This is a genomic window from Streptosporangium sp. NPDC002607, from assembly GCF_053592655.1.
Genome location: NZ_JBSFWD010000066.1, coordinates 1 through 43,215, shown reverse-complemented (window position 1 = coordinate 43,215; position 43,215 = coordinate 1). Strand labels below are relative to the sequence as shown.

Here is a 43,215-nt window from a genome sequence, read left to right as displayed (position 1 = left end):
TTGCTGCTGGCCTGCTGGGCCGGGATCTGCCCCACCTGCCGCCGCACATTACCCAGACACGCCCAGCCCATCCCCACCTAACCAAGCCCTACTAGGACTCGTCCTGGCAGGGAATCGTCGCCGCCGTCGGCGCGGCAGGCGCGTTCTCAAGGAAGGCCTGGGTTGAGACGGCATAGGCGGAACACAGAAGCTGGCCAAGGCGCGTCGCCCTGCCGTCACCGAAACGCCGGGTGGGAACACCCATGACATGCAGGCGCCGTTCCAGGGCCACGCCTGAGACCGCGACCACCGTGTCACCGCACCGATCAACCCAGCGAAACGCGTCCCGGAGCAGCGCAAGGGCAAGCGGGCCGAAACCCGCTGCCGTAGTGCGGGGCCAGGCCCGGCCAGTGGCCAGGCGGCTGAGCTCCCAGATGCTCGGATCGCGAGGAGCGGGGGCGCCGCGCAACGTCTCGGAGAAGACGTCGGGGATCATATAAGGACCGTCGGTGGGCAGGAGCCGACAGCACCCCGTGACCTCCCGGCAGACCTCCCCATGGCTGATCACATAGACCGGATCGCAGTCGTCGTAGGAATCTCGCTCCATTCCGTGGAGGCTGTCGACGTCCCAGCGGAGGCGTTCGTAGAACACCTCGTAGCGGAGGCGGAACATGCCGGTGAGTAACCACGCCGGGAGGTCACCCGTGCGGCCGACGACAATCCGTTGTACGCACTCCATAGGGCTAGTCAATGAATGGTTACCGGCGTCGATGTCGTATCTCTCCAGTGATCGGGTCCCGCGCCACCCACTGGCTGGCGTTTGGCATGCGCTGCACCTCGTCGCGCCACTCGTCGACGAGCAGTCCGGCTACACCCCCAGCGTGACCACCTCACCGGTGAACCAGTAAGAAACCTTCCCGATCGGACCATACGCCCTAGACAGGGCGGGTCAAGCACTTTCTACGCCCTCACCAGGACAGGAGCACCCCGTGATTCTGCTGTGTGGTGTTGACTGCCGTTTTTTGGTGGTCTGCCGTGTGATGTGGCTACTACCGGCATTAACCAGGAGTAGCTGGCCGCGTCCGCATCGTCGCGAAGTGGCGATGCCTTAGCACTGATTCATGATCTTACTGTCTGCGTTACTGCTGATTGATACGTCTTATCGCTTCTCTGATCCTCTCCGATCTTCGATGCTGTTTGTCTGTTCTTTGTGGTCTCTGCTGTGTGGTACTGACTGCTCATTCCTCGCCGCGAACCGGTGTACGGACGTGGGCTTGGCCGCGAGGGGCTTGGGCGGACCAGGCCAGGCGATCGGCCGGTGCCGCGATCGGCCCCGGTCCGCCCGCCCCCGGCCCTTCGATCCGCTCGGCCAGGCCGGCCAGCAGCGCGGCCGCGCCCCGGCAACCGCTCCGCCACGCGGCGACGTCACCAGGCGGGGTGCTCTGCAACTGCGAGCGGACGACGTCGACCAGCTGCGCGGCGCGCTTCCAGGCGTCCGCATCGACGGCGGCCTGCTCGCCGGGCCCGGCCGGGCCCGCGACCTGCGGGGAGCACCGCCACTCGGCGAGCGCCTGGCCCTCGCCATCGGCGACGTCCCAGTGCCGGCGCAGCTGGGGCAGGGTCAGATCGGCCGCGAGCTTGCCGCCACCGAACCACACCGCCGTCCGCCCGTCGGCGGGCCGCAGCGCGGCGGAGTAGCCGACGACGCGGTCGCGGCCGCCGGTGGCGAACCGGGCCCGCACCCACACCCCGGAGGCCTTGGCCCGGCGCACGAACTCCGCCTCGCTCGACGAGCTCGCGGCCGCCGCCCGCACCAGGCGTGCCAGGCGCAGCCGGTCGGGATCCCGCTCGCCGCGCCCCGCCCGGCGGCCGGGCCGCGCGAGGGCGGGCCGGTGCCGGCACCGCGCGCCCGGGTGCGCTGGAGGCGTTCGGCCTCGGCGCGGCTGTAGCCGGGCAGCCCCCGCCCGGGGCGGCCCTCGACCACGTGCAGACCGAACCGGCGCTCCATCTGCCCACACAGCGCCGACATCGCCATCCGGTCCCGGCCGGGCGCGGCGAGGCTGCAGTCCTCGCGCACCAGGTTGACCGCCAGGGGGCCGTGGTGGACGGCGATCCACCGGCACGGCGCTTTTCCGGTGGAGTCGTCGAAGCCCAGCCGGGCTACGGCGGCGCGGGCGACGATCGCCCACTGCTCATCCGACAGGGTCTCCTCGGCGGGCAGCGAGATGGCGCAGTGCCACACCCAGCCCTGCTCGGGCGCCATCCTGGCGATCACCCGGTGGTCATCGAGCCTGTGCCCCAGCTCCAGGACCCGCTCCCAGTGCTGCAGGGCGTCCAGGCGGGTGCCGTCTGCGACGTCCAGGATCTCGTCGGCGGCGATCACCCGCTGGTCGCGGTGCTCGTTGGCGCGGCCCGGCCCGAACAGGTAGCGCATCAGGCCGCCGATGTCGTGGCCATGCTTGACCGCGATCTTGTTGATCACCGCCCGCCCCCGCCCTGCCCCTCACCCCCGTCTTCGGGGCGCTCGGGAATCAGCTGGGCCAAGACCAGGTCGATCCGGTGGGTGGCCCGGCGCACCGCGTGCATGGTCGCCCCGACTTCCGCGGCCGCCGGGGCCTGGCCGGTGTTGGCCTTGGCCGCCAGTTGGTTGACGTTGTTGCCGATCGCGCGCAGCACCCGCTGCGCGGCCGTGACCTCCCGGGCCAGGGCCCGGCACTCGGCCACCGTCATCAACCGGTCTCCCTGGGCCAGGGAGGCCAGCATCGTCTCGGCGATCAGGTTCGGCACGCTCATCCCGGCCGCCGCAGCCACCTGATCTACCCGGTGTTGCTCGGTGTCGGTGAACCGCACCGTGTGCCGGTTCCCGCGCCCGCCGGCCACCCGGCGACGACGCCCACCCGAGCGAGGCCGGGGCCCGGGTTCGGGGGGCGATGCTTCCTCGACGTCGACCACCGGCCTCTCCCTCCAGCGCAGCGACCCCGCCCCCGGGTGGGGACAGATCACCCTTCGACGGTAGGCAGGTGATCACTACGGGCGAAAGCCCCAGACGGCGCGCAGACGTCTGATCTCCATCTTGCTCACTGCAGTACGGCGCCGCCTGGATACCTGTCCACTCCCCGCCTGGCCCCCGCCTCGCCCCCCAGGGCTTGCCCGGTCGACGCGCGGCCGACTGTCCGGGGCGACCCGACCGGTGGCACCCGAAAGGAACGCCTCTTCGCTGCGTATCCTCGCGTAGTGAAGATCATCCACAGCGCGGCCGGCGCTCTCGCGCTCGGTGCGGGATTCGGTGCACTCACCTCCCTCGTCAAAGACGCATCCTTGGGCGGGGTGTGGGTCATGAAGATCGCCGAAGTAGCGGGGCTGCTGCTGGACGTCGGCTGGTCCTGGGCCGCACTGGCGGTGGCGGCGGGATGGCTGGCAGGTACACGCACCCGGGGGGCGGCCGCCGGTGTTCTGGCATTGACCGCGGCTACGACGGTGTATTACTGCACGGAGTCCGCCCTGAAAAGTCTGCCGTTGGCCTGGCAGGTGAGGTGGATGCTCCCCTGGCTGCTCGCGAGCCTGCTCTTCGGGCCGCCTCTGGGCGCTGTTGGCGCGACCATCAAGGGCCATGGAGTGATCGGCCTGCTTGCCCGATTGACGGTGCCGGTCGGCGCGATCGTTGAGATGACCTTTATGCCACCCGGAATCTTCCTGATCGGGCGTCCGACGGCGACCTCGGTTCGGGTGATCGTCTGTGCAGCCGCCGCGATGGGCGTTGCTGTCGTCCTCATCCGCTCCCTCATCGTGAAACAAAGCCCCCGCCGAGATCCGGAGTCGGATCGCTCATCTTGCTGCTGTTGTGAAATCGGCCCTCATGCGCGCGTGAGGGCCGGTCGATGCGACGGGCCGGACCTTCCCTCCCCGCCATTTCCGGCCTCACTCCCCGCCGCCTGCCCGGCCGGCGCGCGGCCGACTGTCCAGTCCGCCGACCGAGCGCCAGCGAGGGAGCGGACTTGACCGGCGGCAAGCGTCGGCCACACTCGGGCCGGGGGCGGGGCCGGGCTCGCGCGCCGTGCGAACCGTCCCGGCCACGGTCGGGTTTCGTCGCGTGCCGGCCTCCACTGCGCGGACGGCGGATCACTCCCGCCGAACCCGGCACCGTCCTGCCTTAAAGACGCCGCCCCACCCTCAGACAGACGCGCAGGCAGGCCGATGACGTCAACCAGCACCGCGCCGGTAACGACTGGTAATCAAGGCCTTGACCGGTTTCCGCTGTCAAAGGCGAGAGGGTCCTCGTCCTGGCTTTCTCACGCGCCTGCGCGTAACAGCTGGGCAGTGGGCAGGGTGTTCAGTGGGAGGCGGGGTGGTTCTGGGAGCCGAGGTCCTCACTCATCTGCTGAAGGGTATGGACGGTGAAGTCGGGTACGGGGCCATCGGCTTTCACCACCTGGTCGTCGGAGGGGGCATGGACACCAGGTGCGGTGCCCCAGCCGGCCAGGCGGACATCGGTGACGCTGGAGACGTAGAGGTCGATCTTCTTGAGGAGGGGTTCACTCCACGAGCTCCACGCCCTGCGGACAAGCTGGTCCTCACCGATCCACAGCCGCCAGGAGACCTCGATCCTGAGGTCCTTCGCGGTTGGCTTTCCGTCGGTGAGGAGACGGAATCCGGGGTAGGCCCTGCTCAGCTCGCCGAAGGTGATCTTTCCCTCGTACAGGGTGGTGCGGGTGCCGTCGTAGCGGCCCGCGGGCCGTTTGGCCGTGGTGGTGGCGAGCACGGCCCGCAACGTGGCGGGATCGGCGAGCCTGATCCGCCCGCTGTCCATCTCCGGCCTGGTCGTGTCGTCGTCGAACACGACCCACTCCTTGCCCGCGGGCAGCGGCGGCACCGGCCATCCCGATATATAGCTGCGGCCTGTGAAGGTGACCAACCGCACGCTCTCATCTGACCCGATAAGGCTGTTTCGGCTCGTCACGTCGCTGGCCGTGACCTTCCCGCCCCCGAACTGGACGGCCCCCTTGCTACGGAAGGTGATCTTGCTCTTGCGTTTGGTCATCCAGGAGGGAACATCGCTTCGATCCTCGGTCGTGTCGACCGCGACCCGGGAGAAGCGCACTCCGCCATGTGCCGCCATCTGCTTCTTGAGCGCCTGCACCGGGTCCGCCGGAGCGCTCTGGGCGCTCGCACCGTCACCGAACCCGGCGACCAGGGCGGATGCCAGGACGGCGGCGAATGTGGCGATAGGCCATCTCATCGGGGGGTTCTCCTGCTGCTCTTGCCCTACGGTGACGGGACCGCCGAGATCGCCGCAGTCCAAGATCTCAGAGCAGTCACAAGGTGCCCGGGCCCGCCGCCTCGCAACGAGGTCGGATGCGGCGCATCCGTACTGGGCGGCCTGAACCCTCGTCCTGCGATCGACCCCTTATGAGGTCTCAGTAGTATCGACGGAATTTTCAACGAATATGCAGGTCAGAGCTCTCTTAGGGATCTTCAGGCACAGCGTGGAAGATGGGCCGCTGACCTGCATATCCGTTGTTTCCTGCGTCGTTACTACTGGGACCCCAAAGGCCGGTCGACGCCTCGTCGTGACGGTTCGCGACACACCTGTGGGCTTGCCGGACATGACCTAGGCATGAACGTCACCGACACCGGGCCACCGCGCACCCAGCGCTTCGCCCGCCTCTACGAGCAGACGTATGCCGCGTTGCTGCGGTTCGTCGAGCGTCGTGTCCACCCCTCCCATGCCGAGGACGTGGTCGCCGACGTGTTCCTCGTCGCCTGGCGGCGCCTGGACGACGTGCCGCTGGCGGCGGACGAGGCTCGGGCCTGGCTGTTCGGCGTGGCGCACCGCACTCTGCGCAACGGGCTGCGGGCCGACCAGCGGCGGCAGGCACTTACCGTTCGCATCGCCGACAGCCAGCTGACCGGCGCCGCGGCGACCGGGCTGGACCCCGAGCTGGTGGCACGCCGGCTCGACCTCGTCCGGGCGTGGCGGCGGCTCAGCCCGCGCCACCAGGAGACGCTCGCCTTGGCCGTGTGGGACGGCCTCACAGCCCCGCAGGCCGCGCGGGTGCTCGGCATTTCCCCCGTCGCGTTCCGGCTTCGGCTCACCCGGGCCCGGCGTGCCCTGCGCCACCACGCCGACGCGGTCCCCGCCACTACAACCCAGCCCGTGGCAACCGCCACCGTGGACTCCCGGAGCATGCGATGAACGACACCCTCGACCACGCCCTGCGCGACCTCGACCCGGCCGTCACCCCCGCCGACCTGGACACCAGCACCGACCCCAAGGCTCGGGTCCTGCTGGCCCGGGTGGTGGCCACCGACCCGATGGAGACGCCCGCACCGACGACCAGCAGCCCTCGCCTGCTCACCGCCGGGCGTCTCACCGCTGCCGGCGGAGGGGTGGCCGTCGGCATCGCGGCAGCGCTGCTGCTGCCCGGCGTGTTCGGCGGTGGCTCGGCGATGGCAGCGTGGACCGCGACGCCGCACACGGTGAGCGGTGACCGGGCCGCCGACGCCCAGGAGAAGTGCCTCGACAGCGCCCGGGACACCGCCAAGCGCACAACCGGGCGTGAGCTCGGCTTCCGGCCCGTGGTGACCGAGGGCCGGGGGCCATGGACGCTCGTCTACGTCAACGACGACAGCAGCCATCTGGCCGAGATCACCTGCCTGCTCCGCGATGGCGACCTCGTCGGCTCGACGGGCAGCACGCCGGGGCCCGGCGCACAACCGCTTTCGCCGGTTCCCGCGAGGTCTGCGCGGGCCGCCCTCGGCGCGGTCATGAGCACGAGTGAGGAGAGCGTGCGTATCGTGACCGGCAGGGTCGGTGCCGGCGTGGTGGGTCTGGAGCTCTCCACGGAGGCGAAAGGCAGCGTGACCGCGACCGTCACCGGCGGCTACTTCGCAGCCTGGTGGCCGGACGCGCCGACGACTGAGGAGCGCGAGAACGCCTCACCTCGTGGCGGCGTCAAGAGCGTCACGGCAATCCTCCGGGACGGGTCGCGGCACAGCGTCTCCCTCGAGGAGCTCACCGGCCGGACGAGCGCGCAGCTGAACACATCGGCCACGGGCGGCTCCGCGCGCGACTGATCTGGCCACCCGCGGCGGCGCCGAATACTGGGTGGACGGACACGGCGCGGCGAGATCGTACCCGGACTGCTAATGGGGGTTCCAGTAGTAACGACGCAGGAAACAACGGATATGCAGGTCAGCGGCCCCCTTCCAGGCTGTGCCCGAAGGTTCTTAAGGGAGCTCTGACCTGCAGGCGGGTAGCCCGAGGCATCTCAGCCTCGGGCCCCCACAGATCCCGGCGTGACAGTCTCCCGTCACCGGGCTCTTGTCACCCTGTTCGCCAGGCGTGCGGTGTCCACCGCCAGTGTCGGAACATGGCGGGATAGGCGCGTACGGCGTCTTTGTAAGCACGCAGTGCCTTCTTGACGGTGCGCAGTCGTCGGTACTTCTTGCGGATCCAGCGCAGCAGGTAGGAATTGATGCGCTCCAGGAGGGGATGCAGCGCGGTGCGGTTGAACGCGCCGTAGTACCGCATCCAGCCTTCCACGATCGGGTTGATCGCTTTGGCGAGTTGAGCGAGGGTCGATCCGATCCGCTGGTGCAACCGCCATGAGCGGACTTCCCGGCTGATCTTGTTGAGAGCGTTCTTGCTGATCGCGGGCTGGGACGACACGAACAGTCCGCCGTTCTGCGCCCGCGCTGTGCGAGGCCGGAACGTGAATCCCAAGAACGTGAACTCGGTGACGTCGTATCGCTGCCGCCGGTTCGCGTCCTTGCAGTACACGATCTTGGTCTTGGCCGGGTGAAGCGCGAGCCCGACCGCCTCCATCCGTTCTTGGAGCGCCGCCAGTACCTGGCGGGCCTGCCGCTCGGTGACACAGTGCATGACCGGGTGAGTCGGCGGCGGGAATCTCACCCGCCGCCGCTCGCAGAACCGTGCGGGAGCCTCTCGGCTCACACGGCTCCCGTTGTCCAGCCATCAGGCTTGAGGCCGAACCGCCAATGGGTGAACATGTTGGGATACCGGCGGGCTGTGCCCGCCAGTAATTCTCCCGCTCGTTTCTCCCTGCGGCGTAGTCGTTTGTACTTCCGGCAAGCCCAACCCACCAACATTCTGTTGATGCGCCGGAGGAGGGGATACAACATGGACTTGTAGAAGCGCCCGTAATAGTTGATCCATCCTTGCACGATGCTGTTGAACATCCGCGCAAGGTCCATCAGCGACTTGTCACTACGTTGGGCGATGCGCCAGGAGCGCATTTCCTTGCCCATCGCTTTGATTGCCTCCTTGCTGACCGCGGGCAGGAAGCTCACAAAGTGCTTCCCGTACCGGTTCTTGGCCGGCCTGGGCCGGCCTGGGCCGGAACGTATACCCAAGAAACGTGAACGAGGTGTGTTCGTACGAGCCACCCCGGTCCGCGTCCTTGCAATAGACGATGCGCGTCTTGCCCGGATGCAATTCCAGCCCGACCTGCGCCAATCGCTGCGCGAGAGCGTTCCGCACACGGCGGGTCTGCCCTTCGCTACCGCAGTGAATCACCGCATCATCGCAGTACCGTTCAAAGGTGACCTGCGGGAACTCCCGCACCAGCCACACATCGAACGCGTAGTGCAGATACAGATTCGCCAGCACGGGAGAAATCGCCGACCCTTGGGGAGTCCCACGATTCCGTTGCTGCACCGATCCGTCCGCCTTCGCCCACGGCGCAACCAGCCACCGCCCGCTCCAGATACATCGCGGCCACCGTCTGGGCGATGCGGTCAGAAACAGTGGGCACCCCGAGCACGCGGATACCCTTCCCGTCCGCCTTGGGGATCTCCACGGCCTTCACCGCCGGAGGGAAATACGAGCCGGACGACATCCGATTCCACAACTTGAACAAGTTCCCCGAAAGGTTCTGTTCGTACTGCTCGATCGTCACGCCGTCCGCCCCGGGTGCACCTTTGTTGGCCTTGACCCGCTGAAATGCCTCCCACACCATCGACTTTGGAACGTCAAACGACTTGACCTTAACCTTGGCCTGCGGCCTTGATCCGTTCACCTGGCTCCTCCCGGGAACTCCGGTTGACCACCAAACAGGATCGGGACAACCCGCCCCCTTGGCTCCACCCCCATTACAGGGGCTTCATCACTACTACGAGGCGGTCCGTCCCCCTGCCACGCATCGGTACTCAGCCCCTCACAGTTTCAGCTGTTTGAGGTTCTCCCTTATTGCCAACCGGCCTTCAACCTGACCGGTGGCGGCATCGTGGCGAGGGGTTCCCACGTTCCGCACCAGCGCCTGAACCGAGCTCGCGCCACCTTTATGCCGGGCACCACCTGGCCAGGAATACAGGAACCCGCCAGATTCATCCCGGGGCAACAACTGGACCCCGGTTTCGGTAACCGTTCATACGCTTTCGACACTTCGTCAGTGGTTCACTCGCGTTCGCCTTCTCGGCTCGTACCTGACGCATCTTGTGCGCCTTTTCCGCAGTGCTCATCACCCCGGCTCATTCACCGGAGCAACCTGCGGCGGTTTGAGACCTCCCCCTGTGTGAGCGGTCCCGGAGGGCCCACCTCCATCACCGGTGCAGCATCACTTCGGAAGATTCCGTCTACATCGAGACCTCCCGTTGTGTTCGTGGCGCACCGTCGTCGGCGTAGCGCTCGAACACCACATCCGGGAACTCCCGGGTGATCCAGGCGTCGAACGCATGGTGCAGGAACAGATTCGCCAGGACAGGTGAGATCGCCGACCCCTGCGGGGTTCCGCGCTCTCGATCTTGCAAGGTTCCGTCGGGCAGTGCCGGCGGCGCGGCAAGCCACCGCTGGACATACAGCATCACCCACGGCAGATCGGTGTGCGCCTGGACCGCCTTGACGATCAGAGCCCAGGACACGGAGTCGAAGAACTTCCGGATGTCGAACTCGACCACCCAGTCGAACTCCCAGCAGCGTTGCCGACAGGCCCAGACCGCATCCAGCGCCGAGCGGCCCGGACGGTAGCCGTAGGAGCTTGGATGGAAGATCGGTTCGACCTTCGCTTCCAGCACCCCGGCCACCACCGTCTGCGCGATCCGATCGGCCACGGTAGGAACGCCCGGCATTCTGGTGCCACCGCCGTGCGCCTTCGGGATCTCCACAGCCATGACCGGAGGCGGAAAGTACGTTCCCGAGGACATTCGATTCCAGATCTTGTACAGGTTGTTCTTCAGATCCTTCTCGAATTCCCCGATGGACAACCCGTCCACCCCGGCCGCGCCCTTATTCGCCTTGACCTTCTCCCACGCCACCTGGACAGCCCATTTAGAGATCTCAAACGGCTTGCCCGGTGCTTTCAACTCGTCCACGCGACCCCTCCCGGAGAACTTCCGGTTGATCGAGCAAACGGGTCACGAACGACCCGGCCCCTTCGCTCCAGTCCCGTTACAAGACCTTCACCACTACTACGGGCCGGTCCGCCGGCGCGCCCGGCAACGGGTACCCTGACGCCGTCTCCCGGGGTTCCCCCAGACCACGGCTCTCCCCTGTCGCCCACCGAGGCGGGCAGTCTCCGAACAGCGCCTTCTCCTGTTCCACTCGAACGCCGCAGACCGGACTCACGCCACCTCCATGCCGGACACCGCCTGGCCAATAAGCGGACACCCGCCAGGCTCATCCCGGGGTCGTATTCACTCCCCGGTTTCGATGTCATCTGTTCCGATTTCGACACGTCGTCAGTGGTTCACTCACGTTCGCCTTCCCGGTCCCCACCTGACGCCTTTCCGGCGCCTTTTCCTCATCGCTCACCACGACTGTCTTCAGCAAACGCTGAATGAGGCGGTTTGGAGCCTCCCTCCGCAGGGCGACACCGAAGGGCCACAACCTTCATCGTCCGAGCAGCATCGCTCCAGATCATTCGCCTACATCGAACTCTCCTTCACGTTCAGGACACACGAATACGGCGGAAACGGGCCGCGTCCGGCCGGACCTGCACGTCACGCTCGGTGTGCTAGGCGAGGTCCCCCCGGAACTCCCGAAATCGTCGGTGCGGCGGCGTAGGCGCTCCATCTCAGTGGCCGACGCGCTGGCCCGCTTCCGACGAACTCGGTCTGGAATGATGGGCCCGGCCTATATGGTCCCGGCATGAACTCCGCTTCTGCGAACATTTCGGGCCCGTGGCGAGAACAGCTGACCGGCGCCTTTGAGATCCTGCTCGGCCGTCCGCTGGCGAGTTTCGACGCCGACGCCATCTATGCGACGTTCTTCGGCGGCAACCTCATCAACGAGCTCGGCTTCGCGCGGGACACCGCCTGGGTGAACCCGGCCGCCCTCCGCGGCGCCGAGCCGGTCGTCTGGGACTGCCCGATCTTCGACCTGGACGAGCCGCTGCTGGAGTTCGACGCGAGCCGATCGGTCTTCGAGTTCGACAAGGCCGGGCTACCGCCGGAGTTCGAGGCGGATCTCGCGGCGGCGTGCTTCGCGGGCCGGCTCGTCCTGGGCGGCGACCTGGCTCCCCTGCTGGCGCGGTACGACCTCGCCGCGTCCGATCTGCGCGACACCTGGACCGTCTGCCACCCGCGGCTGGTCTCGGACGGCACGCTCTTCGACGCGATGCGGGTCGCCACCGCGCTCGGCACGGGCCCCGAAAGCCTCCTTCCCCTCGAGGCGGAGGCGGCCGAGGAGTGGCAGGAGGCGCTGGCCGACCTCACGCCGCCCGAGTTGTTCGCCCACCTGAGTTTCTTCTGCACCGAAGGCGAGGAGGGACTGATGTACCTGCGGACCGAGCGGTCGGGCGGCGACCTGCTCGCCGACGAGGGCTGCACGCTGATCGCCAACTGGGAGGAGGGCCAGAGCCAGGTCGAGTTCGCGGTCGTCCAGGTCGGCGAGCTCTTGGCAGGGCCGCACCCGTCCTGAAGAACACACGGCGAGCCGGGGAGCGGCAGACCCGTCAGGGCCGGACGGCAGACGGCGCGAGGCCGCCTGCCGTCAACGCCGCGGCGGGCGCGACCGAGCTTGGCCGGCCGAGGATGTTGGCCGAGCGCTTCGGTCGCCCTGTCGGCAGGTCGGTCAGTCCAAGACTGGAGAGCATTGACTCTGTCAGGGGGCCTCCGGCGGCCCGTTTCCGCCGTATTCCGGAACCGCCGCGTATCGCATCCGATGCGAATTAGCGACACCTCATGCCCCATGGTTTCGAGGGACCAAGAAGGTCTGCGTCAGGGGAAGTTCTAGCCGACTGCACTCTACCTAGCCGTCTCCTCCTGAGGCAGGCGAGGCGCGTGAGACCCACACGCTGACCTGGGGCGCTAGACAGTCCTTCGCGTTGGATGCGAATATTTCGCATCCAACGCGAACAGCGGAGTGATGTACCCCGGCTTTCGTGGAGTCTCCACCGAACCCGGCGCGGTTCACACCGAAAGTAATGCCGGGACCGCCCGGCGCGGCCGCGCTCCGGAGCCGTTCGCCTCCGGCGAGCTGCTCGGCCTGGGCCGGCAGAAGGTGATGCAGGCACCTTCAAGTCAATCTCAAGCGTGATCTTCTATACCTACGGGTGTGAACACGACTCCTCCGCGGCAGCGCCGATCACTATCTCGCCGTACCCTGCTCCTGGGCGGACTCGGGGCCCTGGCCGCGGTCGGCGTGCCGACCACGATCGCTCTCACCCGCACCATCGAGCTCCCCCCGAGCGCCACCCCCACCGGCGCCCCCGAACTCCCACCGACCGCCACCCTCACCGGCTACGTCGGCGCCGTCTACTCGATGGCCTTCAGCCCGGACGGCAAGATCCTCGCCGCCGGCGGCCACGACGACACGGTGCGGTTGTGGAACGCGGCCGGCCGTAAAACCATTGCCGCCCTCCCCAGCCACACCAGCATCGTCTACTCGGTGGTCTTCAGCCCGGACGGTAAAACCCTCGCCACCGCCGGCAGCCTCGACGGCACGGTGCGGCTGTGGGACGTGACCGGCCGCAAAACCGTTGCCACCGCCGCCCTCACCAGCAGCCCCGTCTACTCGATGGCCTTCAGCCCGGACGGCAAGATCCTCGCCACCGGCGGCAGCGACACGGTGCAGTTATGGGACGTGGCCGATCGCAAAACCATTGCCACCCTCGACAGCCACACCAGCGACTGGTTCCACTCGATGGCCTTCAGCCCGGACGGCGAAACCCTCGCCACCGCCGGCAGCATCAACGGCGAGGTGCGGCTGTGGGACGTGGCCGGCCGCAAAACCGTTGTCACCGCCACCCTCAGCGGCCACACCGGCTATGTCCGCTCGGTGGCCTTCAGCCCGGACGGCAAATTCCTCGCCACCGGCAGCGACGACGGCCAGGCACTCGTGTGGGACGTGGCCAGCCGCGAAACCGCCACCACCCTCAGCGGCTACACCGGCGCCGTCTCCTCGGTGGCCTTCAGCCCGGACGGCAAGACCCTCGCCACCGGCGGCCTCGACAACACGGTGCGGCTGTGGGACGTGGCCAGCCGCGAACCCACCACCCTCACCAGCAACACCGAGAACGTCTACGAGGTGGTCTTCAGCCCGGACGGCAAAACCCTCGCCGCAGGGAGCGAAGACGGCACAGTACGGCTGTGGAGCACTACTCGCCCCGTCACTGAGGCTACCCACTCCTAACAGCTTCGACCTTTCGGGAACCATGGCTTTCCCGTCGCGCCCCTTTCGGGAGCTGCGCGCAGCCCAGCCGCGGCCCGCCCCCTCCGCAGCAGCGCCGATCACTATCTCGCCGTGCGCTGCTGGGGATTCCCGTGAGTTATCGGGCGCCGGGCAAAACGGCGTGCATGAAATCGGTATGTGGAAGGTTCCCAGCGAAGGAGCAGGTGGGTCAGCCGGCCCACGACCTGCCTGCTCCTTAACGCCTCGTCGCGCTCGATCCAAGACCATCAGATGTTCAGGTCTCGGCGTTGATGCATACGGCCGTCCCTGCCGAGCTCGATGACAGTGTCGACTCCAATCCGCTCGAGGAGCGCGAAGTCGTGGCTGACGACGAGAAGCGCCCCGCGGTACGCATCGAGGGCCTCCGCGAGCTGCTCGACGCTGGCGATATCGAGATTGTTGGTGGGCTCATCCAGGACCAGCAGCTGAGCCGGCGGCTCCGACAAGAGGAGTCGCGCGAGGGAGACGCGGAACCGCTCGCCGCCGGATAGCGTACGCACCGGACGATCGGCGCTGTCGCCCCGCAGAAGAAGCCGGGCGAGTTGGTTGCGGATCGTGCCTGCCGGCGTCCCAGGGGCGACCGACTGCACATTCGCCATCGCGCTCGCATCGTCGTCGAGCCCGTCGAGACGCTGCGGGAGGTAGCCGACGAGCTCGGTCAGGAGACGCCCATGCGGCCGATCGGGCGCGGGAGCCGTGCCGCGGATGAGCTGCTCGATCAAAGTCGACTTTCCGGTGCCGTTCGCCCCGACAAGCGCGACCCGCTCCGGCCCTTGGATCACGAAGGTGCGGTCCTGGTCATGCAGCTCCGCGAGGCGCCTTCCGCGCGGAACGTCGGGATCAGGCAGGACGAGGGTGATGTGCTCCTCTCCGCGTACGCGGGCGTCCGCGGCGTCGACTGCGACTTGGGCCGCCTGGACCTTGTTGTCGAGCGTGGAGCGCAACGAGCCCGCGGACGCCTGGGCCTTGCTGGCGCGGTTGCCCGCCAGGATCTTCGGGATGCCGCCGTCCCTCTGGGTCTTCTTCGCAGTGCGCTCCCTGCGCGCCAGCTTCGTCTCCGCCTCGACGCGCTGCCGCTTCTCGACCTTGAGCGCTTGCTGGGCTGACCGCGCGGCTTGGACCGCCGCCGCCTGCTCTTGCTCCTGGTGTTCCTTCCAGGCGCTGTAAGGGCCGCCGAAGGTGTCGAGGGTGCCGCCGTAGAGCTCGGTGGTGTTCTCCATGTGCTCCAGCAGCTCGAGGTCGTGGCTGACCACGACGAGGGTCCCCGGCCACTGGTCGACGAAGTCGGCGAGCTTGGCGCGGGTAGGCCGGTCGAGGTTGTTTGTGGGCTCGTCGAGCAGGGTGATCGCAGTGCGGCGGATGCTCAGCCCGGTGATGGCGATGAGCATCGCCTCTCCGCCGGAGACCTCGGCCACGCGACGGTCGAGGTCTCCGGCGGTGAATCCGATCTGGTGTAGGGCTTCGTCGGCGCGGGACTCGATGTCCCAGTCATCGCCGATCGTGTCGAAGTGGCGTTCGTCGACGTCGCCGGACTCGATGGCCCTCATCGCGGCGATGATCCCATCGATCCCAAGGAGCTCGGCGATCGTCGCCTCTTGCCGGAGCGTGAGCGTCTGAGGCAGGTAGCCGACCTCGCCGATGGTGTCGATCTGGCCGACGGTCGGCTGCAGGATGCCTGCGATCAGCCGCAGCAGCGTCGACTTCCCGGCACCGTTGCGCCCGATCAAGCCGGTGCGGCCGGCGCTGAAGGTGCCGTTGACGCCCGAGAGTGCAACGGTGCCGTCTGGCCATTCGAAGGTCAGATCGCGGAATGTGATGGCGGACTTCGTGGACATGGGTGGTGTTCCTCTTCTTTCTTCCCGTCAGCTGCGGAGGGGCGTGACGGGGATCAGTTCGGTGTTGACGGGAGCGGCGATCGTGGGGTCCGCCGCGAGGTATTTGGCGTGGAGCTGACCGCAAGCGGCATCAATGCCGGTGCCTAACTGCCGTCGCCTCGTCGCGTGCACGCCGCGCACGGTTAGCCCGCGCACGAACTCGTCTATTCGGATGGAGGACGGGGCTCGGTAGTCCGGTGACGCTCCTGCCGCCTCGTTGTAGCGGATGACGCTGACGTGGAACAGCTCGGGCCGAGACCGCGCACGGACCAGTTCGGCGAGAGCAGCGAGATGGTCGTCGCTGTCGTTGACGCCGGCGATGAGCAGATAGGCGAGGTAGACCTTTCGGCGGCTCCTGGCGGCGTGCCGGTCGAGGATGTCGAGGCTCTGCGCGAGCGGGAAGCGTCCCTCGAGCGGGATGATGCGGGCACGCTCCTGCGCGAACGGTGAGTGCACGGACAGGGTGATTGTCACCTGTGGGTGCTCGTCGACCAGGCGGGTGAGGTTCGGCGCGAACCCCACGGTGGACACGGTCACCCGTCGTGCGGACATCCCCGCGTAGCCCGCGTCAGTCAGCAGGGTGAGCGCGTCGAACACGTGAGGGTTGGCGAGCGCCTCTCCCATCCCCATGAACGCGACACTCGCGGGTCGGGGCAGCCCTTCGCGGGTCCAGTGCGGGTGCATCACCTGGGCGACGATCTCGTCGGCAGTGAGGTTGCGGACCAGGCCCACCGCGCCGGTGGCGCAGAAGGTGCAGCCCAGGCCGCACCCAGCCTGCGACGAGATGCACATGGAGTCCCATCCGGCTCGATAGTGAGACACGACGGTCTCGATGCGGGCGCCGCTTTCGGACGCGAATAGCACCTTCTCAACCTGTTCGTCTCGTTGGACTTCCAGCGGGGTCAGGGGGTGCAGCCGTGGACCGAATCGTTCCGCGAGATCGGCACGCAGGCCGGCCGGCAGCGCATGAACGTCGGCGAAGGTCTCGGCCGTCGAGCTCTGCCACGCCGCGATGAGCTGACCAAAGCGGAACGCAGGCGCACCGGTCTGTGCGAGACGGTCGCGAATGCGCATCCAGCGGCTTCTCGTGGTCAGGACAGTGCTCACGTGTCACCGTTCGTCGGAGGCAAGACCTCACGACCCCGGTAGACGCCGCAGTGCTGGCATGCGCGGTGCGGCGGGGTGGGCTTGCCGCAGGCGGGATTCGTGCAGGTGGTGAGCGCCGGGGCGCTCGTCTTCCAGTGAGCGCGACGGTGACGGGTGCGGGAACGCGACGTGCGGTGCTGCATGGCCACGGCCTTTCGTGGGTGGTTTCGAATGCCAACGGAACTGGCGGGACAACCGACCACGGGCCGTGAGTCACTGCGGCGAGAGATTCGATCAGGGCTGCCGGGGCACCATCTGCGTGCGGCGCTATGCCGCTGCCCGAGTGCTGGGCGATGGATGAATGGGCACGGGGAGGATCGAAGTCGCACGCGTTCGCAGGCACAAACCGGAGACCGAGGTCGGTGCGGTGCGAACGTGCCGGCAAGTTTCACGCAGAGGTGTCAACGCCTCGGACGGGCGGACTCACACTGCTGCGCGAGGAGAACGGTCATTCACCAGCGTGGGCATCGCCCACACGGGTGAAAGCCACCGGCAGTTCGGTGGCTAGATTCTGTCGACCTCAATCTCCATGGCACCCATCGTAACAAAGACCTCCTATGAGTTCGAATCCGAATGGGACCGGGCCCGGTACCGCGGCCCGTTTCTGCCGTATTCCGGTGGCACCCGTTCCTCACCCTCCCGGCTCGTCCCCCGACAGCCCTTCGGCCGGTGCGCGGCCGACTGTCCGGTCCGGAGCGGACGAGCGCAGCGAGGACAGGCCGGACTTGACCGGCGGCAAGCAGCGGCCACGCTTCGGGCCAGGGGCGAGACACATCACCACAGGTCAGCAGCAACTTCGTTGAAAATTTCTTCATTGCTACCGGGACCCCTTCCGAAAAGATCGTGTTTTTGGAAGCGGAGATGGCCACGACCTCCGAGAACACGCACGACTGAGAGGCGAAACCCCAGCTCGGCACTTCCGAGAGCAGGAGCGCACCGCTAGTTGGTGGCTGGGAGCACGTTCGGGAGGAGAACGCTAGCTGGGGCGAGACATATCCCCGCCCGCGTAGATCGGCGCGCAGCTCTCCCTGAAGGTCGCATCCCTTATGTGAGCACCTCGCCGTGGCGCATCTGCTCACGCTGCGCCGCCGAAGGCGTCTCCAGCAGGGTGCTGATGCGGTCGACCACGCTGTAGGCGGCGCCGATCAGGTCGCCCAGCTCGCGGACGGAGAGTTTCACCGTCACTCGCCAGGGCACGCCGTCGAGGCGTACGAGCAGGTCGGTGCTCGCGGGTTCGTAGACGATGTCGGTCAGCTCGCCCTGCCAGGAGCGGCCCTCGTGGTAGTCGGTCCACGCGCTGGTGTCGCAGAGCTCGTAGAGAACGTACCCGTGCCGGATCAGGCCAGGACCGTGCGGGTGGGGTGTCACCACGGTGTGGTCATAGTCGGCCGGTTCGGGACGGGCCGACCGGCCCTGCGCGGTCAGGAGCGCGCGCAGGGCCGGCCGGGAGATGTCGTAGTCCACCTTCAGGTGCCGCGGCGGATGGTCGGGGTGTTCCACGACCAGTGAGGCGCGCTCGCCGGTGAGGCCGATGCGAGCGAAGCACAGTCCGGCCTCGGCGTTGAACCGCTGAATGGCCTGTACCTGCGCGAGCAGCCCGCATGCCTGGTGGACCTGGGCGCTGTCACCGACACGCATGTCACCCTCCGCTGAGGGGCTGAGATCATTCCGGACAGCGGGATCCGCGGCTGCGAACTACGCAACCGGCTGAAGCGCTGTGTACTCGTCGAGGACTTCGAACGGCGTCCGGTAACCAACAGATGAATGAAGTCGGCGCCGATTGCAGAAGCTCTCGATATAACGAATCACGGCTCGGCGAACCTTCGCCCGGCCGGCGAAAACGTACCGTTTCAGCCACTCGTTCTTCAATGCTGAAAAGAACGATTCCGCCATGGCCTTATCGTAACATATGCCGGTACGGCCAACGGACCTCCGAACATCCAGCCTCTTCAGCACGGCGCCAAATTCATCGGATGTGTAGTTCGACCCTCTATCGGAGTGGAAGATCGCGTCCTTTTCAATGGTGAAGGTCTGTACCGCGTTCTCGATCGCCTCGGTGATCAACTCGGTGCGGTAGTGATCGGCCATCGCCCAGCCCACCACGGCCTTGCTGTAGCAGTCGATCACCGTGGCCAGGTGGCAAAACCCCTCCCAGGTCGGGATATACGTGATGTCGCCCACCAGCTTGACACCGGGCCGGACGGCGGTGAAATCGCGTCTGACCAGGTCGGGGATGCCCCGGAAGGCGCCCTGCTCGGTGAGCTTCGGCGTGAAGGGCCGCACCTGCGCCGGCAGCAGGCCCAGCTCGCGCATCAGCACCCGCACCGGCTCAGCCGAACAGCGCTCACCGCGGCGCGGCAACTCGGCGTGGACGCGCCGGTAGCCGTACACCTCCTCGTGCTCGTAGAAGATGCCCGCGATCAGGTCCTGGAGCAGGTCGCGGCGCTGCGCGGTCGCCGAGGCGGGCCGGTCGCGCCACTCGTAATACCCAGAGCGGGACACCTCCAGCCAGTCGCACATTTTCACAATCTTATGGTTGGCCTTCTCCGCGTCGATCAACTCGAACTTCGCGGTCACCGATTGTTCTCGGCCGCGAAGAAGGCCGCGGCTTTTTTCAGAAAGGAAAGCTTCTCGCGGAGTTCGGAGTTTTCTCGCTCGAGTTCGCGCAGCCGGGCGCGCTCGGGGCCGCTGAGGGAGTGTGGTTCTTCTTCCGCGCGCGTTCGCTTGTAGGTGTTCACCCAGTTGCCGAGCGTGGTGTCGTGGACGCCGAACTCTCTGGCGACCTCGGCGATCGTGCGGGGGCCGTCGAGGACCATGCGCACAGCCTCGTCCTTGAACTCCTGGCTGAATCTACGCCTGGAACCTTTCGGCATGTTTCTATCTCCTTCGGACTGTTACCACCCTGGCGAGTGGTCTGTCCGTAATCTCTGGAGCACCTCAGTTCAGCCGCCTCGCACTCCGCGGAGTGCGGGGCGGGCTCAGCTGCTACCTGCAGCTCCCCGAGTTCTCCTAGAAAGACAGGGTCGGATCGTGGTGTTGCCGCCGGGCGGCGAGTCAGATCGTGGTGCGGCGTAGTACCAGCGGTACCAGCAAGAACGCCACACCCGCGGCGAGAAAGGCGCCGGCCCCAGCGCCGCCCACTGCCCCACCGGCCAGCGCGGCCAGCGGCGGGACGACGGGCTGCGCCACGCCCCAAGATGATCCCTGGAAGGCGAACCAGCGCGGCCGATCGTCCTCCGGCGCTGCATCGGCGACCACCGACTGCCAGCGGCCCAGCAACACGCTGTTGACCGCAGTGCAGGCCAGATAGGCGGCGATGGTGAGCGGTGCAGTGGCGGCGGCGGCCATCACCAGTGCCAGCGCTCCCAGCAGCGCCGTCCCCACGCCGAGGATCAGCCCGTGCTCACCCCCGGACAGCAGCCGCCCGGCCGCCCACAGCGCCAGCGGGGCCAGCACGGCCGCGCCCGCGAGCGTCACACCGGGAACCCACGCCGGCGCCCCCCGCTCCAGCAGAGCCAGCGGCAGATACATCATCACCGCCAGATGCCCGACCGCGAACGCGGTGCCGGCAACCGTCAGCCGCACCAGCGCCGTCGGCGGGCGCCAGCGATTGTCCGCTCGCACGCGCCTCGTGCTGGCCCGTCCTTGTTCGCGGGGCAGAAGCGCGATCGCCACGATGGCCGCCGCCAGGCAGGTGAGCGCGTCGGCGGCCACAAGCCAGCGCACCCCCAGCGGCAGCAGCACCGCCGCCAGCAGGCCGGCCGCGGCCCCGCTGGCCGACAGCACCACACCCATGACCGCATACGTCGCGTGGCGCTGCTCACCCGAGCTCGCCCGTGCCAGCAGTTCCTGGCTGGCTGGCTCATACAGCTCGAACGCCAACCCGACCAGCGCGATTGCGACCACCACTTGCGCCGGGCCGTCCGCCACGGCCAGTGCGATCAGCGCCACGCCGGTCGCGGCCAGGCCGGCAGCCAGCACCGTGCGCGGGGAGAACCAGTCCAGAAGGAACGCTCCCGCCCAGCGTGAGATCAAGGCCGTCACCCCGAAGACCGCCAACGCCACCACAGCCAACTGCGGCCCGGCCAGCACCGCCAGGAACGACAGCGCGTAAGCACCGAGCGCGTTCAAGATCCGCACCCAGACCAGCGCTCTGGCCGCCTTCGGCAATGCCTTCAGCATTCATCCCCCCGTGCCAACCAACCGGTGGCGCATGCTTACACAAGCCACCGACAAACCGTGATGACCCGGACGTTCGCCCCGGCCAGCCGGGGATGGCCAGGTGAGCGAGCAGGCTAGCGGTGGGCCAGGAGAATCGCATGATGCTCAGTGCCGGCCGGGCCGTCGGGATCGGCGTGCACGGTAGCCGCACGCAACCGTGGAAGCTCATGGATCAGCCGATGCTCGGCCTCTACCGCCACCGCGTGCGCCTGCAGCAGCGACGCATCGTGCCGGACCATGATGTCCACCTCGGCGCGCAGCGTGTGACCGAGCCAGCGCAGCCGCACCGAGCCGACGCGCTCAACCCCGGCAACCCCGGCCAAGATCCGTTCGGCCTGGGCGACCAGCTTCGGATCGACCGCGTCCATCAGCCGGTGGTAGATCTCTCGTGCGGCGTCCCGCAACACGAACAGGATCGCCACAGTGATCAGCAAGCCAACGATCGGGTCGGCCAGCGGGAAGCCGAGCGCGGCGCCACCCGCGCCGAGCAGCACCGCCAGCGAGGTGAACCCGTCGGTGCGGGCGTGCAGACCATCGGCCACCAGGGCGGCAGAGCCGATCTCCCGGCCCACCTTGATCCGGTAGCGGGCCACCCACTCGTTGCCGAGGAACCCGACCACTCCGGCCGCGGCCACCAGTCCGAGCGCCCTCATGTCCTCCGGGTTGATCAGACGCTTGACCGCCTCGTAGCCGGCCAGCGCGGCCGATGCGGCGATCAAAACCACGATGACGACCCCGGCAAGGTCCTCAGCGCGGCCGTAGCCGTAGGTGAACCGGCGGGTGGCCGCCCACCGGCCCACCCAGAAGGCGATCGCCAGCGGCACCGCCGTCAACGCATCGGCGAAGTTGTGCAGCGTGTCGCCGAGCAGCGCCACCGAACCGGAGACCGCCACGATCGCCGACTGCACGAGCGCGGTGACCACCAGGACGGCGAACGAGATGGCCAGCACCCGCATCCCCCGGCTGCTGGACTCCAACGCCGAGTCGGTCTTGTCCGCGCTGTCGTGACTATGCGGGGTAACGACGTGGCCCACCTTCGCCAGCAACCGTCTGAACCCGCCACCTCGCTCTTCCTCATGCCCGTGCCCGTGCCCGTGGCCATGCCCGTGCCCGTGGTGGGGGGAATCCTGCTGCGCCATCCGCGTGCCTCGCTTGCCTCTCTGACCGCTTCGCCCGATTATATGTAGTCATGTACGCACGCGACAACGAATCAGGTGCCAACCTCTCGCAGGTGCAACCCACCGGCGCGCAGGTGGAAGCCGCAGTGGAAGCCTTTCGCATGCTCAGCGACGCCACCCGGCTGCGCCTGATGTGGCTGTTGTCCACCGGCGAGTTCGACGTCGGATCGCTCGCCGCAGCGATCGACGTGGCCAGACCCTCGGTCTCCCAGCACCTGGCCAAACTCCGGCTGGCCGGGCTCGTACAGACCCGAAGAGAAGGCCGCCGCGTGCTCTACCGCGCCCGCGACGCGCACGTCCGGGCCCTGATCGGCGAGGCGCTCTTCCACGCCGATCACGAGGTCTCCGGCATCCCCCGTCACGATTGACCGCGCGGGCGCGGTTCCCCCGCCGTGCCGGCGATCCGCTTCTTGATGGCCCGCGGACCCAGTTCTTCACGATCGTCTTTCAGGGGCGCAGCCTGGTCAGATGCTCCGGCCCCAGAACGCCGAACCGGCATCGCCTGACGTCAGGGGGTCCCGGTAGCAGTCGCGGAAAATCCAACGAACCTATCACTGACCTGCGGTTACATGGGCGACGTGGAGCGCCCCGGGAACGTCGCCCGGTTGGTCGGAGTTGTTGTCCCGGATGGGGTCAGGTCTTGCGGCGCGCTTTAGGGTCGCTAGTACGGCAGCCGCCATTTGTTAGCTGAGCTGTGTGTACGCCGTGGCCAGACGGGCTTGGCGCGCACCGATCAGCGTGTGACCTGCGCCGGCGCGGACGTAGGCCAGGTGCACGGTGTTGATGCCGTTGTCGATGCCGCCCGCGCAGCCCATGTGCTGCCGCTTGACGCCCGCCGTCGCGACCCCCTCGGCTGCTCTCGTTGTGCGGGGATCCCATCACAAGATCACATCATCCCAGCTCACACAGCAAATGGCGGCTGCGGTACTAGCTGGTGGCGACAGCGGGGGTCTCGGGCAGGTTCCCGGCGTGGTCGGCTCCAGCGCCGCATACAGGGCCGCTCGACAGCCACATGCAGCAGCCAGGCGATCGCCAACGTGGCGACCAGTGACCCGGCGATGAGAGCCAGCCCGTTGCGATGTCCCACTCCGTCCCGAAACCGAGCAACCGGGGTCCGAAGTGCAGCACCAAGTGGTGTATCACGAAGAACGCATACGAGATCTCGCCGAGCCAATTTCCAACCTGATCAAGGACTCTGACCTGGTCTTCTCCGGTTACTTTGCCCCCTGATCGCATGGACCCGGGTGGAGGACCCATAACAGGCTATTGATCCAGTCGGCCATGATCGTGACGAGGCCCGCTCCGGTCGCGGTCGCCGCGCCGACTGCTGCCCGCCAGAGCAGCACCTTCAACCGGTGCCGCAACCGTCCGGAGGAGCCTTGCCCGGCACGAGACCCTGTGCCGCTTCCGACGCCTGATCCTCAGCCGGGTTGCTTGGCCATGACAACCAAACCCGGCCCGCTTCGCTCATCTGCAGGGAGCCGAAGTTCGGCGACCGGGCGCAGTCCAGCCTGCTCGATCAGGTCCACGAGTTGTTCCGGCCGCCATTTGTGTGTCGTCCAACGAACGGGTACACCTCCGTAGGCCTCGGTTCGCACCGCGTCTTCGTCGCCGACGTGTGTTGCGGTGATGAAGTGTCCGCCTGGCTTCAACGCGCGCGCGAACAGGGCGAGAACCTGAGGAAGGACGTCACGGGGGAGGTTGAACAGCGACCACCACCCGAGCACAGCGAACGCTAAGCCGTTGATCATGGCCCGGCTGTACTCGCAAGGGCGTTGACGCGGTTGTCGAGTTCGTCTTTCTTCAGGCGGCCCACGGCGAAGTGTTTACCCGGAATCACACAGGCGCGGTCACGTTCGGCGTCGGAAACGCGGATGTGCTTCACATCGTCCCCTCCCCTGGCACACGACAAATTACCCAGTTCGTCCGGCGGGGGCATGGATGTTCACAGGAACTTTTCATCTCCTCGACATCTGCCGCGCCGGTTTGTCGGTGGGGCGATCTAATGTCCCGGCCATGACTTCAGCGACGCAGGCGTACACGTACGCCGCGCCCTCCTCCCTTGTCGACGGTCGTCTCGGATTGGCGACCTCCGGCGGGCGGGCCCTGTCCGGCCCGGCCGTGGCCCCCCGGTTCTTCAGCGGCGTGGTGACCCAGGCGGCCCCCGCCGCGGCGGCCCTGCTCGGCGTCGCCGACGTGGCGCTGGCCCGCTACCACCAGCCGCAGGCGCGGCCCGGCTGGGTGCGCGACCCGGTGGTGACGTGCAATGGAGACCGGTTGCGGTTCGAGTCGTTCTCGGCCTGTGGCGGCGTGTACGCCCGGCTTGATCTGCTGAACGGCGCGCTCGACGGCGAGGTGTTCGACCGGGGCACCACCAACGTCGACGTGAACGCGCCGCTCCGGGAGGCGCTGGCGCGCATCGGCGCGCGTGACCCGTTGCACCTGGGGGTCGGGCTCGACGAGCTGGTCGTGACCACGATGGATGGCGCGGTGGTGGAGAAGAAGGTGCCGCTGCCCGAGCGCTGGTTACGCGGCTTCGCCGAGGTGCAGGTCATCGCCTCGGGCATGGACCAGCGCGGTGAGCTGACCGGCATGGCGGCGGTGCGGTTCCTGCGCGGGCTGCCCAAGAAGGGCACGGTGTGGGTGGCGCAGGCGGGGCGGGAGCTGAAGGTCTCCGACCGTCAGGTTCCGGGCTCGGTCCAGCTCGCCGGCCCCAACCGGCTCGGCACCCTCCTGCCGCTGCTGCGCTTCGCGAAGTCCCTCCGGGTGTACGGCCCGGCCGACGCCGCCTCCAGCGCCTGGGAGCTGGAGCTGCCGGGCATGCGCTACACGCTCACCCTCTCGCCCGAGCGCTGGCGCGGCTTCTCCGGCGAGGGCGCGGTGCTCGACGACCTGGCCATCGACGAGGCCGAGAACGACGCCGACGTGGTGGGCATGCTGCTCAACTTCGAGCCCGAGATCGAGATCGGCCTGCTGGCCGACCGCGCGGGCATCCCCGCGGACCGGGTGCGGACCGCGCTGACGCAGCTCGGCGTCGCCGGCCGGGTCGGCTACGACCTGTCGGAGGCCGCCCACTTCCACCGTGAGCTGCCCTATGACAAGGACAACGTGATCCTGCTCAACCCGCGGCTGGCCAAGGCGCGCAAGCTCGTCGACGCGGGCGCCGTGCATCTCGAAGGCGAGTTGGCCACCGTCCATACCTCGAGCGGCGCGCGCCGGGTCTCGCTGGCCGACGGATCCTGTACCTGCGAGTGGTGGTGGGACCATCGCGGCTCCCGTGGGCCGTGCAAACACGTGCTGGCCGCCCGGATCGTCGCCCGCGCCGCCGTGGAGGTCTCCCGATGACCCTCTGGACGGAGATCTGTGATCTGGTCACTCGCAACCAGGTCACCCGCCTGGCCGACCGGCTGGTCACGCTCACCGAGGAGGAGCGCGCCGAGCTGGGCGGGCGGTTGCCCGGCCTCGTCAAGGAGCTGCGCCGTGTCCGCACCGAGCAGGTGCGTGCCCATCATCCCGACGACTTCGAGGAGATGGCCTCCTGGGAGGTCGGCGACCTGCTCGACAGACTGGCCGACGCGCTGCTGCTGACCGGTGTCGGCGTCATCACCGGCCCGGCGGCCGCGGTGACGTGGATGACCGGCCGCGACGTCAACCGCCGCTGGGCCGAGGACCCCGACGTCGCCCAGGTGTGCCGGGTGGCGGCCACCCGCCCCCGGGAGTGGCGTCGTGATGTCGCGGTCCGGCTGGCCCAGCGGGTGCGCCGTCCCGCCGACCGCATCGCGCCGCTGGCCGTGGCGCTGCTGCGCGAGTCCGGCGCCGTGCCGCCCGACCACGACCCGCTGGTGGCCGCCTGGCTGGCCGCGCCGAGCGTGGCCGATGACCCGCTGACCCCCGTGCTGCTGCCTCGTGTCTTCGACGCCGACGGCGCGGGCCGCGCCCTCCGTGACGAGCGGTTGGAGCCCCGGCCAACCCGCTGGCTGGCCGCCGCCGCCCGCGAGCTGCCCAGGGAGCAGGTGCTCGACGGTTGCGTGAGCCGTTTCCTGCGCGGCGGCGAGGCGCAGGACCTGCGGTTCTTCGTCCGGCTGCACATGCTCCTCGACCCCACGCCCGCAGAGTCCGCGCCCCGCCTGCGCGACTACCTGCGGTTGTTGCCGTCGGCTCCGGGCACGGTCGCCGAGCTGGCCGCCGGGCAGGTGCGCGGGGCGATGCCGCTCGACCACGCCGACCTGGTCGAGGCGGTCGGCGCGCTCACCTTCCGGGACGAGGCCAAGCTCGCCGCCACGGGCCTACGCTGGCTCGACCAGGCGATCCGGGCCACGCCCGAGGCGGCCGCCGATTTCCTGACCGCGCTGACCACGGCGTACGCGCACAAGTCCTTCGACGTGCGCAACCGCGCGGCCGAGCTGACCCTGAAATACGCCGACCTGTTCGCCGACCACACCGGGGCGATCCTCGACGGCGTCCGCCACCTCCCCGCCGACCTGGGCGCGAAGCTGACCGAGCAGTTCGGCGGGGAGACCCCGGTCGAGGAACTGCTGGAGCAGAAGGAGTTCCCGCCGCTGCCCGAGCTGCCGGAGGCGCGGCGGTTCCCCGAGCCGTCGATCTCCCCCAACTACCACGAGCGTTGGATCGGCCAGGAGCGCTGGCTGGCGGCCTTCGTCGCCGGGTTCGCCGACGACCGGGCGAAACTGCGCCGCAAGCTCAAGCCCCACGTCGAGCAGGACCAGGGCTACTGGCGGTCCAGGGAGGTGCGCCTCGACCCCGACGACTGGCAGTCGGCACTGTCCGCCGAGCTCGTCACCCCCGGGAGCGTGCCGGAGCTGCCGCCGATCGAACCGGAGAAGTTCTGGGACGGCGCGAACCACTCCGTGGGAGTACGCGCCCTCACCCGTGGCGAGGAGCCCGACCCGGAGCCGAGGCCCCGGCGGATCATGGTGGGCGGCGTCTACCGGCTTGGCCGCTACCTCGACGACGACACCCCGCTGCGCGCCTTCTTCATCACCTGGACCAGCGACGACGGCCCGGACGGGGCGGTGGCCCACGAGGGCGACCGGCAGATCCCCTTCGCCAGGGGCCGGATCCACCTGTACGACTCCCCCACCGACGTCGAGCAGCCGTGGCATTTCGGCGCCGACGACGAGGACGAGGAGATCTACGACGACAGACTGCCGGATCGCCTCCGTCCGGTGCGGACGAAGCCTGGCGTCTTGTACGACGACTCCGTGGAGGCCATGCCGTCCTTCATCCTCGACCGCGCTTACAAGCGCATGGCCGAGCTCGGTGTGAACCCCGCCCGGATCGCGGCGATGCGGGCGGAGGAGCAGGTGCCCCCGCCAGGCCCAAGCGAGCCGCTCGTGGAGGTGACCGTCGTCTTCGTCCCACCCCGGCTGCGTTCCTTCATGCCCAAGGAGTTGCCCGAGCACGACGAGTGGCGGCGGCGCAACCAGCTGCCCCACCCCAATCGCGTCTCCCCGCCCCACGATTTCCTGCTGCACCGCTACGCGGAACTCGCCGAGGCCCTCCGAAACGGCACCCTGCCGCCCGTGCTGCTGGCCACGCCGACCTGGATGAGCGGCCACCTCGACCCCGACGTGCTGGTCGGCCGGCTGGAGACCTGCGCCGCCGCCGGAGTGGAGCCGCCCCCGGCCGACTTGGCGCAGGCGCTGCTGCGGTTGCCCCGGGGCAGCCACCAGGCCGCGGCCGACCGGGCCGCCAAGGTCGACTCGGAGGCGGCGCGCTCGGCCGCCCGCTGGCTCGCCGGTGACGGCATGGCCGCCCCCGAGTGCGGCCACGTGTGGCGCCACATGGTGGACGCGTCCATGGTCGAGTTCGGCGACGGCGAACCGGAACACTTCACCGAGGTCAGGCTGCAGCCGGTGTTGCGGGTGACGGCCCCGACCGGCCATCGGCTGATCGACGAGGTGCTGCTGCGCCAGCCGTTCGATTGGACGGTCGACGAGTTCGGCGGCACCCTCCGGGCGTGGCCCGCCATGCTGCCCTCGCACCGCGAGGTCGTGGCCGTCAACTTCCTGCCCTTCCTGCTGCGCGGCCGCTGGGGCGCGGGGGTGACGCCCACGGAGATCACCGGCCTGGAGATCGCCCAGGGCCCGATGGGCGAGTCCACGGCGGTGATCCTCGCCTTCCTCCTGGCCGACAGCGTGCCCGGCATGATCCCGCTGGTTCTGAGCATGGCCGCCAGGGGCAAGCTGCCCGCCGAGGCGATCGGCCGCCAGCTCGCGCTGGTGCTGCGCCGCACCTGGCGGGAGACCCGCCCCGCCATCGCGGCCCTGACCGAGCTGGCCGACGCCGGCGGCCACCACGAGGTGTGGCGCATCCTGCGCGCTCTGCTGCCCGGGATGCTGCCGGGCGAGGGGCAGCGCATCACCGTGACCCACGCCGAACTCGTCGCCTTCGCCGCCGACGTGGCACGCTGGACCGGCGCGCGCGGGGAGATCCCGGTCGTCGCCGAGTTCGCGCAGAGCCGCCGGACGATCCGCTTCATCCACGAGTGCAAGCGCCTGCACGCCCAGCTCACCGGAGCCACGTCATGACCTCTGACGACATCCGTATCGAGATCAGGAATCTCGTGCTCAACCACGACGCCGAGGGTCTGGCGTTGCGGTTGCCGAAGCTCACCGACGCCGAGCGGGCCACCGTCGCCGCCGAGTTGCCGGACCTGCTCGCCGAGCTCCGCGAGAGTCCGCTGCTGGCCGCCACCGTCGGCTGGGACGCCTTCGACTGGACCGCCGACGAGCAGGTCACCGGCCGGTCCGAGGTGCTGATGATGGTGGGCGCGGCGACCATTCCCGGCCCGGCCGGGGTGGTCACCTGGCTGATGAAGCGCGACCTCAATCCCCGCTGGTCCGGCGCGCCAAGCCCGCACCGGCTGGTGAAGGCGGTCTCCGGTCGCCCGATGGCCTGGCGTGCCGATCTGGCGGTACGGCTCGCGCGCCGCATCCGCCGTCCCGACGACCGGATCGTGCCGCTGGCCTTGGAACTGCTGCGCGACGGCGAGGCCACCCCACCCGACCACGAGCCGCTGGTGGCGGCCTGGTTGTCGGCGGTGGGCGTGGCCAAGGACCCGCTCACGCCCCACCTGCTTCCGAAGATCTTCGAGGCGGCCGGCGCGGGCCGGGCGCTGGTCAACGAGACGCTCACCCCGAAGCCGTCCCGCTGGCTGGCCCTGGCCGCCCGCACGCTGCCGCGCGAGCAGATCCTCACCGGCTGCGTGAGCCGTTTCCTGCTCGGCGGCGACGCGCAGGACCTGCGTTTCTTCGTCCGGCTGCACACGCTCGTGGCGCCCACGCCCGAGGAGTCGGCCGGGCGGCTGCGCGACTACCTGCGGCTGCTGCCCGCCGCGCCCGGCCCGGTAGCCGAGTTGGCCTGGCAGCAGGCGCGCCAGGCGCGGCTCGACCCGGCGGACGTCGCCGAGGCCATCGAGGCGATGACCTTCCGCCAAGAGGCCAAGCTCGCCGTGAAGGGCCTGACCTGGCTCGACCGCGACCTCGCCACCACACCGGAACGTGTGGCCGACCACGTCACCGCGCTGACCAACGCGTACGCGCACGCCTCTCACGAGGTGCGCGACCGCGCGGTCACCCTCACCCTCAAGCACGCCGACCACCTCACCGACCCCGCCCCGATCCTGGAGGCGGCCGAACTGCTGCCCCCGGCCTCGGCCCGGCAGCTCTTCGAGCGCTTCACCGAAGGCTGGACCAGCGACTTCACCCCCGGCCGCCTGCCCGAGGCCACCATCCCCGGCCCGTTCCCCACCTCCGGCCTGGAGAGCGGCCCGCCGGAGGAGATCGGCTGGATCGACGTCGAGGCGTGGCTGGCGGCGGTCACGCGGGAGGCACATACGAACCCGGACTCCCTGAAGGAAACGCTGGCCCGGCGGTTCGGCGAACACCTGCGGCCGGTGCTCTACGACGCGCCGACGTGGCAGTCCCCGCGTGACTGGTGCACCGCGCTGGCCAGGGAACTCGTCAACCCCGGCGAAGATCCGGGGCCGCCCATGTCCCGTCCGCCGAGACAGCGCCCGTCGTACCGGAAGACGATCTCCGAGGAGCAGCGGGCCGACGCGGAGCAGGCCTTCCCCGGCCTGTCCGGCGATCTCGGGCAGGCCCTGTACGACGGCATGGTGAACGTCGCGGCCACGGCCTTCCAGCTGTTCCCCGGCCTCCGCACGGTCGTCCCGCTCCACGAGATGCCCGACTACGTACAGGAGGAGATCCTGCGGACGATCGACGTCCAGACCGACCTCTACGACCTGAAGGCGCGACCTGCCCCCGCTCCCTGGAACCGCCTCCCCCACCTGCGAGAGTGCGCCCGCCCCCACGCCTTCCTCCTGTCCCGCCTCGACGAACTCCTGCGCGCGGCGAAGGCCGGAGCCCTGCCCCCGGTACTGCTGGCCACCCCCACCCGCGCCGACGGCCACCTCGACCCCGAGACCTTGCTCAACCGCCTGGCCGTGTGCGCGGAATCCGGCTGCGAACCGCTCCCGCTGGACGTGGAACAGGCCCTGTTGCGCCTCCCGCCCAATCCCGCCCCCGACCTGGCCGAACGCGCGAAGGGCATCGGCTCGGCGGCTGCTGCGGTGGTGGCCCGCTGGTTCGAGCGCGGCGCGCCCCCACCCCCGGAGGTAGAGCTGACCTGGACCCTCGACCTCGGCTCCCGCGTCGTGCCCTACGACGACCATGTCCTCGACCAGCGCGGCATCGCCAATGTGAGCTGGCAACCCGTGGAGCCCACCGGTCTCGCCCACCTCAACGCCCTGCTGACCGCGCCCGAGATGCGCCCGTTCCGGCGCATGTCACGTAACTTCTGGCCCGGCATGACGCCCCACCACCGGGAGCTCGCGGCGGCCCATCTGGCGATCGGCCTGATCGACCGTTTCGACCCGCCCGACATCGCGATCGACGACCTCCGCAACCTGACCCTGGCCGAAGGCACGTCCGGCCCGGCGACGGCCCTGGTCCTGGCCTACTTCCTTACCGTGGAGGGCGACGACGCGGTGCCCCCCCTGCTTCAGCTGGCAGCCAAGGGCGCGCTCCCCGCCGCCGAGACGGGCCGCCTGCTGGGCCTGTTCGGCCGCCGCACCCGCTACAAGGCCGACCCCGCGTTGCCCTCACTGGAACTGGCCGCCAAGCAGGGCGCGCACGCCGAGATATGGACGATCTTGCGCCACTTCCTGGCCGTCTTCCTCCCGAGGGAGGGCGAGCGGGCCCAGCGTCTGCACACCGAAGCCGTCGTGCTGGCCACCGACATCGCCGCGTGGGCCGGCGCGCGGGGCGAGATCCCCGAGGTCGCCGCCCACGCGAAGAAGCGCGGTTCGACCTCGCTGACCCGGGCCTGCCGGAGCCTCCACCAGTTCCTGACCCGGGAGGCCTGATCGGCTCAGCGGCGGCGGAAGGGGCGGCGGTCTGCCGGACTTGGTCTGCCGCGCCCCAGTCGTCGTCGCCGTGGGCCACGATGCTGAGGAGTTCGCGCAGGTGGAGGACGGGACCAAGCCGATGAGCGCCTTTCGTTCGTCAGACGTGTTGCTCTGGATAGGGGTCCCGGTAGTATCGGCGGAATTTTCAACGGATATGCAGGTCAGAGCTCCCTTGCAGGTCAGAGCTCCCTTAAGGAGCCTCGGGCACAGCTTGGAAGGCGAGCAGCTGATCTGCATATCCGTTGTTTCCTGCGTCGTTACCACTGGGACCCCGTGTTGGCCGGACAAAGAGTGGTATCACTTTGAGTTACCGGGCCACCCAATTGCGTCACGTAAAAGCGCAGCCGCGAGGGGCCGCTCCGGTGCCCACTCGGCCGTCTGCCGGCCCGACGAAGCACCGTTCCGTCAGGACGCGACGTCACCAACAGGGCCGGGGCCGTACACGCCGGTCTCCGCAGGAGGAGAGTCTGTGATCTCGAAGAGCAAGAAGAACGCCCGTTCCATGGCCGTGGCGCTCGCCGCAGCCGCCGCCTTCACCGTCACCATCCCGGACGGCACCGCCTTCGCCATCGACCACGTCCAATGCGTTGGTGGCGAGAACTTCCTGAAGATCTGGTCGCACCTCGACGGCCGCCAGAGCGTCGACTGCTACGCCAACGGCGGAAAGACCGACTTCGGCGGATGGTGGGTCGACCGGATCTCCACAGGCAACAACGACCTGATCTACTACGACGCCAACGGCGACTCGGTGAAGATCGAGCGCTGGCACGACATCACCTTCCCGAACCACCCTCCGAAGGTCGTCGCCATCCAGATCGTGTGACACGTTGACATCCGACTGCCACCGGAATCGCCGGCCTGTCACGCCCCGCAGGCGTGACCGGCGGCGGGCAGTGCGACAGGCCGGCCAGGGCGAGACCGGCAGGCACCGTGGGATGCGGGTGGGCTACCTACCGGGGCGGCGAGGCAGTCCGCCGGTTCCGCACACGACTCCCGCGACCAGCCAAGAAGGCTCGGCTCAGGCACATACAGGAACCGTAGCCTCCGCCGCTCCGCCAATCCCCCCCTCAACTACCCAGCGTTACTTTGGGGCCTGGGTCAGCTTCGGGAGGAGGACGCCGTCTATGACCAGTCGGGCGCAAACGTCGAATACTTCGCTGTGCGTAAGCCTCCAAGGCACGTCCCCCGCGCGCTGGGATGTTCGCTTGAGAAGTACCGGGCCTTTCAGCAGAGTGTCATCGCAGAGTTGCCCCACACCCACTCGGGCGGCGACGGCGATCCATACGACGGCGAACACGATGGTCTGTGCTCAGCACAGCGGCGTCACCTTAATGCACGGATCGACGCCTTCCTGAGGAAGCACGTGTCCAGTGATCAGCGCCGGTTCATGGAAAGGATCTGGATCTTGCTGATCCCTAAGGCAGTTCGGTAGGCCCATGCGAGCAGGCGTGTACGCGCCAAGAGCACATTGGCGCGGATAACGGTGCGCTCCAGGCGACGGAAGGCAGGGGCGAACAGTACGTCGGTGGGGTCGACGAGTACGAGGCCGGCGATTCGGTCGGCCCGGCCGGCGGCGGCGAGGCGGATGATCGGGCCGCCTGCGCTGTGGCCCACGAGGATAAAGGGTCCTTGTCCGTACATAGCAAGGTTAGGCTAACCTAAATTGGAAATGTTCTGGAAGGCGGTTCCCACGTTCACTGCTGTCCGATCGACGGGTTAGGCACCCGGCTATACCCCTGCGGCATCGCCACGGCTACGCCGTAGTCCTTCACCGTGGCCTTCGAGCCCCAGCCGTTAAAACCAGACTCGAAGTTCCCCTGCTCCGTGATGGGAGAGAGTGCGCGCCGCGAACCAGCCCATATCCATTGGATTGGAGCCGGCGACGGCTCTAGAGGCGTAACGACGCCGGCTCCTCGCGCATACCTTCCCGTCTCGCTCACCGCGGCCGGGTGTTCCTGCCGGCTAGTGGCCTCGGCGGGGTGGAGCGAGGTGTTCGGTGACGGCGGCGATGAGTCGATCGTCCACTGTCCTGATCGCGGGTCGTGCGCCGGAAGCGTCGCCTTCCGACTCATATGCGTTGGCGTCGCACTCCTCGAGCGGGCTAGCGTTGCTTCCGTCATGCGCCAGGAGTGTGCCCTGTCTGCGCCTGTGAGTCAGCAGATTGGAGATGCGGGATGACTTCTCAGCTTGTCGCGCTCTGCTTCGATGCGAACGACCCGCTCCGTCTCGCGCGCTTCTGGGCCGGAGTCCTGGGCTGGGAGATGGCCAACGACCCCCACGATGGCATCGCACTCCTGCCGAGCGATGACACCGGGTTCCGGATCCGATGTCTTCCGACCCAGGAGAAGAAGACCGGCCAGAACCGGATGCACTTCGATCTGACGAGCACGTCCCTGGAGGACCAGCAGCAGACGGTGGCGAGGTCGCTCGGACTCGGTGCGCGGCACATCGACATCGGGCAACGCCCGGAGGAGGGTCATGTGGTGCTCGCCGACCCCGAAGGCAATGAGTTCTGCGTCATCGGACCGGGTAACAACTTCCTTGCTGACTGCGGATTCATCGGAGCGCTTGCGTGCGACGGTTCGCAGGAGGTCGGGTACTTCTGGAGCGAGGCGCTGGGCTGGCCGTTGGTCTGGGACCAGGACCAAGAGACCGCGATCCGCTCGCCCCACGGCGGTCCGAAGATCACGTGGGGCGGTCCGCCACTGATGCCGAAGACAGGGAAGAACAGGCTGCACTTCGACCTCGCTCCATCTGTGCACGGTGATCAGCAAGCGGAGGCCGACCGTCTCGTCTCCCTCGGAGCGACTCGAGTCGGCATCGGCCGGCGCGGGGGCAGTCGGGTGGTGATGGCCGATCCCGATGGCAATGAGTTCTGTGTGTTGCCCTCCCCGATAGCGTGACCGGACCCGGGGGCGGCGCGCCTCCGATCCACCCCTCGGCACGGCGTGATGCCGGCGGCGCGGTCGATGTCATCGTCTGGCGCACCGCCACCGCACGGCTGTTGCCCTGCCTGCTGGACGGGCGCCGGGCCGGCCCGCTCTTCCTCACCGATCCGCCGCCCCGCATCGGGTTGCCGCCCGGTGGCCTCGATCCAGGCTTCAGAGTGGCCCGGCCGTCGTATCGGCGCGGCGTCGCCCTTAGCGGTGCCGGGCTTCGAGGTCGAGCACTCTTGCCAACACATAACCGTTTCTGGCTATCATCGCCATATGGCGATTGATAATGATGCTGGCCGATGCGTGAACGCCGACATCGCCGCGGGCATCCCGCCGGCGGCGGCGCTGTTCCACTCGCTGGCTGATGAGACCCGGCTGAAGATCGTGCAACGCCTGGCCCGAGGCGAGGCCCGGGTGGTGGACCTGACCGAACAGCTCGGCCTGGCCCAGTCCACGGTCTCCAAGCACCTGGCCTGCCTGCGCGATTGCGGGCTGGTCGACTACCGGGCCGAGGGCCGCCAGTCGTTCTACGCGCTGACCCGGCCCGAGCTGATGGACCTGCTGGGCGCGGCCGAGCAGCTGCTGGCCGCCACCGGTCACTCCGTCACGCTCTGCCCCGTCTCCGGCCCCGGCAGCCTCGACCGCGACGCCGACCTGCCCGCTGGAGGCACGATCGCATGACCGCGCTGAATCTGCCCGGCCTCGGGCCCGCACCGGCCCGCCGTACCGTACTGCGCCGCCGCATCCGGCTGCTGGTGGCCGCGACCATCACCTACAACGTGATCGAAGCCGTCGTGGCCATCACCGCCGGCACCCTCGCCTCCTCGGCCGCGCTGATCGGCTTCGGCCTGGACTCCATCGTCGAGGTCGCCTCGGCCGCCGCGGTCGCCTGGCAGTTCTCGGCCACCGACCACGAGCGGCGGGAGAAGGTGGCGTTGCGGGTCATCGCGCTCTCGTTCTTCGTGCTGGCCGCCTACGTCACCGTCGACGCCGTACGCGCCCTGGCCGGGGCCGGCGAGGCCGAGCACTCCACGCCCGGCCTGATCCTGGCGGGCTTGTCACTGGTGATCATGCCGTTCCTGTCGGCCGCCCAGCGCCGTGCCGGCCGTGAACTCGGCTCGGCTTCGGCGGTGGCCGACTCCAAGCAGACGCTGCTGTGCACTTACCTGTCCGCCGTGCTGCTCGTGGGCCTGGCGCTCAACAGCGCCTTCGGCTGGTCGTGGGCCGACCCGATCGCCGCCCTGGTCATCGCGGCCGTCGCGGTCAAGGAAGGCCGCGAGGCCTGGCGCGGCGACACCTGCTGTGCCGTCCCCACCGCCACCGTCATCGGCGGGTCAGGCGCCTCGGCCGGATGCGCGGATGGCTGCTGCACCGCTGAGAAGGAGCACGATCGATGATCGGCCGCCCGATGCCCGCCCGTGTGCGGGCCGCCTACCGCGCCGAGATGAACGCCGCCCGCGCCACCGGAGACGCTGCGGCGCGCTGGCGGCATCTGGAACGGGCCCACATCATCTCCCAGCCGTGGCCCTGGCCCCACACCCGCAACCACCTGGCGATGTTCGTTCTGGCCATCGCCCAGCGCGACCGCCGCGAAGCGTTCGGTCAGGTGGTGCGTATCATCGTGGCCGCGCCCGGCTCGGCGCTGGGCCGCTACCCCGAAGGCAACACCGGCCGCGCCCGTGTCGGCCTCACCCAGCCCATGCCCCTGCCCGCCGACCTGGCCGAGCTCCTGGCTGCCAGGTAAGGTCCGTGCCCGCTGACCTGCTGTCGCCCCGGGAGGGCCCTGATGACTGTTCGCCGCCTGTTCGCCCTGTCTCCCGCGGTTGCGGGCAAACCCGATGTCGGTGACGTGGGCGGCCTGCAGGAGCCGGCCCGGCGACTCGCCTGCGGCCAGGCCTGGACACCCGGAGCCGGCCCGTACGGTCACGGCGCTGTTCGACCAGCAGGCCGCCGGCTGGGACGCCGGGCACAGGCCGGCCGTTTCGACCCCGTGACCGACGCGCCGGCCGCCGACACCTCCGCCGAGGTCGCAACGGCCACGGTGGACGAGCAGGAAGGCGGCCGGCGGTGACCGGGGCGTGGGGTGGGACCTGCTGATCGGCATCGCGGTCGCGCTGCTGGTCACCTGGCTGGCGCTGCTTGTGGTGCTGGCCATCGTGCGGCCGCGCGGCGGCCTGCTGCGTGAGGCGCTGCGGCTGCTGCCGGACGTGCTGCGGCTGATCCGCCGCCTGGCCGCCGACCGCAACCTACCGCGCGGCGTGCGGGTACGACTGGCGCTGCTGCTGGCCTACCTGGCCTTCCCCCTCGATCTGGTACCCGACTTCATCCCCGTGCTCGGCTATGCCGACGACGCCATCATCGTGGTCGCCGTACTGCGCTCGGTGGTCCGCCGCGCCGGACTGCAGGCCGTACGCCGGCACTGGCCCGGTACCGACGACGGCTTCGCCGCGCTGTCGCGGCTGACCGGACTCGACACACCACCCGCAACCCCCTGACACGCCACGACCGCCGCAGGCCGGGACCCGCGACGGCGACCTGACGAGCTTTGCGGCACCTGCCATGCCCGCTCCTTCCGGACGCCCCACAACCGTGATCTACTCCTGGTTGCCCGGCCTGACCGCAGTGGAGTTCTCGCCGAGAGACAGAAGTTGAGCGTCTGGTCGTTGTCAGTAGACATCCGGCCATCCCGGTTACCTCGGGCGGCCTGGCATGGTTATGACGACTTGAAGTGCCCCACCCGGGCGGCTTGAGCTGGACCCGTCTCGGATCGGTGATGTGATCCCAGACCGACATGTCGGCTTGAAGTGGCCCCACCTTTAGAGTTGCGGTGTCAGGCTCGACCTGCTGGATCACGCGCGCCGCGGCAAGGGGGACTTGGTGGCGCTCACCAAAGTCGAGCTGTTCGACCAGACCCGCCGGGATTCGTGGCGTGCGGGCCTGGGGATCCGGGCGCCGGACCGCAAGTACGGAGTGCACCGGCGATTGGTCCGCGAGGCACTGAAGCGGCCCGAACCGACACCACGTAAGACGCCACAACGCCGGTCTTCGCAGTTGGAGCCGTGTACGTGGAGCAGCGTGTGGACGCGGTGGTCTACCGGCGGCTCGACGAGCTGTTCCGGGACGGGCACCGGCGGGGACTGCTGCCGGCGCCGCCTGAGCTGCTGAGTGAGATCACCCGTGGCGCGTTGGAGCGGCTGCTCGCCTCGCAGTTGCCGCGCGAACTCGACTGGACCTCGGCCGATCTGCTGCGGGCGACCGTCGACACCGTGTTCTACGGAGCGATCCGCTCAGCACACCCCGGCATCGACGATGAACAACTCCGGGCGGTCATGCCGACGGCCCGCGATGATGGGCAGGAGGTGGGGCCGTGTCTGGGGCAACCGGCAGGGTGGCATTGGTGACAGGGGCCAGCAGCGGAATCGGTGCGGCCACCGCGCGCCTTCTGGCCGCGCGAGGGATGCGCGTGGTGGTCAACTACCTCCGCAGCGGCACGGCAGCCGGGGAGGTCGTGGCCGGCATCGAGACCGCAGGCGGCCAGGCCATGGCCGTGCAGGCCGACGTGCGCGAGGCAGCGGCGGTCGAGAGCATGATCGAGCAGGTACAGGCGGCATGGGGCGGCATCGATGTGCTCGTGCACAACGCGCTCATCCCGTATGTGATCAAGCCGTTCCAGGACATGACGTGGGAAGAACTGGGCGGCAAGCTCGACGACGAGATGCGTGCGGCGTTCGCGGTCACCAAAGCCGTCCTGCCCGCCATGACCGAACAGGGCTGGGGACGCATCATCTATCTCGGTACCGGCCTCAGCCGCCGGCCCCGGGAGGGCATGATCGCACTGGGCACGGCCAAGGCCGCACTGGCGCAGTTCGCCCGGTACCTCGCCCAGGAACTGGGCCCGCGGGGCATCACGGTCAACGTCGTCGAGCCCGGCCCGGTGGAGGACACCCGCATGGCGGATGTGTTCGACGAGGAGCACAAGCAGCGGCAGGTGGCCGCTACCCCTCTGGGCCGCCTGGCACACCCGGGCGACGTCGCCCAAGCGGTCGCCTTCTACGCCAGCGAGGACAACGCCTTCATGACCGGCACCACGGCCGCGGTCAACGGCGGGATGTCCATGTACTGACGCCCCGCTGTCCTCCGCACGCGGGGCCATACCGTCCCGGTCCGGCCGCCGGCCGGACCGCATCCGGCACACCGTCACCTCAGCACCCTGGGCCGCAGCAGCCGGGCCCCGGCACGCGCGGGCGCACGGCGGTGACACGATCAAGGAAAAACGTTCATGTACACGATCGATCTCGCCTACGTCGGGCGGGGCCTGCACGAGGAACTGGTCGCCTACATCGCCGACCAGCAGGGCTACTACGCCGACGAGGGCGTCCATGTCGCGCTGCGCGACGGCTGCTCCTGGGACGAGGAGCGGCTGCGCCACGGCGCCACCATCGGGCTCGGCCGGGCACTGCTGTCCCGACTGGCCGATGGCATCCCCTGGATCGCACTCAATGTCAACACCCACCGCCCGCTGTTCTGGTTCCTCGCCCTCCCCGGCCTGACCTCCCTGGCCGACCTGGCCGGCCGGCGGCTGGCGGTACACGCCCCCCACACCGCACCCGGGTGCTTCGCCCGGATCGTGCTGCGCCAGGCCGGTCTCGACCCGGACCGCGACATCCACACCATCGTCCGCCCGCCCGGTGACTACGGCATGGACCTGCGCTGGCTGCACGATGGCAGGATCGACGCCGCCCTGGTCGGCAGCACCATGGCACCGGAGGCGATAGCCGCCGAGCACGGCTGGCAGGTGCCGGCCTGGGTCGGCGACCACTTCCAGATCCCCACCGTAGGCGTGGCCGTCGACCCCACCTACATCCACCCGGACGACCCCGCGGTCCAGGCCGTCGTACGAGCCCACCGGCGCGCCCTGCAGGTGATCCACAACGAACCCGACACCACGGTGCGGCACATCCAGACGTTCCTCGGCCGACACACCGCGGACGAAGCCCGAGCCCACTACGAGACGTTCATCGCACCGTATTTCACCACCGACGGCCAAGCCGACCTCGCCGTCGGCGCCACCGCGATCACCGCGGTCGCCGCCGAACTCGGCGTCCCCGCCACCGTCACCGCAGCCGAGTTCTACCGCACCGCACCCCCGCTACGAACCTGTCCTTGACGATCCGTCCTCTGACGATAGTCAGGATCAGGTCGTTGACCTTGGCCCCATGGGCGTGCGCCACCTCCCTTGCGGCCTCCAGGTCGAGCCGCACGACGCGGAGTCGACGACCGGTTCCGGCCGGTGCGTTGAGCGAGGTCCGGGGGGCGACGTTGATGTCGGGCAGCAGGCGCGCCACGAAGCCCACCATGGGGGCGAGCACCCGCGCGGTCCGCACAGCAGCCGCGCCCGAGCCGACAATCCTCCGCTGTCTGGATATCTCATATCTCCGGTGTACAGCCAGGGAAATCGAGAGCCATGACCGGCCACCTCAGCCTTTCAAGATCAGCATAAGCGACCGTTAAGGATGGTTAAGGCTTCTTAAGTGCCCGCGGATTATCGGCGGCGCGAAAGGTCTCATCGGCGGTGAACCGGCGAAATGGAACCCCGGCCTCCAGCGCCCGGGTGAGCACGGTCGTGACCAGCTGCCGCTTTGTGGCGAACGGCATCCGGCCTGCCGGAAACAGCGTCTTCCGTCCCGGTCGTTTCGGTGATCGACGAAAGTTGAGCCAAGAGGCGGGAACACCTTGTCATCCCAGTCGAAAGTGGCTCATAAGTGCCCGCCACGATGCTGTCCTGGTACGACGAATTCGCCGTACCGGCACGGACACGGAGCGCGATCCTGGTCGAGGAAGAGGACGAAGTGAGCGGTGATGTGGTCGGCGCCGAGGCAGACACCACCCGGTGGGCCGATGAACTCGACGTACCGGCAGGTCCGCGACGGAGACGGCACGTTGCTCGGCCTGTGACGAGATCGGGCCGGCGACACGAGGTGCCGGCGGTTACCGTGGTGGCGGGGCGGTACGGCCTGCCCCGGAGACATGGACGCCGCTCCTGGAGCTCGACATCCTGCGTCCGACTCACCGCACCCGTTCACGCGCCGCACGGTAGGCGGCTGGTCCCCCGCGCAGAAAGTTCCCGCCCGCGCCGATGAAGCGGCACGGCAGGCAGCACACCGAGTCCGACCACACAGACTCCGCCGGATGAACCGGCAGGTACGGAAACCGCCGCAGTATCGGTGGAGGCCCTCCCCAACAAAAGGAGAAAAGCAATGGAACTCGACATCAACTCCCTGGACATGCTTCCCAGCAAGATGGAGACCGCTCTGTATCCATGCAAAACCACCTGCGTTACTCTCGTCTCCGCGATCACGGTCACGCTCACCATCGCCTGACGTTCACTGCAGGAGCGGCCGGACCGGACGCTCGCGGCAGGTGAGCGGTCGAAAGCGCGTCGCCTCGGCTGCGGAGGCATTCGTCGCGGGTAGGCGGCGACACGCGGTGAACGCCTGACCTTTGAAGTCCTGCGCCGATGAGGGGCGCGGGGCTGAATCGGAAGGCGTACACGGTGCAGGCCGGTTCGGCTTCGGGCCGCGATCGACCCGATTCTGCCGCGGCCGTGCATAGACCGCCTGAGAGACGAGGTCGAGCATCTCGCGCCGGATTCGATGGGACGCCACGTCGTCCCATCGAATCCGGCGCGGTTCGAATCACGCGTCATCATTGAGCTCCAAGCCGGCCACAAGCAGCCGTCCCCATCGTCGGCCACATGTGGTGGCCCTATCTCCCTCGCCCTCCCCATCGGGTGCACAGCGATCATGGCCTGGTACGCCTTCATCGAGCTGCCGAGCCAGGCAGGTGCCAGGAGTGAGCCGGCGCGGCAGTTCCTTCGTTACCATCGCCGCCGCCCTCAGCTGCTCTCGCCGACTTTCCAGATGAGACGACATCTACGCGCACCGGAATCACCGAAAAAGATGTTGATCAAGTGACGGTCGCGTCGTGTCGGGGTGGGCTGCTTTCCATGCAGCAGCGGACGAAATCTTGGATGACGGGGTCGGTGTCGTCGGCGGGTGCCCAGGCGACGCCGACCTGGCTGGGGCTGACGCCGCCAACGGGCCGGTAGGTGACGCCGGGGCGCGCGTAGAACCGGGCGGCGGATTCGGGGGCCAGGGCAATGCCGTAGCCGTTGGCGATTGCGCTCAGCCAGTCGTCGGGGTGGTCGGTGACGGCGCCGACGCGGACCGGGTGGCCATCACGCTCGTCGACGGCCAGCCAGTAGTCCCGCCACCGGCCTGTTTCCGATAGGGCTGCCACGAATGGCTCATCCCACAGGTCCCGGAAAGGGATCAGGTCGCGCGTGGCGAATGGGTGTGCCGTGGGGAGCGCGACCCAGCGGGGCTCGGCGAACAGCACCTCCACTCGCAGGGTGTCCTGGCCGGGAAAGGGCAGGCGCAGCAGGGCGACGTCGACATCTCCGTCGGCGAGTCCGGCGGCCGGGTTCGACCATGCGGCCTGCCGCATGTCGACTCTCCAGCCTGGCCGACGGCGGGCGAACGCCGCGACGATGTGCTGGGTGGCCTCGTTGGCGGCGCTGGCCATGAAGCCGACCCGCAAAACGCGGGCGGCCCGGTTCGCCACGTGCTTGGTCTCCCGCAGCACCTGGTCCCAGCCGGCCAGCAGGGCGGGTACCCGCTTCGCCAGGGCCTGACCCGGTTCGGTGAGGGCCATGCCGGCCCGGGATCGCGTGAACAGCCGCATTCCAAGCTGGATCTCGAGTTGCCTGATCTGTTTGGTCAGCGCCGGTTGCGATACGAACAGTCGTTCCGCAGCGCGGGTGAGGCTCCCTTCCTCTGCCACGGCGATGAAGTACCGCAACAACCGGGTGTCGACATCCATGCCGTCAGGTTATAGATGCAGGTATTGGACGCCAACCTGGCGCTCGGTGAGGCTTGACCCGGCAGGCGGGCAGCGGCTCGCCAACACTCACACGATCGGCGGGGAGACACCATGCCTGTTCTGATGATTCGTTACCAGGTGGCCGACGAAGGTGTCGCGGAGGTCGTCGAGGCGATCGAGACGGCTTTCGCGGCGGTGGCGACGGAGCAGCCGGAAGGCGTCCGGTACGCGTACCTGCGCCGTGCCGGTAGCACCGAGTTCGTCGCCCTGCTGGACCTTGACGAGGGCGTCGAGAATCCACTGCCCGGCATCGCTGCGGCGCGACAGCTGCAAGCGACCGTGGCCAAGTGGGCGGTGGGGCCCGCCCCGACACCCCAGCCACTCGACGTCCTTGGCGCCTATCGCTTCGGCTGAACGCAGGCCATATGAATGTTCATCGCCTACGTCGTCGTCACCGTCATCACGATCGTGGCCAACGCCGGGGTCGCCTTCGCCGACCTCGCACGGGCCGAGTTCGTCCTGGCCAACTCAGCCGAAGTGGGTATCTCGCAGTCTTGGATCCCGCTGCTGGCCGCCCTGAAAGCCGCCGGGCTCCTACTCGGGCTCTTGGGTGTTCGGTTCATCGGCATCGCCGCCGCTGTCGGGCTTGTTCTGTTCTTCATCGGCGCCATCGCCGCCCACGTTCGCGCCCGCGTGTTCCACAACATCGCCTTTCCTGGAGGCCTCTTTGTGCTGGCCGCCGTATCTCTCGTCCTCGCCGGGGCTGTCCAGAGAACGGCACCTCTCTGATGCCAACTGCTTGACACAGACCGGGCCCGAATGACACCAGGCCCCAACAGGCTTCCCCTGGGGCCTGTTCCCGGTGGCCCGCGTCGAGGCACTGCCGGGCCACCTGGGCACCGAGGACACCGACGTACCTGTCACCCGCGGCGGCCTTGGC

The 43,215-nt window shown here is 68.7% G+C and carries 44 protein-coding genes; 22 read left to right on the top strand and 22 right to left on the bottom strand.

Annotation, left to right across the window (positions count from 1 at the left end; translation table 11 throughout):
* Positions 1 to 91 precede the first annotated feature (91 nt).
* From ACWD3H_RS41840 to ACWD3H_RS41825, 4 genes are all read right to left on the bottom strand, one after another.
* Complete coding sequence (locus tag ACWD3H_RS41840; RefSeq protein WP_451958966.1) at positions 92 to 652, bottom strand: acyl-homoserine-lactone synthase; 561 nt, start codon at positions 650 to 652, stop codon at positions 92 to 94.
* Positions 653 to 1,217: 565 nt separating this feature from the next.
* Positions 1,218 to 1,637, bottom strand: a complete 420-nt coding sequence (locus ACWD3H_RS41835) for a hypothetical protein (protein ID WP_451958965.1) — start codon at positions 1,635 to 1,637, stop codon at positions 1,218 to 1,220.
* Positions 1,601 to 2,461 carry a hypothetical protein gene (locus ACWD3H_RS41830; RefSeq protein WP_451958964.1) on the bottom strand — a complete coding sequence of 287 codons (861 nt, stop codon included), beginning with the start codon at positions 2,459 to 2,461 and terminating at the stop codon, positions 1,601 to 1,603. Before ACWD3H_RS41830 ends, ACWD3H_RS41835 begins: the two co-directional genes overlap by 37 nt.
* On the bottom strand, positions 2,458 to 2,982 hold the full coding sequence (locus ACWD3H_RS41825; protein WP_451958963.1) for a plasmid mobilization protein: 525 nt from the start codon (positions 2,980 to 2,982) through the stop codon (positions 2,458 to 2,460). The genes ACWD3H_RS41830 and ACWD3H_RS41825 overlap by 4 nt, the downstream gene beginning before the upstream one ends.
* Before the next feature lie 231 nt (positions 2,983 to 3,213).
* Here ACWD3H_RS41825 and ACWD3H_RS41820 point away from each other — a divergent pair, with 231 nt between their 5' ends.
* The gene (locus ACWD3H_RS41820) at positions 3,214 to 3,978 is read left to right on the top strand and encodes a hypothetical protein (protein WP_451958962.1); all 765 of its coding nucleotides are present in this window, start codon (positions 3,214 to 3,216) and stop codon (positions 3,976 to 3,978) included.
* A 331-nt stretch (positions 3,979 to 4,309) separates the two neighbouring features.
* Here ACWD3H_RS41820 and ACWD3H_RS41815 read toward each other — a convergent pair whose 3' ends face one another.
* Positions 4,310 to 5,215 (bottom strand): hypothetical protein, encoded by a 906-nt coding sequence (locus ACWD3H_RS41815; RefSeq protein WP_451958961.1) that lies wholly within the window; start codon positions 5,213 to 5,215, stop codon positions 4,310 to 4,312.
* Between the two features lie 378 nt (positions 5,216 to 5,593).
* Here ACWD3H_RS41815 and ACWD3H_RS41810 point away from each other — a divergent pair, with 378 nt between their 5' ends.
* Complete coding sequence (locus tag ACWD3H_RS41810) at positions 5,594 to 6,172, top strand: RNA polymerase sigma factor (RefSeq protein WP_451958960.1); 579 nt, start codon at positions 5,594 to 5,596, stop codon at positions 6,170 to 6,172.
* A complete protein-coding gene (locus ACWD3H_RS41805) occupies positions 6,169 to 7,053 on the top strand; it encodes a hypothetical protein (RefSeq protein ID WP_451958959.1) in 885 nt (294 codons plus the stop codon). The genes ACWD3H_RS41810 and ACWD3H_RS41805 overlap by 4 nt, the downstream gene beginning before the upstream one ends.
* A gap of 250 nt (positions 7,054 to 7,303) precedes the next feature.
* Here ACWD3H_RS41805 and ACWD3H_RS41800 read toward each other — a convergent pair whose 3' ends face one another.
* The 5 genes from ACWD3H_RS41800 to ACWD3H_RS41780 all read right to left on the bottom strand — a co-directional run bounded on the left by ACWD3H_RS41800 (position 7,304) and on the right by ACWD3H_RS41780 (position 10,308).
* On the bottom strand, positions 7,304 to 7,861 hold the full coding sequence (locus ACWD3H_RS41800; protein ID WP_451958958.1) for a group II intron maturase-specific domain-containing protein: 558 nt from the start codon (positions 7,859 to 7,861) through the stop codon (positions 7,304 to 7,306).
* Between the two features lie 68 nt (positions 7,862 to 7,929).
* Entirely contained in the window at positions 7,930 to 8,289 is a 360-nt protein-coding gene (locus tag ACWD3H_RS41795; protein WP_451958957.1) for a group II intron maturase-specific domain-containing protein, read from the bottom strand.
* On the bottom strand, positions 8,207 to 8,608 hold the full coding sequence (locus ACWD3H_RS41790; RefSeq protein ID WP_451958956.1) for a reverse transcriptase domain-containing protein: 402 nt from the start codon (positions 8,606 to 8,608) through the stop codon (positions 8,207 to 8,209). The genes ACWD3H_RS41795 and ACWD3H_RS41790 overlap by 83 nt, the downstream gene beginning before the upstream one ends.
* Positions 8,535 to 9,017 (bottom strand): hypothetical protein, encoded by a 483-nt coding sequence (locus tag ACWD3H_RS41785; RefSeq protein ID WP_451958968.1) that lies wholly within the window; start codon positions 9,015 to 9,017, stop codon positions 8,535 to 8,537. Before ACWD3H_RS41785 ends, ACWD3H_RS41790 begins: the two co-directional genes overlap by 74 nt.
* Before the next feature lie 556 nt (positions 9,018 to 9,573).
* On the bottom strand, positions 9,574 to 10,308 hold the full coding sequence (locus ACWD3H_RS41780) for a reverse transcriptase domain-containing protein (protein WP_451958955.1): 735 nt from the start codon (positions 10,306 to 10,308) through the stop codon (positions 9,574 to 9,576).
* Between the two features lie 775 nt (positions 10,309 to 11,083).
* Here ACWD3H_RS41780 and ACWD3H_RS41775 point away from each other — a divergent pair.
* Positions 11,084 to 11,854, top strand: a complete 771-nt coding sequence (locus tag ACWD3H_RS41775; protein WP_451958954.1) for a hypothetical protein — start codon at positions 11,084 to 11,086, stop codon at positions 11,852 to 11,854.
* A 636-nt stretch (positions 11,855 to 12,490) separates the two neighbouring features.
* Positions 12,491 to 13,567 carry a WD40 repeat domain-containing protein gene (locus ACWD3H_RS41770; RefSeq protein ID WP_451958953.1) on the top strand — a complete coding sequence of 359 codons (1,077 nt, stop codon included), beginning with the start codon at positions 12,491 to 12,493 and terminating at the stop codon, positions 13,565 to 13,567.
* 266 nt (positions 13,568 to 13,833) lie between these two features.
* On the opposite strand, the gene ACWD3H_RS41765 is transcribed toward ACWD3H_RS41770, so the two are convergent.
* From ACWD3H_RS41765 to ACWD3H_RS41735, 7 genes are all read right to left on the bottom strand, one after another.
* Positions 13,834 to 15,441 (bottom strand): ABC-F family ATP-binding cassette domain-containing protein, encoded by a 1,608-nt coding sequence (locus ACWD3H_RS41765; protein WP_451958952.1) that lies wholly within the window; start codon positions 15,439 to 15,441, stop codon positions 13,834 to 13,836.
* 27 nt (positions 15,442 to 15,468) lie between these two features.
* Complete coding sequence (locus tag ACWD3H_RS41760) at positions 15,469 to 16,554, bottom strand: radical SAM protein (protein ID WP_451958951.1); 1,086 nt, start codon at positions 16,552 to 16,554, stop codon at positions 15,469 to 15,471.
* A 29-nt stretch (positions 16,555 to 16,583) separates the two neighbouring features.
* Entirely contained in the window at positions 16,584 to 16,769 is a 186-nt protein-coding gene (rpmF, locus tag ACWD3H_RS41755) for a 50S ribosomal protein L32 (RefSeq protein WP_451958950.1), read from the bottom strand.
* A 901-nt stretch (positions 16,770 to 17,670) separates the two neighbouring features.
* Entirely contained in the window at positions 17,671 to 18,264 is a 594-nt protein-coding gene (locus tag ACWD3H_RS41750; RefSeq protein WP_451958949.1) for a hypothetical protein, read from the bottom strand.
* A gap of 57 nt (positions 18,265 to 18,321) precedes the next feature.
* Positions 18,322 to 19,499, bottom strand: a protein-coding gene (locus ACWD3H_RS41745; protein WP_451958948.1) for an IS3 family transposase whose coding sequence is annotated in 2 segments (ribosomal slippage) — positions 18,322 to 19,241 and positions 19,241 to 19,499 — 1,179 coding nt in all. Because the reading frame shifts where the segments join, the coding sequence is not laid out codon by codon here.
* 181 nt (positions 19,500 to 19,680) lie between these two features.
* On the bottom strand, positions 19,681 to 20,808 hold the full coding sequence (locus tag ACWD3H_RS41740) for an MFS transporter (protein WP_451958947.1): 1,128 nt from the start codon (positions 20,806 to 20,808) through the stop codon (positions 19,681 to 19,683).
* A gap of 113 nt (positions 20,809 to 20,921) precedes the next feature.
* Entirely contained in the window at positions 20,922 to 21,881 is a 960-nt protein-coding gene (locus ACWD3H_RS41735; RefSeq protein WP_451958946.1) for a cation diffusion facilitator family transporter, read from the bottom strand.
* Between the two features lie 155 nt (positions 21,882 to 22,036).
* Here ACWD3H_RS41735 and ACWD3H_RS41730 point away from each other — a divergent pair, with 155 nt between their 5' ends.
* Complete coding sequence (locus tag ACWD3H_RS41730; protein WP_355568742.1) at positions 22,037 to 22,393, top strand: ArsR/SmtB family transcription factor; 357 nt, start codon at positions 22,037 to 22,039, stop codon at positions 22,391 to 22,393.
* A gap of 1,053 nt (positions 22,394 to 23,446) precedes the next feature.
* Here ACWD3H_RS41730 and ACWD3H_RS41725 read toward each other — a convergent pair.
* Both ACWD3H_RS41725 and ACWD3H_RS41720 read right to left on the bottom strand, forming a co-directional pair.
* The gene (locus ACWD3H_RS41725) at positions 23,447 to 23,776 is read right to left on the bottom strand and encodes a hypothetical protein (RefSeq protein ID WP_451958945.1); all 330 of its coding nucleotides are present in this window, start codon (positions 23,774 to 23,776) and stop codon (positions 23,447 to 23,449) included.
* A complete protein-coding gene (locus tag ACWD3H_RS41720) occupies positions 23,773 to 23,910 on the bottom strand; it encodes a DUF1707 SHOCT-like domain-containing protein (RefSeq protein ID WP_355626907.1) in 138 nt (45 codons plus the stop codon). Before ACWD3H_RS41720 ends, ACWD3H_RS41725 begins: the two co-directional genes overlap by 4 nt.
* 131 nt (positions 23,911 to 24,041) lie before the next feature.
* On the opposite strand from ACWD3H_RS41720, the gene ACWD3H_RS41715 reads away from it, so the two are divergent.
* The 4 genes from ACWD3H_RS41715 (at position 24,042) to ACWD3H_RS41700 (ending at position 32,281) form a co-directional block, all read left to right on the top strand.
* The gene (locus tag ACWD3H_RS41715) at positions 24,042 to 25,370 is read left to right on the top strand and encodes an SWIM zinc finger family protein (protein WP_451958944.1); all 1,329 of its coding nucleotides are present in this window, start codon (positions 24,042 to 24,044) and stop codon (positions 25,368 to 25,370) included.
* Positions 25,367 to 28,576: a DUF7824 domain-containing protein gene (locus ACWD3H_RS41710; RefSeq protein ID WP_451958943.1), complete on the top strand. Its 3,210-nt coding sequence runs from the start codon at positions 25,367 to 25,369 to the stop codon at positions 28,574 to 28,576. The genes ACWD3H_RS41715 and ACWD3H_RS41710 overlap by 4 nt, the downstream gene beginning before the upstream one ends.
* A complete protein-coding gene (locus ACWD3H_RS41705; protein ID WP_451958942.1) occupies positions 28,573 to 31,416 on the top strand; it encodes a hypothetical protein in 2,844 nt (947 codons plus the stop codon). Before ACWD3H_RS41710 ends, ACWD3H_RS41705 begins: the two co-directional genes overlap by 4 nt.
* Positions 31,417 to 31,927: 511 nt before the next feature.
* Positions 31,928 to 32,281: a beta/gamma crystallin domain-containing protein gene (locus ACWD3H_RS41700; protein WP_451958941.1), complete on the top strand. Its 354-nt coding sequence runs from the start codon at positions 31,928 to 31,930 to the stop codon at positions 32,279 to 32,281.
* A gap of 551 nt (positions 32,282 to 32,832) precedes the next feature.
* On the opposite strand, the gene ACWD3H_RS41695 is transcribed toward ACWD3H_RS41700, so the two are convergent.
* Complete coding sequence (locus ACWD3H_RS41695) at positions 32,833 to 33,099, bottom strand: alpha/beta fold hydrolase (RefSeq protein ID WP_451958940.1); 267 nt, start codon at positions 33,097 to 33,099, stop codon at positions 32,833 to 32,835.
* 533 nt (positions 33,100 to 33,632) lie between these two features.
* On the opposite strand from ACWD3H_RS41695, the gene ACWD3H_RS41690 reads away from it, so the two are divergent.
* The 9 genes from ACWD3H_RS41690 to ACWD3H_RS41650 all read left to right on the top strand — a co-directional run bounded on the left by ACWD3H_RS41690 (position 33,633) and on the right by ACWD3H_RS41650 (position 39,561).
* Positions 33,633 to 34,361, top strand: coding sequence for a VOC family protein (locus tag ACWD3H_RS41690; RefSeq protein ID WP_451958939.1), 729 nt, complete (start codon positions 33,633 to 33,635; stop codon positions 34,359 to 34,361).
* Positions 34,362 to 34,667: 306 nt separating this feature from the next.
* Positions 34,668 to 35,075 carry an ArsR/SmtB family transcription factor gene (locus ACWD3H_RS41685; RefSeq protein WP_350925294.1) on the top strand — a complete coding sequence of 136 codons (408 nt, stop codon included), beginning with the start codon at positions 34,668 to 34,670 and terminating at the stop codon, positions 35,073 to 35,075.
* On the top strand, positions 35,072 to 35,791 hold the full coding sequence (locus tag ACWD3H_RS41680) for a cation transporter (RefSeq protein WP_355565177.1): 720 nt from the start codon (positions 35,072 to 35,074) through the stop codon (positions 35,789 to 35,791). Before ACWD3H_RS41685 ends, ACWD3H_RS41680 begins: the two co-directional genes overlap by 4 nt.
* Complete coding sequence (locus ACWD3H_RS41675) at positions 35,788 to 36,138, top strand: DUF3703 domain-containing protein (RefSeq protein ID WP_451958938.1); 351 nt, start codon at positions 35,788 to 35,790, stop codon at positions 36,136 to 36,138. The genes ACWD3H_RS41680 and ACWD3H_RS41675 overlap by 4 nt, the downstream gene beginning before the upstream one ends.
* A gap of 42 nt (positions 36,139 to 36,180) precedes the next feature.
* Positions 36,181 to 36,465: a hypothetical protein gene (locus ACWD3H_RS41670; protein ID WP_451958937.1), complete on the top strand. Its 285-nt coding sequence runs from the start codon at positions 36,181 to 36,183 to the stop codon at positions 36,463 to 36,465.
* A gap of 7 nt (positions 36,466 to 36,472) precedes the next feature.
* On the top strand, positions 36,473 to 36,889 hold the full coding sequence (locus ACWD3H_RS41665; RefSeq protein ID WP_451958936.1) for a YkvA family protein: 417 nt from the start codon (positions 36,473 to 36,475) through the stop codon (positions 36,887 to 36,889).
* A 570-nt stretch (positions 36,890 to 37,459) separates the two neighbouring features.
* Positions 37,460 to 37,795, top strand: a complete 336-nt coding sequence (locus ACWD3H_RS41660) for a hypothetical protein (RefSeq protein WP_451958935.1) — start codon at positions 37,460 to 37,462, stop codon at positions 37,793 to 37,795.
* A complete protein-coding gene (locus ACWD3H_RS41655; protein WP_451958934.1) occupies positions 37,792 to 38,517 on the top strand; it encodes an SDR family NAD(P)-dependent oxidoreductase in 726 nt (241 codons plus the stop codon). Before ACWD3H_RS41660 ends, ACWD3H_RS41655 begins: the two co-directional genes overlap by 4 nt.
* Positions 38,518 to 38,673: 156 nt before the next feature.
* Positions 38,674 to 39,561 carry an ABC transporter substrate-binding protein gene (locus ACWD3H_RS41650; RefSeq protein ID WP_451958933.1) on the top strand — a complete coding sequence of 296 codons (888 nt, stop codon included), beginning with the start codon at positions 38,674 to 38,676 and terminating at the stop codon, positions 39,559 to 39,561.
* Here the strand turns inward: ACWD3H_RS41650 and ACWD3H_RS41645 are convergent.
* Complete coding sequence (locus ACWD3H_RS41645; protein ID WP_451958967.1) at positions 39,509 to 39,820, bottom strand: wax ester/triacylglycerol synthase domain-containing protein; 312 nt, start codon at positions 39,818 to 39,820, stop codon at positions 39,509 to 39,511. The two genes, ACWD3H_RS41650 and ACWD3H_RS41645, sit on opposite strands and share 53 nt — an antisense overlap.
* A gap of 831 nt (positions 39,821 to 40,651) precedes the next feature.
* Between ACWD3H_RS41645 and ACWD3H_RS41640 the strand changes: the two genes are divergently transcribed.
* Positions 40,652 to 40,774 (top strand): ALQxL family class IV lanthipeptide, encoded by a 123-nt coding sequence (locus tag ACWD3H_RS41640; protein ID WP_355565200.1) that lies wholly within the window; start codon positions 40,652 to 40,654, stop codon positions 40,772 to 40,774.
* 586 nt (positions 40,775 to 41,360) lie between these two features.
* Here the strand turns inward: ACWD3H_RS41640 and ACWD3H_RS41635 are convergent.
* A complete protein-coding gene (locus tag ACWD3H_RS41635) occupies positions 41,361 to 42,275 on the bottom strand; it encodes a LysR family transcriptional regulator (RefSeq protein WP_355565203.1) in 915 nt (304 codons plus the stop codon).
* A gap of 111 nt (positions 42,276 to 42,386) precedes the next feature.
* On the opposite strand from ACWD3H_RS41635, the gene ACWD3H_RS41630 reads away from it, so the two are divergent.
* Both ACWD3H_RS41630 and ACWD3H_RS41625 read left to right on the top strand, forming a co-directional pair.
* Positions 42,387 to 42,689 (top strand): hypothetical protein, encoded by a 303-nt coding sequence (locus ACWD3H_RS41630; RefSeq protein WP_451958932.1) that lies wholly within the window; start codon positions 42,387 to 42,389, stop codon positions 42,687 to 42,689.
* 15 nt (positions 42,690 to 42,704) lie between these two features.
* Complete coding sequence (locus ACWD3H_RS41625; RefSeq protein WP_451958931.1) at positions 42,705 to 43,064, top strand: DoxX family protein; 360 nt, start codon at positions 42,705 to 42,707, stop codon at positions 43,062 to 43,064.
* The last annotated feature ends 151 nt before the right edge of the window (positions 43,065 to 43,215 follow it).

What these genes read in the sequence shown, in the direction of transcription:
- ACWD3H_RS41840 (WP_451958966.1), bottom strand. Translation starts at nt 652, where the DNA reads ATGTTCCGCCTCCGCTACGAGGTGTTCTACGAACGCCTCCGCTGGGAC.
- ACWD3H_RS41815 (WP_451958961.1), bottom strand. Translation starts at nt 5,215, where the DNA reads ATGAGATGGCCTATCGCCACATTCGCCGCCGTCCTGGCATCCGCCCTG.
- ACWD3H_RS41810 (WP_451958960.1), top strand. Translation starts at nt 5,594, where the DNA reads ATGAACGTCACCGACACCGGGCCACCGCGCACCCAGCGCTTCGCCCGC.
- ACWD3H_RS41805 (WP_451958959.1), top strand. Translation starts at nt 6,169, where the DNA reads ATGAACGACACCCTCGACCACGCCCTGCGCGACCTCGACCCGGCCGTC.
- ACWD3H_RS41800 (WP_451958958.1), bottom strand. Translation starts at nt 7,861, where the DNA reads ATGCACTGTGTCACCGAGCGGCAGGCCCGCCAGGTACTGGCGGCGCTC.
- ACWD3H_RS41775 (WP_451958954.1), top strand. Translation starts at nt 11,084, where the DNA reads ATGAACTCCGCTTCTGCGAACATTTCGGGCCCGTGGCGAGAACAGCTG.
- ACWD3H_RS41765 (WP_451958952.1), bottom strand. Translation starts at nt 15,441, where the DNA reads ATGTCCACGAAGTCCGCCATCACATTCCGCGATCTGACCTTCGAATGG.
- ACWD3H_RS41760 (WP_451958951.1), bottom strand. Translation starts at nt 16,554, where the DNA reads ATGCGCATTCGCGACCGTCTCGCACAGACCGGTGCGCCTGCGTTCCGC.
- rpmF (WP_451958950.1), bottom strand. Translation starts at nt 16,769, where the DNA reads ATGCAGCACCGCACGTCGCGTTCCCGCACCCGTCACCGTCGCGCTCAC.
- ACWD3H_RS41750 (WP_451958949.1), bottom strand. Translation starts at nt 18,264, where the DNA reads ATGCGTGTCGGTGACAGCGCCCAGGTCCACCAGGCATGCGGGCTGCTC.
- ACWD3H_RS41740 (WP_451958947.1), bottom strand. Translation starts at nt 20,808, where the DNA reads ATGCTGAAGGCATTGCCGAAGGCGGCCAGAGCGCTGGTCTGGGTGCGG.
- ACWD3H_RS41730 (WP_355568742.1), top strand. Translation starts at nt 22,037, where the DNA reads ATGTACGCACGCGACAACGAATCAGGTGCCAACCTCTCGCAGGTGCAA.
- ACWD3H_RS41725 (WP_451958945.1), bottom strand. Translation starts at nt 23,776, where the DNA reads ATGATCAACGGCTTAGCGTTCGCTGTGCTCGGGTGGTGGTCGCTGTTC.
- ACWD3H_RS41715 (WP_451958944.1), top strand. Translation starts at nt 24,042, where the DNA reads ATGACTTCAGCGACGCAGGCGTACACGTACGCCGCGCCCTCCTCCCTT.
- ACWD3H_RS41710 (WP_451958943.1), top strand. Translation starts at nt 25,367, where the DNA reads ATGACCCTCTGGACGGAGATCTGTGATCTGGTCACTCGCAACCAGGTC.
- ACWD3H_RS41705 (WP_451958942.1), top strand. Translation starts at nt 28,573, where the DNA reads ATGACCTCTGACGACATCCGTATCGAGATCAGGAATCTCGTGCTCAAC.
- ACWD3H_RS41695 (WP_451958940.1), bottom strand. Translation starts at nt 33,099, where the DNA reads ATGTACGGACAAGGACCCTTTATCCTCGTGGGCCACAGCGCAGGCGGC.
- ACWD3H_RS41690 (WP_451958939.1), top strand. Translation starts at nt 33,633, where the DNA reads ATGACTTCTCAGCTTGTCGCGCTCTGCTTCGATGCGAACGACCCGCTC.
- ACWD3H_RS41685 (WP_350925294.1), top strand. Translation starts at nt 34,668, where the DNA reads ATGGCGATTGATAATGATGCTGGCCGATGCGTGAACGCCGACATCGCC.
- ACWD3H_RS41680 (WP_355565177.1), top strand. Translation starts at nt 35,072, where the DNA reads ATGACCGCGCTGAATCTGCCCGGCCTCGGGCCCGCACCGGCCCGCCGT.
- ACWD3H_RS41675 (WP_451958938.1), top strand. Translation starts at nt 35,788, where the DNA reads ATGATCGGCCGCCCGATGCCCGCCCGTGTGCGGGCCGCCTACCGCGCC.
- ACWD3H_RS41670 (WP_451958937.1), top strand. Translation starts at nt 36,181, where the DNA reads ATGACTGTTCGCCGCCTGTTCGCCCTGTCTCCCGCGGTTGCGGGCAAA.
- ACWD3H_RS41650 (WP_451958933.1), top strand. Translation starts at nt 38,674, where the DNA reads ATGTACACGATCGATCTCGCCTACGTCGGGCGGGGCCTGCACGAGGAA.
- ACWD3H_RS41640 (WP_355565200.1), top strand. Translation starts at nt 40,652, where the DNA reads ATGGAACTCGACATCAACTCCCTGGACATGCTTCCCAGCAAGATGGAG.
- ACWD3H_RS41635 (WP_355565203.1), bottom strand. Translation starts at nt 42,275, where the DNA reads ATGGATGTCGACACCCGGTTGTTGCGGTACTTCATCGCCGTGGCAGAG.
- ACWD3H_RS41630 (WP_451958932.1), top strand. Translation starts at nt 42,387, where the DNA reads ATGCCTGTTCTGATGATTCGTTACCAGGTGGCCGACGAAGGTGTCGCG.
- ACWD3H_RS41625 (WP_451958931.1), top strand. Translation starts at nt 42,705, where the DNA reads ATGTTCATCGCCTACGTCGTCGTCACCGTCATCACGATCGTGGCCAAC.